The organism is Stenotrophomonas terrae, assembly GCF_001431465.1.
GTDB classification, from domain to species: domain Bacteria; phylum Pseudomonadota; class Gammaproteobacteria; order Xanthomonadales; family Xanthomonadaceae; genus Stenotrophomonas; species Stenotrophomonas terrae.
In genome coordinates this window covers 115343-172737 of the sequence record NZ_LDJJ01000017.1, presented here as the reverse complement: position 1 = coordinate 172737, position 57395 = coordinate 115343, and the positions used below count along the sequence as shown (strand labels likewise).

The 57395-nt window shown below is 64.1% G+C and carries 52 protein-coding genes, 1 other RNA gene and 1 riboswitch (2 of these 54 running past the window's edge); of the genes, 14 read left to right on the top strand and 39 right to left on the bottom strand.

What is annotated here, in order from left to right; all coding sequences use genetic code 11:
• The 4 genes from proP to ABB27_RS06410 form a co-directional block, all read right to left on the bottom strand.
• Positions 1–103, bottom strand: the start of a protein-coding gene (gene proP / locus ABB27_RS06425) for a glycine betaine/L-proline transporter ProP (protein ID WP_152984460.1). The gene continues 1391 nt to the left of window position 1, outside the view; the window shows 103 of its 1494 coding nt (coding positions 1–103); the start codon lies at positions 101–103; its stop codon lies off the left edge, out of view.
• Between the two features lie 338 nt (positions 104–441).
• The gene (locus ABB27_RS06420; RefSeq protein ID WP_211263678.1) at positions 442–879 is read right to left on the bottom strand and encodes a ribosomal maturation YjgA family protein; all 438 of its coding nucleotides are present in this window, start codon (positions 877–879) and stop codon (positions 442–444) included.
• On the bottom strand, positions 863–1417 hold the full coding sequence (locus tag ABB27_RS06415) for a DUF3228 family protein (protein WP_057627547.1): 555 nt from the start codon (positions 1415–1417) through the stop codon (positions 863–865). The genes ABB27_RS06420 and ABB27_RS06415 overlap by 17 nt, the downstream gene beginning before the upstream one ends.
• Positions 1418–1519: 102 nt before the next feature.
• On the bottom strand, positions 1520–3133 hold the full coding sequence (locus tag ABB27_RS06410) for an APC family permease (protein ID WP_057627491.1): 1614 nt from the start codon (positions 3131–3133) through the stop codon (positions 1520–1522).
• A 572-nt stretch (positions 3134–3705) separates the two neighbouring features.
• Between ABB27_RS06410 and ABB27_RS06405 the strand changes: the two genes are divergently transcribed.
• The 3 genes from ABB27_RS06405 to ABB27_RS06395 all read left to right on the top strand — a co-directional run bounded on the left by ABB27_RS06405 (position 3706) and on the right by ABB27_RS06395 (position 6066).
• Entirely contained in the window at positions 3706–4458 is a 753-nt protein-coding gene (locus ABB27_RS06405; RefSeq protein WP_057627489.1) for a COG4705 family protein, read from the top strand.
• A 103-nt stretch (positions 4459–4561) separates the two neighbouring features.
• The gene (metF, locus tag ABB27_RS06400) at positions 4562–5392 is read left to right on the top strand and encodes a methylenetetrahydrofolate reductase [NAD(P)H] (protein WP_057627487.1); all 831 of its coding nucleotides are present in this window, start codon (positions 4562–4564) and stop codon (positions 5390–5392) included.
• A gap of 47 nt (positions 5393–5439) precedes the next feature.
• Positions 5440–6066, top strand: coding sequence for a DUF4124 domain-containing protein (locus tag ABB27_RS06395; RefSeq protein ID WP_057627485.1), 627 nt, complete (start codon positions 5440–5442; stop codon positions 6064–6066).
• Between the two features lie 26 nt (positions 6067–6092).
• Here ABB27_RS06395 and ABB27_RS06390 read toward each other — a convergent pair whose 3' ends face one another.
• The 3 genes from ABB27_RS06390 to ABB27_RS06380 form a co-directional block, all read right to left on the bottom strand.
• Positions 6093–7037: a Nudix family hydrolase gene (locus tag ABB27_RS06390; protein ID WP_057627483.1), complete on the bottom strand. Its 945-nt coding sequence runs from the start codon at positions 7035–7037 to the stop codon at positions 6093–6095.
• 287 nt (positions 7038–7324) lie between these two features.
• Positions 7325–10036: a preprotein translocase subunit SecA gene (gene secA, locus ABB27_RS06385; RefSeq protein ID WP_057627481.1), complete on the bottom strand. Its 2712-nt coding sequence runs from the start codon at positions 10034–10036 to the stop codon at positions 7325–7327.
• Between the two features lie 180 nt (positions 10037–10216).
• Positions 10217–11167, bottom strand: coding sequence for a M23 family metallopeptidase (locus ABB27_RS06380; RefSeq protein ID WP_057627480.1), 951 nt, complete (start codon positions 11165–11167; stop codon positions 10217–10219).
• Positions 11168–11179: 12 nt separating this feature from the next.
• On the opposite strand from ABB27_RS06380, the gene ABB27_RS06375 reads away from it, so the two are divergent.
• Positions 11180–11614, top strand: coding sequence for a DciA family protein (locus ABB27_RS06375; RefSeq protein WP_057627478.1), 435 nt, complete (start codon positions 11180–11182; stop codon positions 11612–11614).
• 223 nt (positions 11615–11837) lie between these two features.
• Here the strand turns inward: ABB27_RS06375 and lpxC are convergent, their stop codons facing one another.
• The 14 genes from lpxC to mraZ form a co-directional block, all read right to left on the bottom strand.
• Positions 11838–12749, bottom strand: coding sequence for a UDP-3-O-acyl-N-acetylglucosamine deacetylase (gene lpxC, locus ABB27_RS06370; RefSeq protein WP_057627476.1), 912 nt, complete (start codon positions 12747–12749; stop codon positions 11838–11840).
• 285 nt (positions 12750–13034) lie between these two features.
• Entirely contained in the window at positions 13035–14261 is a 1227-nt protein-coding gene (gene ftsZ, locus ABB27_RS06365; RefSeq protein WP_057627546.1) for a cell division protein FtsZ, read from the bottom strand.
• A 216-nt stretch (positions 14262–14477) separates the two neighbouring features.
• The gene (gene ftsA / locus ABB27_RS06360) at positions 14478–15713 is read right to left on the bottom strand and encodes a cell division protein FtsA (protein WP_057627474.1); all 1236 of its coding nucleotides are present in this window, start codon (positions 15711–15713) and stop codon (positions 14478–14480) included.
• Positions 15710–16438: a cell division protein FtsQ/DivIB gene (locus ABB27_RS06355; protein WP_057627472.1), complete on the bottom strand. Its 729-nt coding sequence runs from the start codon at positions 16436–16438 to the stop codon at positions 15710–15712. The genes ftsA and ABB27_RS06355 overlap by 4 nt, the downstream gene beginning before the upstream one ends.
• Positions 16439–16529: 91 nt before the next feature.
• Positions 16530–17966, bottom strand: a complete 1437-nt coding sequence (gene murC, locus ABB27_RS06350; protein ID WP_057627471.1) for a UDP-N-acetylmuramate--L-alanine ligase — start codon at positions 17964–17966, stop codon at positions 16530–16532.
• A gap of 43 nt (positions 17967–18009) precedes the next feature.
• On the bottom strand, positions 18010–19107 hold the full coding sequence (murG, locus tag ABB27_RS06345) for an undecaprenyldiphospho-muramoylpentapeptide beta-N-acetylglucosaminyltransferase (RefSeq protein ID WP_057627469.1): 1098 nt from the start codon (positions 19105–19107) through the stop codon (positions 18010–18012).
• A complete protein-coding gene (ftsW, locus tag ABB27_RS06340) occupies positions 19107–20426 on the bottom strand; it encodes a putative lipid II flippase FtsW (protein ID WP_057627467.1) in 1320 nt (439 codons plus the stop codon). Before ftsW ends, murG begins: the two co-directional genes overlap by 1 nt.
• A complete protein-coding gene (mraY, locus tag ABB27_RS06335; protein ID WP_057627465.1) occupies positions 20426–21511 on the bottom strand; it encodes a phospho-N-acetylmuramoyl-pentapeptide-transferase in 1086 nt (361 codons plus the stop codon). The genes ftsW and mraY overlap by 1 nt, the downstream gene beginning before the upstream one ends.
• Entirely contained in the window at positions 21501–22883 is a 1383-nt protein-coding gene (locus ABB27_RS06330; protein ID WP_057627463.1) for a UDP-N-acetylmuramoyl-tripeptide--D-alanyl-D-alanine ligase, read from the bottom strand. Before ABB27_RS06330 ends, mraY begins: the two co-directional genes overlap by 11 nt.
• Positions 22880–24358 carry a UDP-N-acetylmuramoyl-L-alanyl-D-glutamate--2,6-diaminopimelate ligase gene (locus tag ABB27_RS06325; RefSeq protein WP_244479159.1) on the bottom strand — a complete coding sequence of 493 codons (1479 nt, stop codon included), beginning with the start codon at positions 24356–24358 and terminating at the stop codon, positions 22880–22882. The genes ABB27_RS06330 and ABB27_RS06325 overlap by 4 nt, the downstream gene beginning before the upstream one ends.
• 8 nt (positions 24359–24366) lie before the next feature.
• Positions 24367–26259, bottom strand: coding sequence for a peptidoglycan D,D-transpeptidase FtsI family protein (locus ABB27_RS06320; RefSeq protein ID WP_057627460.1), 1893 nt, complete (start codon positions 26257–26259; stop codon positions 24367–24369).
• Positions 26256–26519, bottom strand: coding sequence for a cell division protein FtsL (gene ftsL / locus ABB27_RS06315; RefSeq protein ID WP_057627457.1), 264 nt, complete (start codon positions 26517–26519; stop codon positions 26256–26258). The genes ABB27_RS06320 and ftsL overlap by 4 nt, the downstream gene beginning before the upstream one ends.
• Positions 26516–27484: a 16S rRNA (cytosine(1402)-N(4))-methyltransferase RsmH gene (rsmH, locus tag ABB27_RS06310; RefSeq protein WP_057627455.1), complete on the bottom strand. Its 969-nt coding sequence runs from the start codon at positions 27482–27484 to the stop codon at positions 26516–26518. Before rsmH ends, ftsL begins: the two co-directional genes overlap by 4 nt.
• Positions 27485–27498: 14 nt before the next feature.
• A complete protein-coding gene (gene mraZ / locus ABB27_RS06305) occupies positions 27499–27984 on the bottom strand; it encodes a division/cell wall cluster transcriptional repressor MraZ (RefSeq protein ID WP_152984459.1) in 486 nt (161 codons plus the stop codon).
• Here mraZ and ABB27_RS19900 point away from each other — a divergent pair.
• Positions 27950–28174, top strand: coding sequence for a hypothetical protein (locus ABB27_RS19900; RefSeq protein ID WP_161809618.1), 225 nt, complete (start codon positions 27950–27952; stop codon positions 28172–28174). The genes mraZ and ABB27_RS19900 overlap by 35 nt on opposite strands.
• Positions 28175–28272: 98 nt before the next feature.
• Positions 28273–29061 carry an NRDE family protein gene (locus ABB27_RS06300; RefSeq protein ID WP_057627451.1) on the top strand — a complete coding sequence of 263 codons (789 nt, stop codon included), beginning with the start codon at positions 28273–28275 and terminating at the stop codon, positions 29059–29061.
• Positions 29062–29487: 426 nt separating this feature from the next.
• Here the strand turns inward: ABB27_RS06300 and rnpB are convergent.
• The 3 genes from rnpB to rsmI all read right to left on the bottom strand — a co-directional run bounded on the left by rnpB (position 29488) and on the right by rsmI (position 31462).
• Positions 29488–29838: RNase P RNA component class A (gene rnpB / locus ABB27_RS06530), an RNA gene on the bottom strand.
• A 45-nt stretch (positions 29839–29883) separates the two neighbouring features.
• Positions 29884–30648 carry a hypothetical protein gene (locus tag ABB27_RS06295; protein ID WP_152984458.1) on the bottom strand — a complete coding sequence of 255 codons (765 nt, stop codon included), beginning with the start codon at positions 30646–30648 and terminating at the stop codon, positions 29884–29886.
• On the bottom strand, positions 30626–31462 hold the full coding sequence (rsmI, locus tag ABB27_RS06290) for a 16S rRNA (cytidine(1402)-2'-O)-methyltransferase (RefSeq protein ID WP_057627544.1): 837 nt from the start codon (positions 31460–31462) through the stop codon (positions 30626–30628). The genes ABB27_RS06295 and rsmI overlap by 23 nt, the downstream gene beginning before the upstream one ends.
• Positions 31463–31544: 82 nt before the next feature.
• Between rsmI and ABB27_RS06285 the strand changes: the two genes are divergently transcribed.
• Genes ABB27_RS06285 through ABB27_RS06270 form a run of 4 tightly spaced genes read left to right on the top strand, consistent with a single transcriptional unit; the run spans position 31545 to position 35560 of the window.
• Positions 31545–33269, top strand: a complete 1725-nt coding sequence (locus ABB27_RS06285; protein WP_057627446.1) for a penicillin-binding protein activator — start codon at positions 31545–31547, stop codon at positions 33267–33269.
• Entirely contained in the window at positions 33259–33633 is a 375-nt protein-coding gene (locus ABB27_RS06280) for a YraN family protein (RefSeq protein WP_057627444.1), read from the top strand. Before ABB27_RS06285 ends, ABB27_RS06280 begins: the two co-directional genes overlap by 11 nt.
• Positions 33633–34175 carry a metal-dependent hydrolase gene (locus ABB27_RS06275; RefSeq protein ID WP_057627442.1) on the top strand — a complete coding sequence of 181 codons (543 nt, stop codon included), beginning with the start codon at positions 33633–33635 and terminating at the stop codon, positions 34173–34175. Before ABB27_RS06280 ends, ABB27_RS06275 begins: the two co-directional genes overlap by 1 nt.
• Positions 34172–35560 (top strand): FAD-binding oxidoreductase, encoded by a 1389-nt coding sequence (locus tag ABB27_RS06270; protein WP_057627440.1) that lies wholly within the window; start codon positions 34172–34174, stop codon positions 35558–35560. The genes ABB27_RS06275 and ABB27_RS06270 overlap by 4 nt, the downstream gene beginning before the upstream one ends.
• A gap of 455 nt (positions 35561–36015) precedes the next feature.
• Here ABB27_RS06270 and ABB27_RS06265 read toward each other — a convergent pair whose 3' ends face one another.
• The 9 genes from ABB27_RS06265 to ABB27_RS06225 form a co-directional block, all read right to left on the bottom strand.
• Positions 36016–36561 carry a GTP-binding protein gene (locus ABB27_RS06265; protein WP_244479158.1) on the bottom strand — a complete coding sequence of 182 codons (546 nt, stop codon included), beginning with the start codon at positions 36559–36561 and terminating at the stop codon, positions 36016–36018.
• A gap of 5 nt (positions 36562–36566) precedes the next feature.
• Positions 36567–37457, bottom strand: coding sequence for a hypothetical protein (locus ABB27_RS06260; protein ID WP_057627435.1), 891 nt, complete (start codon positions 37455–37457; stop codon positions 36567–36569).
• Positions 37458–37600: 143 nt separating this feature from the next.
• Positions 37601–37963, bottom strand: a complete 363-nt coding sequence (locus tag ABB27_RS06255; protein ID WP_057627433.1) for a roadblock/LC7 domain-containing protein — start codon at positions 37961–37963, stop codon at positions 37601–37603.
• Positions 37964–38127: 164 nt separating this feature from the next.
• On the bottom strand, positions 38128–38517 hold the full coding sequence (locus ABB27_RS06250) for a roadblock/LC7 domain-containing protein (RefSeq protein WP_152984457.1): 390 nt from the start codon (positions 38515–38517) through the stop codon (positions 38128–38130).
• Positions 38518–38708: 191 nt separating this feature from the next.
• Entirely contained in the window at positions 38709–39701 is a 993-nt protein-coding gene (thiL, locus tag ABB27_RS06245) for a thiamine-phosphate kinase (protein ID WP_057627428.1), read from the bottom strand.
• Between the two features lie 93 nt (positions 39702–39794).
• Positions 39795–40274: a transcription antitermination factor NusB gene (gene nusB, locus ABB27_RS06240; RefSeq protein WP_057627427.1), complete on the bottom strand. Its 480-nt coding sequence runs from the start codon at positions 40272–40274 to the stop codon at positions 39795–39797.
• On the bottom strand, positions 40271–40738 hold the full coding sequence (gene ribH, locus ABB27_RS06235; protein WP_057627425.1) for a 6,7-dimethyl-8-ribityllumazine synthase: 468 nt from the start codon (positions 40736–40738) through the stop codon (positions 40271–40273). Before ribH ends, nusB begins: the two co-directional genes overlap by 4 nt.
• 142 nt (positions 40739–40880) lie before the next feature.
• Positions 40881–41981, bottom strand: a complete 1101-nt coding sequence (gene ribB, locus ABB27_RS06230; protein ID WP_057627423.1) for a 3,4-dihydroxy-2-butanone-4-phosphate synthase — start codon at positions 41979–41981, stop codon at positions 40881–40883.
• The gene (locus ABB27_RS06225; protein WP_057627421.1) at positions 41978–42580 is read right to left on the bottom strand and encodes a riboflavin synthase; all 603 of its coding nucleotides are present in this window, start codon (positions 42578–42580) and stop codon (positions 41978–41980) included. The genes ribB and ABB27_RS06225 overlap by 4 nt, the downstream gene beginning before the upstream one ends.
• Before the next feature lie 76 nt (positions 42581–42656).
• Positions 42657–42841, bottom strand: a riboswitch (FMN riboswitch).
• Positions 42842–43362: 521 nt separating this feature from the next.
• Between ABB27_RS06225 and ABB27_RS06220 the strand changes: the two genes are divergently transcribed.
• On the top strand, positions 43363–43986 hold the full coding sequence (locus tag ABB27_RS06220; protein ID WP_057627419.1) for a hypothetical protein: 624 nt from the start codon (positions 43363–43365) through the stop codon (positions 43984–43986).
• Positions 43987–44078: 92 nt separating this feature from the next.
• Here the strand turns inward: ABB27_RS06220 and ribD are convergent, their stop codons facing one another.
• The 5 genes from ribD to glyA form a co-directional block, all read right to left on the bottom strand.
• Entirely contained in the window at positions 44079–45179 is a 1101-nt protein-coding gene (ribD, locus tag ABB27_RS06215; RefSeq protein ID WP_057627416.1) for a bifunctional diaminohydroxyphosphoribosylaminopyrimidine deaminase/5-amino-6-(5-phosphoribosylamino)uracil reductase RibD, read from the bottom strand.
• 94 nt (positions 45180–45273) lie between these two features.
• Positions 45274–45741 carry a GNAT family N-acetyltransferase gene (locus ABB27_RS06210; RefSeq protein ID WP_057627542.1) on the bottom strand — a complete coding sequence of 156 codons (468 nt, stop codon included), beginning with the start codon at positions 45739–45741 and terminating at the stop codon, positions 45274–45276.
• 48 nt (positions 45742–45789) lie between these two features.
• Positions 45790–46629, bottom strand: a complete 840-nt coding sequence (locus tag ABB27_RS06205; RefSeq protein ID WP_152984456.1) for a hypothetical protein — start codon at positions 46627–46629, stop codon at positions 45790–45792.
• Between the two features lie 132 nt (positions 46630–46761).
• A complete protein-coding gene (gene nrdR / locus ABB27_RS06200; RefSeq protein ID WP_057627412.1) occupies positions 46762–47295 on the bottom strand; it encodes a transcriptional regulator NrdR in 534 nt (177 codons plus the stop codon).
• Positions 47296–47450: 155 nt separating this feature from the next.
• A complete protein-coding gene (glyA, locus tag ABB27_RS06195) occupies positions 47451–48704 on the bottom strand; it encodes a serine hydroxymethyltransferase (RefSeq protein WP_057627411.1) in 1254 nt (417 codons plus the stop codon).
• 288 nt (positions 48705–48992) lie between these two features.
• On the opposite strand from glyA, the gene ABB27_RS06190 reads away from it, so the two are divergent.
• A complete protein-coding gene (locus ABB27_RS06190) occupies positions 48993–50639 on the top strand; it encodes a ShlB/FhaC/HecB family hemolysin secretion/activation protein (RefSeq protein WP_244479157.1) in 1647 nt (548 codons plus the stop codon).
• Positions 50640–50650: 11 nt separating this feature from the next.
• Positions 50651–56536 (top strand): two-partner secretion domain-containing protein, encoded by a 5886-nt coding sequence (locus ABB27_RS06185; RefSeq protein WP_057627409.1) that lies wholly within the window; start codon positions 50651–50653, stop codon positions 56534–56536.
• A gap of 72 nt (positions 56537–56608) precedes the next feature.
• On the opposite strand, the gene ABB27_RS06180 is transcribed toward ABB27_RS06185, so the two are convergent.
• A complete protein-coding gene (locus ABB27_RS06180; protein WP_057627407.1) occupies positions 56609–57076 on the bottom strand; it encodes an RcnB family protein in 468 nt (155 codons plus the stop codon).
• Positions 57077–57295: 219 nt separating this feature from the next.
• Here ABB27_RS06180 and ettA point away from each other — a divergent pair, with 219 nt between their 5' ends.
• Positions 57296–57395: the beginning of an energy-dependent translational throttle protein EttA gene (ettA, locus tag ABB27_RS06175; protein ID WP_057627405.1), read on the top strand. Its footprint extends 1565 nt past the window's final position; 100 of the gene's 1665 nt are visible here — the first part of the coding sequence; its start codon is at positions 57296–57298; its stop codon lies off the right edge, out of view.

The following is a 57395-nucleotide window of genomic DNA, read 5'->3' as shown; positions in this document are numbered from 1 at the left end:
ACACACCGAAGTCGAACCACTCCATCGCGTTACCCAACGCGGCGGCAGTGACTGCTTTTTTTACTTTTGCCTTATCGATGACGGTGATGTCGTCGATTTGCATCGGCTCATTGCGGATAGTGGATTCACCTGTAGACATGACAGGACCAGTCCTCCCGTTACTGAGTGGTTTGCGTGCTTGGCCATGGCTTGCATGAATTCGCGCAGGCCGTAATGCGCACGAAGGAATGCCCCGCGACAAGGCCACGGGAACGGTCAGGGACAGAAAAAACCGGGATGATCCCGGTAAGGCGTAGTGCCGGCTGTCCAAGCATCAACAGGCAGGTTGCCTGTGCGTAATCGCTGAATGATGCTGAGCCGGCGTATTCTACGCGAATAGCTGTTAAGGCTTGTTAAAGACGCGTTGACTGCACTGCAGGCAGACGCGTCATGTGTTACGCATCAACGATGAATGCGGAACAAGGTGCGCGATAGCAGCACGATCACCGCAGTTGCGATGCAGCCTACTGCGTAGCAGACGATGTCGCCCCACGAGAACGTATTGCCGATCACCGTATACATCACATCGCCACGCACGTAGCCCAGACGCTCGGCCACATGGAAATACTGGGCCATCTCGATGCCGCAAGCGAACACGAACACCATCAGCAACACCAGGTAGTCGTTGATGCGCAGCACGCTGCGGACCATTGCATACAACAGCACCACCACCAGCACATCACCCAGATAGGCACGCACCCACGACACATGTGGAAGACGCGCGGCGATCACCACTTCAATCGCGAACAGCAGCATCGCCAACAAAATGTGCCGACGACTCAGGCCAAATAGACGCATCGGCCTGGACGTGCGCAGCAGCGAATCAGCGCCAGTTTGCATTGGCACCCCAGAATTCCACCGCACGCGCATACGCCGCACGGTCAATCGGCACGCCGGAGCCGCCCTCTTCCACACCCAGGGCATTGCGCATCATGGTGATGGGCGCCATTGGGATTTCTTCGGCCTTGGCGGTGTAAAGGCAACCCACCACGCCCCAGTCCGCTTCGATCGGCGAACCTTCTTTCTGCAACTGCTCGCGGCTGTAGAGGATCACGACCAGATAGTCGGCCACGGCCGGCTCCACGCCCTCGAACCAGCGCACCAGCACCGGCAGCTCCTCGCGGCTGCGCGCCTCGTAGCCGGAGCGCAGCAGATGGCGGTTCTGCTCGGTGATAGGCACGGTCAGGCAGCGGGTGCTGGTCCAGTTCCTGTAGACATGCAATTTGCAAAACGGCGCATAGCCATCGAGCACCTTGTCGGCGGCATGCGCGTTCAAGTACTGCTCGAACGCCTCGGCGCTGCAGTCCTGGATGGTATTGGCGCGCGGGGTGCGCGGAAACAAGCGGGTACGTGCAAACGGCGTCAGGTAGATGGACATCAGCGCTTCGAGCAAAGAATGCCGATATTGTCGACGATCAACGCCAGGACCGGAACCGCCGCATCCGGCTCAGAGCTACCGCACTACCACCATCAGTAGCTATCAGCCATGCGCCCGCGCTTCGCGCTCGGCCACATCCATCGACGGCGTGCGCCAGCCCGAATGGACGCCCCACAGGTAGAACACCACACCGATCACCGCCACCAGCAGCAGATCCCAACCGTAGCTGAGGTAGCCGGCACCACCGAAGGCAGTACTGCCCGCCCACGACACCAGCGCCAGCAATGGCAGATAGCAGATCAGCCACAGCGCGCCCTTCAACTGCCGGGAAAAATCATGCCAGCCGATCTTGCGCTGGTAGTAGACGTAGATCGGCAGGGCTACCACCATCAACAGGATGATCTCGCCGGTCAAAGGCCAGCGCGCCCAGTACAGCAGCTCGGTGGCCATCACGAAGGCCACGCCGGCCAACAGCGGCAGGCCGATGATCCGCAGCGGACGATGCAGATTTGGCGCGGTGCGTCGCAGCGACATCACGCTGATCGGCCCGGTCATGTAGGAGATCACCGTGGCCACCGAAATCACCGCCGCCAAGGTGCCCCAGCCGCGGAAGAAGAACAGGAACAGGAACGACACCGCCAGGTTCAACCACATCGCCGGGCGCGGCACACCCCAGCGCGGATGGATGTTGCCCAACAGCTTGGGGGCGGTACCGTTCTGCTGCATGCCGTAGATCATGCGTGCGGTGGTGGCGGTATAGGTCATGCCAGTGCCACTGGGGCTGACGAACGCATCCACATACAGCAGCACCGCCAACCAATGCAGGTTGGCGATCAAGGCAAGTTGAGCGAAGGGCGAACGGAAATCGATGCCATGCCAGCCGTGCTCGGCCAACATCTGCGTCGGCACCGCGCCGATGTAGGCCACCTGCAGCAGCACGTAAACCACCGCTGCCAGCAGGATGGAGCCCACTACTGCAAACGGAATGCTGCGGCCGGGATTACGCGCCTCACCCGCCAGATTCACCGGGCTCTGGAAGCCGTTGAAACTGAAAACGATGCCGGCTGTTGCGATGGCGGTGAGGATCGCCGAGAAATCCAGTATCGGCGTACCTGCGCCTTTCAAGCCAACCGAGAAATTCTCGGTATGGAAACCACTGGCAATCAGCGCCACACCGGTCAGTGTTGGCACGATCAGCTTGAACAGGGTGATGACGCTGTTGGAGCGCGCGAACAGCTTCACGCTCCAGTAGTTGATCAGGAAGTAGACGACCACCAGCACCGCTGCAATGAGCAGACCGGCATGGCTGAGCTCACCCATGCCACCGGGCTGCTGCACATACATGTTCTGCGCCCACTGCCACGGCCATGACGCCATGTATTGCACGGAGGCTTCGGCTTCGACAGGGATCACCGAGACAATGGCGATCCAGTTGGCCCAGGCGGCGATGAAACCCACCAGTGAGCCGTGCGAGTAATGGCTGTAACGCACCATGCCGCCGGATTCGGGGAACATCGCGCCGAGTTCGGCATAAGTCAGAGCGATGGTGAGGATGATGGCCGCACCCAGCACCCAGGCCCAGATCGCCCCTGGCCCGGCCAGGCCCGCCGCGCGCCACGCGCCAAACAGCCAACCGGAGCCGATGATCGAGCCCAGGCCGGTAAGCATCAGGGCAATGGGGCCGACGTCGCGGCGGATGGCGCTGGAGGCGTTCATGGTGGCTTTCCAGATAGGGCGACACCGGTACGGTGCTGGCGGCCGATCATCGCAAACCGGATGTTAAGTGAGGCGCCGTTTTGGGCGGAAAAATGTTGCGGCCAGAACCGGCACAGGTAGCGCATGGCCGCGGTTTATTGATATGCCGGTAATGGCAAAGCCAGGCCGCCCTCTTCTTCGCTGCGGGGTGCGATGTAGTGCCGAGCCATGCTCGGCAGGGGCGTTCCCAGCCATGCTGCAGCTGCGACGTGAGCAGTGGTTGCAACCTTCTGCAAAAAGCACCCCTCCCCAACCCTCCCCTTCGCTACGCGAAAGGGAGGGGGCGAAGCGGTAGAGCCGAGCCATGCTCGGCAGAGTCTTTCCTGGTAGAGCCCTAGCCGAGCATGGCTCGGCTCTACCCGGGCAAAAGCCAACCCCTCCCCGGCCCTCCCCTTCGCTGCGCGAAAGGGAGGGGGCGCTGGCTGCGATCTGCTCCAACGGGCAATGAACCGTCGCTTCACCGCCTAGCTGTCTACGACGCGCCTCCGACAACTGTCCATCGACAGTAGCCACACACCCGCGCGGAAGCCGTCATGTCCCCCAGCGAAGCCCTCAGCAAGGTTCCCGCCATCACCCTTGGCTTCTGGGTCACCAAGATCCTCGCCACCACCTTGGGCGAGGTGGGCGGCGACGCGGTCACCATGTCGATGGAACTGGGTTACCTGCTGGGCACGCTGCTGTTTGCCACGGTCTTCGCCGGCGCGGTTTTCGCTCAGATCCGTTCACCGCGCTTCCGCCCCTGGATCTATTGGTTCGCCATCGTCGCCAGCACCACCGTCGGCACCACCCTGGCCGACTACGTTGACCGCTCACTGGCCATTGGCTACACCGGCGGCACCACGTTGTTGCTGGGTCTGCTGCTGATCACCCTGCTGGTCTGGCAGCGCAGCACCGGCAGCATCTCGGTGAGCCAGATCAATTCGCCGCGCAGCGAGCTGTTCTACTGGCTCACCATCACCTTCTCGCAGACCCTGGGTACCGCCCTGGGTGACTGGGCCGCAGATACCCAAGGCCTGGGCTATGGCGGCGGCATTGCCTTGTTCGGTGGCCTGCTCGGTCTGGTTGCGCTGCTCTACGCCAGTACCCGCATCTCACGCACTGCCCTGTTCTGGGCCGCCTTCATCCTGACCCGGCCACTGGGCGCGGTGGTGGGCGACTTCCTCGACAAGCCACTGGACCATGGCGGCCTGGCCTTGAGCCGCTATGCCGGCTCGGCCGTGCTGCTGCTGGCCATCGTTGCCTGCATCGCCCTGTTGCCACAGCGCCCTGCCCGCGTGGCCCACTGAGCGCCATTCCGCGGCCTGCCCCCAGTCTCGCCTGAAACAATTGAACATCCATCTTGATGGAGAGATATAATGCCCGGCAACCCGTCACAGCCGGCCGTTTCCGATGACCGCGATCAGCTTCGAGTTCTACCCGCCCAAGACCGATGACCAGCGTGCCCAGCTGGACCGCACCGCCACCAAGCTCAAGGCGCATACGCCTGAATATGTGTCGTGCACCTTCGGTGCGGGCGGCTCGACCCTGAGCTATACCTCCGAGACCGTGCGCCATCTCAACCAGCACCACGGCCTGCAGGCAGCGCCGCATCTGTCCTGCGTCGGTGGTACCCGCGAGGAAATCCGCGAGCTGCTCAAGCTGTATCGCGCCATCGGGGTCAAGCGCATCGTCGCCCTGCGCGGCGACCTGCCCTCGGGCATGGGCTTTCCCGGCGACATGCGCTACGCCTCCGAGCTGATCGCCTTCATCCGCGCCGAACACGGCGACGCCTTCCGCATCGAAGTGGGCGCCTATCCGGAAACCCATCCGCAGGCCAGCGACGCCCTGGCCGACCTGCGGCATTTCAAGACCAAGATCGATGCCGGCGCCGATGCCGCCATCACCCAGTACTTCTACAACGCCGATGCGTATTTCCACTTCGTCGACGCTGCACGCAAGCTGGGCGTGGAAGTGCCGATCATCCCCGGCATCATGCCGATCTCCAATTTCAGCCAGCTGCGTCGCTTCTCCGAGCAGTGCGGCGCCGAGATCCCGCGCTGGGTCAGCAAGCGCATGCAGGCCTTCGGCGATGACGCCGAGGCAGTGCGCGAGTTCGGTGCCGATGTGGTTGCCGGGCTGTGCGAGCGTCTGATCGCCGGCGGCGCACCGTCGCTGCATTTCTATACGCTCAACCTGGCCAAGCCGACCAACGCCGTGCTCGAACGCCTAAGCGGCAGCTGAGTATTTTTTTCCTTCCTGCGCGCTCGGCCAACCGCTACGCTTGGCCGATGCGCCTGCTGCTGCTCCTGTTGCTTACCTGTTCCGCCCTGGCGGTGTTCAATGCTCGCGCGCAGCAGGTAAACCGCTGCACCAATTCACAGGGCCAGACCGTCTACGGCGACAAGCCCTGCGAAGTGATGGGCGCACGTGCGCGCCTGCTGCCCAACGCGCGTACCGCCGGCGGCAGCGGGCTCTACCGCGACAGCTGTGCACGGCGGCTCAGCGAGCTGGTCGCGCAGATCCAATCGGCGGCCGATGCCCGCGACCCCAATCGTCTGTCAGGCATTTATCTGTGGAACGGGCTATCCAATGCTGCCGCCACCCGGGTCATGGACCGCCTGGATGAAATCGTCCAGCGGCCGCTGGTGGATATCGCACCGGTATTCCCGGAAGAACCCGCCTACGTGCCGGCGCCCACCGAACCGTTCACCTATACCGATGGCACGCCGGTCGATGCCACGCAGGACGGCGGCAACAACGCTGACCCACAAGTGCATGTCATCACCAATGTGCGCACCGGCCCACGTCGCCCCATCGCCTTGCGGCTGGAGCAGACCTTGCCACGCAGCGCCACGCCGACGCGGACCATCCTGCATCTGCGCCGCCAGTACAACTGTTTCTGGATCACGCTATAAGCGCGCTGCGTAATGCCTTCAGCCGCTCAAAGCTGCGGCCATAGCCCGCGGATCGCGGCGACACCCAGGCCACCGTGCCGACGGGCGGTTTCCACATCGCCTGCCGCCATGCCACCAATGGCGTAGATCGGCAACGAAACCCGCTCGCGCAGCGCGACGAACGCATCCCAGCCCAGGCCGGCGGCATCGGGATGGCTGACGGTAGCCTGCACCGGCCCCAGCACGGCGAAATCACAGCCCAATTGCTGTGCCGCCTGCAGCTGCGCCAGGTCATGGCAGGACGCGGCCACCGGCGATGATTCCGGCAAGGGCCGTGCCTGCAGCTGCAACAGCTGCTCGCTGCCCAGGTGCACGCCAACGCCCAGCTCGCGGGCCAGCGCGATATCGCGATTGAGCAGTATTTCAGCGTGCTTGCCGAAGCGTTCCACCACGGTTCGGGCCAAGGCCTCGCGCCGTGCCGCCAGCGGCGTGCGCAGCTGGATGCGGCGAATGCCGCCAGCAATGGCGGCTTCCAATGAAGCCAGCCAGGCGTCCTCGTTCTCGCCCGGTTCGGGCGTGACCAGGTAGTGGCAGGGCTGGCGCAACGCCGCCACCACCGGCAGATCGGCCGGCGGCATCGAATAGCGCGACAGCTTGTCCGGCGTCACCCAGGTGATGGCCTGACCTTCACGGCCGCGTGCGGTGCCTTTCCAGTGCTGCACGCGGCGCACTTCCAGGCGCAGGCGCTTGTCCGGGTAGATCTGCGGCACGTCCATCACCCACTCGCCCACCTCTGCCTCGATGCCCAGCTCCTCGCGCAATTCACGTATCAGCGCCTGCTCGGAGGTTTCGCCTGGCTCGCGCTTGCCGCCGGGGAATTCCCACAGGCCGGCCATATCGCTATCGCCGGTGCGACGGTTGAGCAGGATGCGGCCGCGCGCGTCGGTGATGACGGCGGCCACGACGTGGATTGAGCGTGAAGGGGATGTCATGACCTGAGCATGCCGAAAACAGGGCGCTTGGTGCAATCGTTCAGTGCGAGCCTGTTTTTGTGGGAGCGGCGTCAGCCGCGAAGCTGGCGCACCATCGGAGTGCGTAAATGATCGGTTCGGCAGGATTGTCGGCTTCGCGGCTGACGCCGCTCCCACAAAAAGCCTGCCAGCCTGTAGTGCCGAGCCATGCTCGGCAAGGGCTTTATCGGTAATGCCTCTGCCGAGCATGGCTCGGCACTACAGGGGCGAGCGCTCAAAAAAAGCCCCGCTCATGGCGGGGCTTTTCATCAGTTCAGTTGGCCGTGGCAGTGCTTGTACTTCTTGCCACTTCCGCACGGACAGGGGTCGTTGCGGCCGACCTTGGGCGCGTTGGCCTCGTCGAGCACTTCCGCCGCTTCCTCGTCGGCGCTGTAGCCGCCGTTGTCCTGGTGCTGGAACTGCGACATCTGCAGGCGGGCTTCGGCCTGCTGGCGCTCCAGCTGCTCCATCGCCGCCACTTCTTCCTCGCTGCGCACGCGCACGCGCGACAGCATGGTGATCACTTCGCGCTTGACGTTCTCCAGCATTTCCGAGAACAGCTCGAAGGCTTCCTTCTTGTATTCCTGCTTGGGCTGCTTCTGCGCGTAACCACGCAGGTAGATGCCCTGGCGCAGGTAATCCATGCGTGCCAGGTGCTCCTTCCAGCTCTGGTCGAGCACGGTCAGCATCACGTGCTTCTCCAGCGCGCGCATGGTCTCGGCGCCAACGGCCGCTTCCTTCTGCGCGAAGTGCTCGTCCATGCGGTCCATGACCTTCTGTGCGATCGCTTCGGCGTCCAGCTCTTCGTGTGCCTTGACCAGGCCGACCACGTCCATCTCCACGCCGAATTCGCCTTCCAGCGTGGCCTGCAGGCCCTGCAGGTCCCACTGCTCGTCCACCGAGTTCGGCGGCACGAAGCGGGTCACCAGGTCGTAGATCACGTCGCCGCGGATGCCGTCGATGTTTTCCTTGACCGACTCGGCGTCCAGCAGTTCATCGCGCTGGCCGTAGATCACCTTGCGCTGATCATTGTTGACGTCGTCGAAGTCGAGCAGGTTCTTGCGGATGTCGAAGTTGTGCGCTTCCACCTTGCGCTGTGCCTTCTCGATCTGACGGCTGACCATGCGGTCTTCGATGACGTCGTCTTCCTTCATGCCCATCATGCGCATCGCCTTCTGCACCCAGTCAGAGGCGAAGATGCGCATCAGGTTGTCTTCCAGCGACAGGTAGAAACGGGACGAGCCCGGGTCACCCTGACGGCCGGAACGGCCGCGCAGCTGGTTGTCGATACGACGCGATTCGTGACGCTCGGTGCCGACGATGTGCAGGCCGCCAGCGGCCTTGACCGCTTCGTGACGCTCCTGCCAGGCAGCCTTGACCGCAGCCTTCTGCTCGTCGCTGATGTCTTCCCCCAGCTCGTGCAGTTCGGTTTCCAGCGAGCCGCCGAGCACGATGTCGGTACCACGACCGGCCATGTTGGTGGCGATGGTGACCGAGCCCGGGCGACCGGCGTTGGCAACGATGGTCGCTTCGCGATCATGCTGCTTGGCGTTGAGCACTTCGTGCTTCACGCCGGCCTTGCGCAGGTGCTCGGAGAGCATCTCCGAGGTTTCGATCGAGGTGGTACCCACCAGCACCGGCTGGCCGCGCTTGGCGCATTCTTCAATGTCCGCCAGCACCGCATTGAACTTGCCCTTGCGGTTGAGGAACACCTGGTCCGGGTAGTCCTTGCGCACGGTCGGCTTGTTGGTCGGAATGACCAGCACTTCCAGGCCGTAGATGCTCTGGAACTCGAACGCTTCGGTATCGGCCGTACCGGTCATGCCGGACAGCTTCTTGTACATGCGGAACAGGTTCTGGAAGGTGATGCTGGCCAGCGTCTGGTTCTCACGCTGTACCGGCACGCCTTCCTTCGCTTCCACCGCCTGGTGCAGTCCGTCGGACCAGCGGCGACCGGCCAGGGTACGGCCGGTGAATTCGTCGACGATGACCACTTCGCCGTCGCGCACGATGTAGTCCACGTCACGCTGGTAGATGGCGTGCGCGCGCAGTGCGGCATTGAGGTGGTGGACGACGGTGAGGTTCTGCGCGGCGTACAGGCCGTTGTCGTTGTCGGCGCCGATGATGCCGGCTTCGCGCAACAGTTCTTCGGCGTGTTCCATGCCCGCTTCGGACAGGAAGACCTGTTTGCCCTTCTCATCAACCCAGTAGTCGCCCTCGCCTTCCTCGGTTTCCTGCTTGATCAGGCTCGGCACCACCCGGTTGACGCGGATGTACAGCTCCGGGGAATCGTCGGCCGGCCCGGAGATGATCAGCGGGGTACGCGCTTCGTCGATCAGGATGGAGTCGACTTCGTCGACGATGGCGTAGTGCAGGCCACGCTGGTAACGGTCGGCGCGGGTCAGCGCCATGTTGTCACGCAGGTAGTCGAAGCCGAATTCGTTGTTGGTGCCGTAGGTGATGTCGCTGCCGTAGGCCTCGCGCTTGTCGCTGTGCGGCATGCCCGGGTAGACCACGCCAACGCTCATGCCCAGCCAGTTGTACAGCTTGCCCATCTGCGCCGAGTCGCGGCGGGCCAGGTAGTCATTGACCGTGACCACGTGTACGCCCTTGCCTTCCAGCGCATTGAGGTAGACCGGCAGCGTAGCCACCAGGGTCTTGCCTTCACCGGTACGCATTTCGGCGATCTTGCCCAGGTGCAGCACCATGCCGCCGATCAGCTGCACGTCGTAATGGCGCATGCCCAGCACGCGCTGGGAGGCCTCGCGGCAGACCGCGAAAGCTTCGGGCAGGACCTTGTCCAGGGCTTCGCCGGCGGCGATGCGCTCACGGAACTCGGGGGTCTTGGCCTTCAGCTGGTCATCGGAGAGCTTCTGGATCTCCGGTTCCAAGGCATTGATCTTGGCGACGATACGGTTGAGCTGGCGAAGCTGGCGCTCGTTACGGCTGCCAAAAACGCGGGTAAGCAGGCTGTTGATCATTGAAGGAACCGGTTTGAATGAAATGCCGTGCGACCTGGCTCACCCCCTGGGTTCACCGGTCACAAACGAAACAGGGCGCAATGCGCCCTGTCGATGGCAACGCCTATTGTAGCTTGGGGCGGACGCTTGGGTTTCAAGCTCCCCGCAACAAGTCAGCCTGAGCTGACCTGCTGGCCCCCATCAGCCGCGGCTGAGACGCCCAACCGGGGTATTGCCGCCCTCGCCGAGGAACTTGCGCGGGTTCATCACCGTACCGTTCTGCCACACCTCGAAGTGCACGTGGGCGCCGGTGGAGCGGCCGGTGGAGCCAGCCTTGGCCACCTCCTGGCCGGCGCGCACCAGCCCGCCTTCACGCACGGTCAGGCGCGAGTTGTGCGCGTACAGGGTCTTGTAGCCATTGCCGTGGTCGATTTCGACCACATTGCCGTAACCGCCCTTCACCCCGGAGAAGCTGACCACGCCATCGGCCACGGCCAGCACCGGGTCACCGACGCGGGCGTGGAAGTCCATGCCCTTGTGGTTGCCGGCACCGCGGCCGAACGGATCGGCGCGGCCGCCGAAGTTGGAGGTGATGTAGGTGTTGCGGATCGGCATGCGCGAAGGCACGGCGTTCAGCTCGAGCTGGTGATCGAACAGCAGCGACTCCATCACCGACAACTGCTTGCCTGAAGCAGCAAAACGCTGCTCCAGCACCTGTAAGTCGCTGTTTACCGCGCTCACCGGGATATCCTGGGTCGGGCCGGGCTCGCCTTCACCCATACCCGGGGTTTCCTGGAAGTCGAACTCGCCGTCTTCCAGCTTGCCCATCTGGGTCAGCCGCTCACCCAGGGCATTGAGCCGGGTGGCCTGCGCCTGCAACTCACCGAGGCGGGCGGCCAGGGCGTTGACCTGGGTCTGCGCGTCAGCGCGTACCTTGGCCAGTTCCTGCTGCTGGTGGTCGACCTTGGACTGCAGGGCCGAGTCGCCAACCATGCCGATTGCCAGGCTGAGCGCCACGCCCATCAGGCAACCAACGCCGAGTACGCTACCCAACAGGGCTTGAGGGCGGTCCTCGAAAAACATCTGAACACGTGACAAGGGCGTCTTAGCCTTCTGTTCACGCGTTTTGATTACGATCTTTTTAAATGTCATTGAAGAATTCTTATGTCAGAGCCGAAATCCAGTGTTCGTTCCCGTTCCGCGCCCAAACAGGCGCTGGAAGCGGCGATGGCGGACAAAGCAGGAAATCCGCTGCGCCGGGCCTTGTGGCTCGATGCGATGGACCGGCAATTGCGCCCCCATTTGCCGCCGGCGCTGGCTAACCGTTGCCGGTTGGCCAATGTGGACGGCGAACACCTCGTTTTTCTCGTCGAATCGCCGGTGTGGCACGCCAAAGTAAGGCTTGCCGAAGACCAGTTGCTCGACGCGGCCCGATCCATCGGGCTGAAGGCCACCCGAGTGACCGTCAAGACTGCGACTGCGTCCGCGCACTCCCCAGTGCGTAACGACCAACGCAGTACCGCAGTAAGCGAAGTCACGCATAAAGGACTGCGCGACGCCTTGGCCGCCCTGCAGGATGTGAAATCCACAAAATCCTGAAGGCCACCGGGAACCTGATCGGTCCCGGTCTCCGCTTCTCGTCCCAAGGACGGAATTGGAGGCCGCAGGAATCCTAGCCGCGGAATGCAGCGAAGGAGTTAGTCTTTTGTTAATTATTTGTTAAATTCAGACTTGAACCCCGATGGGGTTCACAAATTGATGACAATTAGGACTAGTCGTAGCCGTTGCGGCCAATTCTCTTACGACCTGGTCAGTCTGGAACTCAGGCGTAGGCCGGGACGCCGTACAGCACCGGATCGGCAGCGACCGGGGAGTCATAGCTGGCCCATTCCCAGGCGCTCTGGTCGGCCAACAGGGCCCGCACCAGCTTGTTGTTGAGCGCGTGGCCGGACTTGAAGCCCTCGTAGGCACCCAGCACCTGACCGCCGGCCAGGTACAGATCGCCAATGGCGTCGAGGATCTTGTGGCGCACGAATTCGTCGGTATAGCGCAGGCCGTCGTCGTTCAGCACGCGGAATTCATCGAGCACGATGGCGTTGTCCATCGAGCCGCCCAGGCCCAGGTTGCGCTCACGCATGTACTCAAGGTCGCGCATGAAGCCGAAGGTACGGGCGCGCGAGATTTCCTTGATATAGGCCGCCGAGGAGAACTCGATCTCCACCCGCGACTGCTTGGCCGGGATCATCGGGTGATCGAACTGGATGGTGAAACCCAGCTTGTAGCCTTCGTACGGCTCGAAACGGGCGATCTTGTCGCCGTCGCGTACTTCCACCGTCTTGAGGATGCGCAGGAAGCGCTTGGCCGCGCCCTGCTCGACGATGCCTGCGGACTGCAGCAGGAACACGAACGGACCAGAGGAACCGTCCATGATCGGCAGCTCGGCCGAGGACAGTTCGACGATGACGTTGTCCACGCCAAGGCCGGCAAGCGCCGACATCAGGTGCTCAACGGTCTGGATCTTGGCGCCTTCACAGGTCAAACCGGTGCACAGGGTGACTTCGGTGACCAGATCGGCACGCGCCGGGACTTCCACCACCGGGTCCAGATCCACCCGCCGGAACACGATGCCATGGTCTACCGGCGCCGGGCGCAGGGTCATATAGACCTTGTCACCGCTGTGCAGGCCGACGCCGGTGGCGCGGATCGTGTTCTTGAGAGTGCGTTGCTGGATCATGTGTATGTAAGGCCGGAGGGGCCGCGCAGGCGCAGCCAGGGGAGCAAACAAGAATAACACGCGTTAACACAGGCCCTGCGCGCAGCAGAATCCGCGCGTCAGCTAGCGTCCAGTACCGAAAATATCGCCGGGCCGGCCTTGGCCCGGCGATAAAGGACATGGTATTTCCGCCGGGGTGGACAGCCCCGACGTGCCAACGGTGTACCCAGGGCCAGCCGTGCCCGGACCACGGCGCCGTTGCCGGCGCACGCGATGACCGGGCCTCAAGCGGCCCCTGCTAACGCATCAGTCAGCCTGGCGGCGCAGGAACGCCGGGATGTCCAGGTAGTCGTTCGGCAGCTCTGCAGCGGCCGGCGACGCCGACGAGGTGGAAGCAGACACGGTGTCCGAACTCGGACGACGCAGGCCCATACCCATGGTGTTGCCCACGGCCTTGGCCACGGCATCGGCCGGGCTTTCGTACTCTTCAAACTCGGCCTGGCCGGTGGTGGCGTTGCGGACCAGCTTGATCGGGCCGCGTTCGCCAGGACGCTGTGCGTTCTTGGCAACGGCACGGTTCAGGCCGGTGGCAACCACGGTCACCTTGATCTCGTCACCCAGGTCCGGATCGATCACGGTACCGATCACCACGGTGGCGTCTTCCGAAGCGAAGGCGTGCACGGTGCGGCCGATTTCGTCGAACTCGCTCATGGTGATGTCGGTGCCGGCGCTGATGTTGACCAGCACGCCATTGGCGCCGGCCAGGTTCACATCGTCCAGCAGCGGGTTCTGGATGGCGGCTTCGGCGGCAGCCTGGGCGCGGTCATCACCGCGTGCGGTACCGGTGCCCATCATTGCCAGGCCCATTTCCGACATCACGGTGCGCACGTCGGCGAAGTCGACGTTGATCAGGCCCGGGCGCACGATCAGATCGGCGATGCCCTGCACGGCGCCCTGCAGCACGTCGTTGGCAGCACGGAAGGCCTGCACCATGGTGGCGTTGCGGCCGAGCACGGTGATCAGCTTTTCGTTCGGGATGGTGATCAGCGAATCGACGTGCTGGCTCAGCTCCTCGATGCCCTTCAGCGCCACCTGCATGCGGCGACGGCCTTCAAACGGGAACGGCTTGGTGACCACGGCCACGGTCAGGATGCCCATTTCCTTGGCCAGCTGTGCCACCACCGGCGCAGCGCCGGTACCGGTGCCACCGCCCATGCCGGCGGTGATGAACACCATGTCCGCACCCTGCAGGGCATCCATGATGCGCTCACGGTCTTCCAGTGCGGCCTGGCGGCCGACTTCCGGGTTTGCGCCTGCGCCCAGGCCCTTGGTCACGTTGGTGCCCAGCTGCAGCTGCAGCTTGGCGCCACAATTCTTGATGGCCTGCGAGTCGGTGTTGGCAGTGATGAATTCCACGCCATCCACGCTGCTGTTGACCATGTGCGCCACGGCGTTGCCGCCGCCGCCACCCACGCCAACGACCTTGATCACCGCGTTCGGTGCCATCTTTTCAATCAGTTCGAAATGCGCCATGTCCATGTCCTCTCTATTGCCGTGATTGGGTCGAGCGTTGGGAAGAATCCTTCTCCTGCTGCGCCCACCCGCACCGGCGAGTTGTTTTAGGTATACCGCTTCGGGTTGCCCCTGCACGGTGGTTGTTGCCTGCTTCAATGACTGCGTTACTGCACTTCGTCTTGCCTTACTGCTTGTCGTTCTGACTGCCTCACTGCTCTACCACCGGCACCGCGCTCAGAACTCGCCGCGGAACCAGTTCTTCAACTTGTTGAACATGCTGCCGGCGCGCCCGGTGGGCAGCGACGGACGCCGTGGGTGTTCGATCTGGCTGCCCATCAGCAGCAGGCCCACGCCGGTGGCATGCACCGGGTTGCCGACCACTTCGCCCAGGCCGGTGACGTGCTGCGGAATGCCCACGCGTACCGGCATCTGCAGCATTTCCTCGGCCAGCTCGACCACGCCTTCCATCTTCGAGGCGCCACCGCTGAGCACCAGCCCGGCGCGGACCATTTCCTCGAAGCCCGAGCGGCGCAGTTCGGCCTGCACCATCTCGAAAATTTCCTCGTAACGGCCCTGCACTGCCTGCGCCAGCGAATGACGCGGCATGCGGCGCGGCGGGCGGTCGCCGACCGACGGCACCTGGATGCTTTCTTCGGCCGTTGCCAGCTGCGCCAGCGCACAGGCGTAACGCACCTTGATCTGCTCCGCTTCCGGGGTCGGCGTGCGCAGCATGTGGGCGATGTCGTTGGTGACGTGGTCACCGGCAATCGGCAGCGATGCGGTGTGGCAGATCGCGCCCTGGATGAACACCGCGATATCGGTGGTACCGGCGCCGATATCGACCATCACCACGCCCAGCTCACGCTCATCGGCGGTCAGCACCGCCACGCTGGAGGCCAGCGAAGACAGCACGAGGTCATCCACCTGCAGGCCACAGCGCTGCACGCACTTGCTGACGTTGGCGGCGGCCGACTGTGCGCATACCACCAGATGGGCATGCACTTCCAGGCGTACGCCGGTCATGCCGACCGGATTGCGGATGCCTTCCTGCGAATCATCCAGCACGTATTCGCGCGGGATGGCGTGCAGGATCTTCTGGTCGGCGGGGATGGCGACGGCCTTGGCCGCTTCCAGCACGCGATCCAGATCGCCCCAGCTCACTTCGCCTTCGCGGATCGGGGTGATGCCCTGCGAGTTGCGGCACTGCACATGGTTGCCGGAAATCGAGGCGTACACCGAGCGGATCTCGCAGCCGGCCATCAGCTCGGCTTCTTCGATCGCCCGCTGGATCGACTGCACGGTGGATTCAATGTCCACCACCACGCCGCGCTTGAGACCGCGCGACTCGTGCGAGCCGATACCGATGACCTCGATCGGGCTGCCCGGCGAATACTCGCCAACCAGCGCCACCACCTTGGAGGTGCCGATGTCCAGGCCAACGATCAGTGATTTGTCTCCCTTGCGATTCATGTCCTGTCCTGCGTCTGCTTTGTTGCCGGCGGCGGGGTTCCCCAGCTCAGCGTGAAACCATTGGTATAGCGAAGGTCGGCGCGCACGATCGGCACCTGGGTACGGGTCAGCTGTGGCAGTACGCGCACGAAACGGCTCAGCCGTGAGCGCGCATCGTTGCGGCCAATGACCACTTCGGTGCCGTTATCCAGCGCCAGCGACCAGCTGCCACGCGCGTCCATCGCCACTTTCTGCACGTCCACACCGGCCGGTGCGAACAATGCGCGGGAATCGTTGTACAGCTCGACCACTTCGGTGGTCATGCCATCGGGGCCGTCGAGTTCGGGCAGCGGCGCGTTCTCCAACCCGTGCGGCACCGCGAACAAGCGGCCCTGCTCGGACAGCAACCGATCCTTGCCCCAGCGTGCGAACGGGCGGTGCTCGACGATGGTCACTTCCAGCACATCCGGCCATTGCTTGCGGACCTGCGCGCTTTCCACCCACGGCAGTTTTTCCACCGCGTTCTGCGCGTCCTGCAGCTTCACTGCAAAGAAGCCCGAGCGCGCATAAGGCAGCAAGGCCTTCTGCAGTTCTTCCGGCGGCACGCGCTTGAACTCGCCATGCACCCGCAGCTTGGCCAGCGGCCAGCGCTCGGCGCCAACCCAGCCATTGACCACGGCCACCACCGGCAGCACCACCAAAGCGATGGCCAGCAACCAGGCGAGCATGCGCAGCACGGCATTCATCGTGCGCCCTCCCCGGCAACGCGGCCGCACGCGACCGCCACATCCCGCATCGCGGTTGCGTGGTTACGACGCAGCGGCAGCGCGATAGGCATCATTCGCCCTTGGCCTCCTGGAAGCCGTCGGTGACCACCTGCTGGACAACGGCGCCGATGTCGCCCGCCCCCATCATCAGCAGCAGATCGCCGTCCTGCAGCACGTCCGGCAGCACCGAGGCCAGGTCGGCGGAATGACTCACCACCACCGGCTCGCTCCGGCCGCGCGCACGGATGGCACGTGCCAGCGACTTGGAATCGGCACCGGGAATCGGCGCTTCGCCGGCCGGGTAGACCTCGCTCAACACCAGCGCGTCCACTTCCGACAGCACGGCGGCGAAGGCATCGAACTGATCGCGGGTACGGCTGTAACGGTGCGGCTGGAAGGCCACGACCAGCCGCTTGTCCGGCCAGCCACCACGGGCAGCGGCGAACACGGCTTCCAGCTCACGCGGGTGGTGGCCGTAATCGTCGATCACGCGCACCTTGGCACCCTTGTGGGTGGTGACTTCGCCCAGGTCGTTGAAGCGACGGCCAACGCCTTCGAACTTCTCCAGTGCGGCGGCAATGTCTTCCGGTGCCACGCCCAACTGCCAGGCCACCGCAGCGGCGGCCAGTGCGTTGAGCACGTTGTGCTTGCCCGGCAGCGCCAGGGTCACCGGCACGCTGGTGCCTTCCGGCAGGCGCAGGGTGAAGCGCATGCGCGGGCCATCCTGCACCACGTCCTCGGCACGCACGTCGGCATTGCTGCTCAAGCCGTAGCTCATCACGTGACGCGGGGTCTTGGCAGCCAACGCGGCCACTTCCGGATCATCGATGCACAGCACGGCCAGGCCGTAGAACGGCAGGCGCTGCAGGAACTCGGCGAACGCTGCCTGCACGCGGGCGAAATCGTTGCCGTAGTTTTCCAGATGGTCGGCATCGATATTGGTGATCACCGCCACCAGCGGGTTCAGGCGCAGGAAGCTGCCATCGCTTTCATCGGCCTCAGCCACCAGCCACTGGCCACCGCCGAGCTTGGCATTGGCGCCGGCAGCAAGCAGCTGGCCACCGATGACGAAGGTCGGGTCCAGCTTGCCTTCGCTCAGGATCGCGGCGGTCAGCGAGGTGGTGGTGGTCTTGCCATGGGTACCGGCAACGGCGATGCCGCGACGGAAACGCATCAGCTCGGCCAGCATCGCCGCGCGCGGCATGATCGGAATGCGCTGGCTACGCGCTTCCATCAGCTCGGCGTTGTCGTCGCGGATGGCGCTGGAAACCACGATGCAATCGGTGCCCAGCACGTTGGCAGCGGAATGGCCGCGCATCACGCGCGCGCCCAGCCGCGCCAGGCGGCGGGTGGCGGCGTTGTCAGCGTTGTCCGAACCGGAAACTTCATAGCCCAGGGTCAGCATCACTTCGGCGATGCCGCTCATGCCGGTGCCGCCGATGCCGACGAAATGCACGCGCGGGAATGCACGGACCAGGTCAGTGGTGTCATTGAGGCGGCGGATCATGCCTGGCCTCCGGTGTGGCTGGCGCGGGTGCGCGATGCCGTGTTCATGCTGCTTCCTCAAGAATGATGTCTGCGATGCGTTCGGCCGCATCGACCTTGGCCAGCGCACGCGCGGCTTGCGCCATCTGCATGCGGTGGCCGGGATTGTTTGCCAGCGTGCGCAGCACGCCTTCCAGGTTGATCGCCAGCGCGTCGTCCTGCTTGAGCAGTTCGGCAGCGCCGCGTTCAACCAGATATTCGGCATTGCGGGTCTGGTGGTCGTCGACCGCGGCGGCAAACGGCACCAGCACACTGCCGATACCCACCGCGCACAACTCGGCCAGGGTCGACGCGCCGGAACGGCACACCACCAGATCGGCCCAGCTATAGGCAGCGGCCATGTCCTTGATGAACATGTCGACGCGGCCGTCCACGCCTGCGGCGCGATAGGCCTGCAGGGCTTCTTCGTGCAGCTTCTCGCCGCACTGGTGCCAGACTTCGATGGCGACGCTGTCAGCCAACGCGGCCAATGCCTTGGGCATGGCGTTGTTCAGTGCGCGGGCGCCCTGGCTGCCGCCCAGCACCAGCACCCGCATCGGGCCGCTACGACCGGCCAGACGCTGTTCCGGTGCCGGCAATGCAGCGATCTCGGCGCGCACCGGATTGCCAACCACTTCTTCCTTGCCACCGGCGAAGCTGCCCGGGAAGCCGGACAGCACACGACGTGCAAAGCGCGACAGGATGCGGTTGGTCATGCCCGGCGCACGGTTCTGTTCGTGCACCAGCAGCGGCAAGCCGTGCAGGCGCGCGGCGATGCCGCCCGGACCGGATGCAAAACCGCCAAACGCAACCACCGCACGTGGCTTGCGATCACGCAGCACATAACCTGCACTGCGAATCGCGCGCATCACCCGGATTGGTGCACCCAGCAGCGCCAACTTGCCCTTGCCGCGCAGGCCGGAGATGGCCAGCGTATCGACATGGATATCGTGCTGCGGGACCAGCCGGGTTTCCATCGCACCGTCGGCACCCAGCCAGGTGACTGGAATGCCGCGCTCGCGCAGCACCTTGGCCACGGCCAGGCCCGGGAAGATATGGCCACCGGTACCGCCGGCCATGATCATCACCGGACGCGGGTCCTGCTTGGCGTTCGGGCCGGCCATCAGGCAATCCTCCCGAAGGTCGGCTCAACCCGCTGCTGCATGCGGCTGGTGCCGCGCGCGGCGCTGCTCTGCATGGCGGCGGCAACCGCGGTAGCGGTTTCGCTGCGCGGCTCGGCCGGTTCGTTCTCGTGCACTTCGGCCACATCCAGCTCGGCGCCGTCGAGGTCCTCGCGCACTTCCTGGCGGCGCACCGCGCGGTTGTATTCATAGGACACACGCAGCAGCAGGCCCATCGCCACGCAGGTCATCATCACGCTGGAACCGCCGGAGGAGATCAACGGCAGGGTCAGGCCCTTGGTCGGCAGCATGCCCAGGTTGACGCCAATCGAGACGAAGGTCTGCAGGCTTATCCACAGGGCGATGCCGAAGGCGATGTAACCGGCAAAGTGGCGGCGCATCTCGATGCAGCGCATGCCCAGCCAGAAGGCACGGCCAACCAGCAGTACGTACAGGCTGATGATGCCGCACACACCCAGGAAGCCCAGCTCCTCGGCAATCACCGAGAAGATGAAATCGGTATGCGATTCGGGCAGGTAGTTCAGCTTCTGGATCGAGGCACCCAGGCCCACACCGGTCCACTCGCCACGGCCGATGGCCATCAGCGCGTTGGACAGCTGGTAACCCGAGCCCAGCTGGTCTTGCCACGGATCCATGAACGAAGTGACGCGACGCATGCGGTAGGGCTCGAAGATCACCAGCGCGATCAGGCCCGGCAACAGCAGCAGCACCGGCAGGATGATGCGGGTGATCTGTGCGCCACCGAGTACCAACATGCAGGTGGTGATGCCCAGCAGCAGCATCGAGGAACCAAAGTCCGGCTGCAGCAGCAGCAGCACGACCAGCACGCCGACCACGCCGACCGGCTTGAGCATGGCCTGCCAGGTGGCATTGACCTCGTCGCGGAAGCGCACCAGGTAGCTGGACAACCAGACGATATAAAGCACCTTGACCGCTTCCACGGTCTGGAACTTGGAGAAGCCCAGGTTGATCCAGCGCTGCGCACCGTTGACGCTGCTGCCCAGGCCCGGGATGAACACCACGATCAGCAGCGCGAAGCAGCCCAGCAACAACAGCTGGTTGTACTTCTCGATTTCCTTCAGCTCCACCCGCATCGTCACCGCGGCGAGGATCACGCCGATGGCAATGAAGATCAGGTGGCGGGTCAGGTAATAGAACGGACTCTGCGTCAGCGCGATGGAGCTGGAAGCCACCATCACGATCCCGATCGAAGCCAGCGCCACGGCGGCGCCGAGCAGCCACTTGTCGTAGCTGCCACCAATGGCTTCAAGTCGGGTTGCCTGACGCGAGTAATCGTCCATCACCGCACCTTCAGGGTTGCCAGGCCGATAAGCACCAGCACCACCGAGATGATCCAGAAGCGCACGATCACGCGCGGCTCCGGCCAGCCCTTCAGTTCAAAGTGGTGATGGATCGGCGCCATGCGGAACACACGCTTGCCGGTGAGCTTGAACGAGGCCACCTGGATCATCACCGACAGGGTTTCGATCACGAACACGCCGCCCATGATCACCAGCACCAGTTCCTGGCGCACGATCACCGCGATGGTGCCCAGCACCGCACCCAGCGCCAGCGCGCCGACGTCGCCCATGAAGACCATGGCCGGATAGGTGTTGAACCAGAGGAAGCCCAGGCCCGCGCCGGCGATCGCCGCGCAGATGATGACCAGTTCACCGGCACCGGGAATCTGCGGGATCTGCAGGTAGCTGGAGAACACCGCATTGCCCGAGGCATAGGCGAACACGCCCAGCGCACAGGCCACCAGCACCGTCGGCATGATCGCCAGCCCGTCCAGGCCATCGGTCAGATTGACCGCGTTGGAGAAGCCGACGATCCAGAAGTAGGCAATCGCGACGAAGCTGATGCCCGCCAGCGGCAGCGCAATCGACTTGAACATCGGGATGTAGAAGGTGAGCTCGGCCGGTACCACTGCGGTCTTGTACAGAAAGATGCCAGCGGCCAGGCCGAAGATCGACTGCAGCGCGTACTTCCAGCGCGACTTCAGGCCGTTCGGGTCGCGCTTGGCGATCTTCAACCAGTCGTCGTACCAGCCGATGGCGCCAAAGCACAGCATCACCACCAGCACCAACCACACATAACGGTTGCGCAGGTCACCCCACAGCAGCACCGACACCAGCACCGTGGTCAGGATCAAGCCGCCGCCCATGGTCGGCGTGCCGGCCTTGGAGAAATGCGACTGCGGGCCGTCCTTGCGGATCGGCTGGCCGCCCTTGAGCTGGGCCAGGCGACGGATCGCCATCGGCCCCAGCCACAGGGACAGCGACAACGCGGTCAGCGCAGCCAGGATGCCGCGGAAAGTAATGTAGTTGAACAACCGGAACAGGCCGTCCAACTGCTGCAGCCAACGGGCCAATTCAAGCAACATGTGTAGTGTCCTCGCCGCGCGCCAACAGCGCGGTCACGATCTTGTCCATGGCGCTGCCGCGCGAGCCCTTGACCAGGCAACGCACGCCAGCATGAAGTTCGGTTTGCAACGCGGCGGCCAGCACGGCATGCGAGTCGAAGTGACGCCCGCCATCGCCGAAGGCTGCTGCTGCCGCTGCACTCAGCGGGCCCAGCGCATACAGCCGCTTCAGCCCGGCTTCGCGCGCACGCAGGCCAGCCTGTGCATGCAGCGCCTGCGCGTCCGGGCCCAGCTCGCGCATGTCGCCCAGCACCAGCCAACCCTCGCCCTTGCCCGCCGCCAGCGCGGTGATCGCCGCCGCCAGTGAACCCGGGTTGGCGTTGTAACTGTCGTCAATCAACACCGCGCCGTTGTCCAGCACGTGGGCTACCTGACGGCCTGCGACCGGGCGCGCCTGCGCCAGGCCTTCGACCACCAGTGGCAGCGCAATACCAGCGGCCAATGCCATCGAGGCGGCAGCCAATGCGTTGAGTACGTTATGGTGGCCCGGCAACTGCAGCACCACCTCGGCATCGCCTTGCGGCGTGCGCAGCTGGAAGCGTGAACCAGCCTCGTCCAGCACGATGCCGGTGGCGGTGACGTCGGCGCTGACTTCCAGGCCGAAGCGGATCACCTGATGGTCACCCGCACGCGCGGCGAAGTACGGCGAGAACGCATCGTCGGCATTGATCACCGCAACGCCGCCATCGCGCAGGTCGTCATAGACCGCCGCCTTGGTGTTGGCGATCTCCAGCAGGCTGCCCATGCGCTCCAGATGTGCCGGCGCGACATTGTTGACGATGGCCACGTCCGGCGCGGCGATGGCGGTCAGGTAGGCGATGTCGCCCGGCTTGCCGGTACCCATCTCGTAGATGGCGAAATCGGCATCTTCCGGCGCATCGATCACCGCCAGCGGCAGGCCGATTTCGTTGTTGCGGTTACCCGGCGTTGCGTAAACATGCTGACCCAGCACCGCAGCGGCGTGTTGCATGACGGCCAACAGCAGATTTTTCACGCTGGTCTTGCCGTTGCTGCCGGTGATGGCGAACACGCGGGTGGCGCGCTGCTGCTGCATCGCTGCGGCAATCTTTGCCAACGCCAGCTCGGTGTTGGCAACCACGATCTGCGGCACTTCCAACGGCAACAGGCGCTCGACCAGCAAGGCGCTGGCGCCCTGCTCGACCGCATTGGCGGCAAAGTCATGGCCGTCGAAGCGCTCACCGCGCAGGGCGACGTACAGGCTGCCGGCGCTCAAGCTGCGGCTGTCATTGCTGACTGCGTCGATGCTGACGTCGTCGCCGTGGATCTCGGCACCGGCCCAATGGGCGATCAGCGACAGGGGCGCGCGCTTCACTGGCGCACCTCCGCGTTCATGGACCGGCGCGCCTGCAGCGCGCGCGATGCCACATCGGTGTCATCGAAGGGATGTTTGATACCTGCAATCTCCTGGTAGGGCTCATGGCCCTTGCCGGCGATCAACACGATGTCGCCGGCCCCTGCCTGTGCGACCGCGGCAGCGATGGCGCGGGCGCGATCACGCACCACGTTCACCTGCGCAGGCGTCACGAAGCCAGCCATGATGTCGGCTACGATCACGTCGCCATTCTCGCCGCGTGGATTGTCGTCAGTGACGAACACCACGTCGGCCAATTCTTCGGCAATGGCCGCCATCTGCGGGCGTTTGCCGGTATCCCGCTCACCACCGCAACCGAACACGCACAGCAGGCGGCCATCAAGGTGACCGTGCAGGCTGCGCAGCGCCTGTTCCAGCGCGTCGGGGGTGTGGGCGTAGTCGATCACCACGGTGGGTTCGCCATGGCCGCCGAGGCGGTTCATGCGTCCACGGATCGGCTGCAGCTGGCCCAGCACCTTGGCGATGTTGGCGCAGGACTCGCCCAGGCCATGCAGCGCACCGGCCACGGCCAGCAGGTTGTCGACGTTGAAGCGGCCCAGCAGCGGCGAGCGCAGCGCGTGGCGCTCGTCAGCGATGACCAGCTCAAAGCCCAGGCCCTGCCCGTCCAGCACCAGCTTGTCGGCGCGGATGCTGGCACCGGCCTGGCCAGTCGAGCTCAGGCCAATGGCCTGCACGCCGGCAGCCAGCGTGGTGATCAGCTCGCGGCCGAACGCATCGTCCAGATTGATTGCCGCCGCCTTCAGGCCCGGGCGGTGGAACAGCTTGGCCTTGGCAGCGCCGTAGGCCTCCATGTCACCGTGATAATCCAGATGATCACGGGTGAGATTGGTGAACACCGCCACGTCGTAATGCACGGCATCGACGCGGCCCTGATCCAAGGCATGCGAGCTGACTTCCATCGCCACGGCCTTGGCGCCGGCATCGCGCAGCTGTGCCAGCACCTCGTGCATCTGCAGTACCAACGGCGTGGTGAAGCCGGTCGGCACCACCGCGCCGTACAGGCCAACGCCCAGCGTGCCGATCGAGCCACTGACCTTGCCCAGCAACTGCCAGGCCTGGCCGAGCAGCTGCACGGTCGAGGTCTTGCCGTTGGTGCCGGTGACGCCAACCATGGTCATCGCCCGCGACGGCTGGCCGTGGAACTGGTCGGCCATCGCGCCCATGCGCGTGCGCAGGCCGGGCACGGCGATGGCGTCGGCCGGTGCCGGCAGCTCCGCCGGTGCCGGCGGATCAAACAGGATCGCGGCCGCGCCGGCGGCCTTGGCCTGCTCGACGAAGCCCAGGCCATGCGCGCCAAAACCGGCGATTGCGACAAACGCATCACCGGCGCGGACATGCCGTGAGTCCAATACCAGGCCGCTGATCTGCGGGTCCTGCGACAGGGCCAGATCAGGCAGCAGCTGTGACAACTTCATTGTGTGGCTCACTGGCGCACCCCCGTGGCGGCAGGCGTCTGGGCAGCCGGTGTTGGGGCAGCCGGTATTGGGGCGATCGCCGTCGGCAGTGCGGCATCAAATTCGGCCGCGGCATTGGGGGCCTCGTCCGGGTCCTGCGGAATCGGCAGAGGCGCCAGGTTGCTGCCCGGCTTGCCACCCACCTTGCCTGCAGCCTGCGCGGCCAACCAGGACTGGATGTCGTCCGGCGGCACGTCCATCAGGCGCAGCGTGCCTTCCATCACGTGGTGGAACACCGGCGCAGACACCAGGCCGCCGTACTGCAGCGAGCCCTGCGGATCGTTGACCACGATCACCGCCGCATAGCGCGGTGCGGTGGCCGGCACCAGGCCGGCGAACAGCAGGTTGTAGTGGCCGCGCTCGTAACCATTGGGGCCGTTCTTGCGGGCGGTACCGGTCTTGCCGGCCACGTGGTAACCCAGGATCGCCGCCTGTTTGGCGCCACCGTTGGTGACCACGGTTTCCATCATCCGCACCACTTCGCGCGCCACTTCCGGATCAACGACCTGACGCGCTTCATTGCGCTGGCCCTTGATGAAGGTTGGCTGGATGACCTGGCCGCCATTGCCCAGCGCCGAGTACGCCTGCGCGATCTGCAGCGGCGTCACTGACAAGCCGTAGCCGTAGGACATGGTGGTCTTGGTGGTGCCGTACCAGCTCGGGCTGCCCGGACGCGCAACCACGCCGGCCGATTCGCCGGGGAAGCCGCTGTGCGGGGCCACGCCGTAGCCAAAGCCACGCACCGAGTCGTAGAAAGTCTGGTCGGGAATGCGCGCCACGATCTTGGCTGCGCCGATGTTCGAACTGCGGGTGATCACGCCGGTAACATTGAGCACGCCGTTGTTACGCGGTACGTCGCGGATGGTGTAGCGGCCGAGCGACATGTAACCCGGGTTGGTATCGATGACCGTATCCGGGGTAACCACGTGGTTCTGCAGCGCGGTGGCAATCGTCAGCGGCTTCATCGTCGAGCCGGGCTCGACCAGATCGGTGACCGCACGGTTGCGACGGGTATCCGGGGTGGCACCGCTGACCGAATTCGGGTTGTAGGTCGGCAGGTTGGCCATGGCCATCACTTCGCCGGTGGCCACATCCATGATCACGATGGAACCGCCGGCAGCTTTGTTGGTGGTGACCGCATTGCGCAGCTCGCGCATCGCCAGGAACTGGATGCGGCGGTCGATGCTCAGCGTGAGGTCCTTGCCCGGCTCGGCAGGACGCACCAGGTCGATGCTCTCGACGATGGCGCCCTTGCGGTCGCGGATGACCTTCTTGGCGCCGGGCTTGCCGCGCAGCCAATCGTCGAAGGCCAGCTCCAGCCCTTCCTGGCCGAGGTCGTCGATATTGGTGAAGCCCAGCACGTGCGCCATCGCCTCACCCTGCGGGTAATAGCGACGGAACTCGCGCTGCGAGAACACGCCGGGAATCTTCAGGTCCACCACCTGCTCGGCCACATCCGGATTGATCCGGCGGCGCAGGTACATGAATTCCTTGTCGGCCTTCTGGGTCAACTTGGTAGTCAGCTCGTCCACCGGCAGCGACAGCGCGCGCGCCAGCTCCGGGATACGCTCCGGTGCACGCAGCAGCTCCTGCGGGTTGACCCAGATTGACGCGACCGGCGTGGACACCGCCACCGGCTCGCCATTGCGGTCGGTGATCATGCCGCGCGAGGTCGGGATGGGCACATCGCGCAGGAAGCGGGCTTCGCCTTCGCGCTGGTAGAAATCGTTGTTGATCAGCTGCACGTACGCCGCGCGCCCGACCAGGGTGAACGCACACAGACCCAGCCCCACGCCAACCATCAGCATGCGGTTACGCAGATTGAACTGCGTGCGGGTGCGGTTGCGTCCGGGCTTGCTCATGGCCGGATCACCACGATGTCAGTCGCTTCGGGGAACTTCATGCCTAGCCGGCCACGGGCTTCCTGGTCCACGCGCGTGGCCTGGGCCAGGGTCGCCTGCTCAAGCTGCAGGCGGCCAAACTCGATGTTGATCTCGTCGCGTGCATGCTCAAGCTTGGACAGCTCGACAAACAACTGGCGGTGGCGGTGGCGCATGAACACCACGCCGATGGCCGAGGCAATCGTGCAGGCCAGCAGGACGATCAACAGCAGGCGGCTCATCCGGCCACCTCGCGCTTCTGTGCAACCCGCAGCACCGCACTGCGCGAGCGCGGGTTCATCGCCAGCTCGTCGTCATCGGCCTTGATGGCACCGCCGATCAGATCCAGCGTCGGCACGAAGGCCTGCAGTTCCGGCAGACGACGATTGGTCGGCGGCGCCTTGGCATGGCGGTTCATGAACTGCTTGACGATGCGGTCTTCCAACGAATGGAAGCTGATCACCGCCAAGCGGCCACCGGGCTTGAGCCGCGCCATCGCCGCATCCAGGCCGGCTTCAAGGTCGGCCAGTTCGCGGTTGATATGGATGCGGATGGCCTGGAAGCTGCGCGTGGCCGGATGGATCTTGTCCTTGCCACGCGGCATCACCGAGGCGATCAACTCGGCCAGATCAGCGGTACGCGTGAATGGCTGGCTGTCGCGGCGGGCCACGATGGCGCGGGCGATACGGCGGCTCTGGCGCTCGTCGCCATAGGTGAACAGCACGTCGGCGATCTCGCGGTCGTCTGCACGGTTCAACCACTGTGCGGCGCTCTCGCCCGAGTCCGGGTCCATGCGCATGTCCAGCGGGCCGTCCTTGCCGAAGCTGAAACCACGCTCGGCCACGTCGAGCTGGGGCGAAGACACGCCCAGGTCGAACAACACGCCATCCAGACCGGCAGCGGTTTCGCTCCAGTCCAGCAGATCGGCAAAGCTGCCGCGATAGATGGCCACACGGCCGTCCGGCGCGAAGTCGCGCTCGGCCACGGCAATGGCTTCGGGGTCCTTGTCCATGACCAGCAGGCGCCCATCCGGGCCAAGCTGACGCAGCACGCCGCCAGCGTGACCGCCACGACCGAACGTGCCATCCAGATAAGTACCGTTTTCGATCACCCTCAGGCCGTCAAGGACCTGGGCGTACAGCACCGGCAGGTGAGCCGCCGGCGGCTGCGACACCGTTGGGTGACCGGCCTGCGCTTCACCGCGCACCCGGGCACCCCGGCTCACAACTTCAGATCGAGAAGCCCATCGCCCAGATCCTCGTCAGACAACGTCTGCTGGATCAGTGCGCGATGCGCTTGCTCGCTCCACAATTCAAACTTTTCACCCATGCCCATCAGCACTGCTTTCTTCTCGATGCCCACCGCACTGCGGTGACTGGACGGCAGGCTGATACGGCCATTGCCATCCAGTTCCAGATGGGCGGCCGAGCCGACAAGCTTCTGCTGCAGGGTGCGCACTACGCGCTGGGTATTGGGCTTTGCCATTACGTCGTCCCGCACCCGCTCCCACTCCTGCTCTGAATACAACCACAGGCAACCGGCTTCGAAGGGGTTGTAGGTCAGCACCAGGCGGTTGCCACTCGCACGCGCAACAAGGTCGCGGTAGGCGGTTGGCACCGCCATGCGTCCCTTGTCGTCAACCGTGATGGCAGTCTCACCCTGGAACACGCCTATGGCACCCGTCGTCCGTTTTGCTTGGGAAGTCATTGAACCACGAAAAACCACAAAAAACCCGGTTTTCCCTCTGATGCCCACCTTAGCAGCGAGCTTAGGGTTGTCAACAACTTTCAGCGCACAAAATCGCCTGTCGCATCAATGGTTTGCACCAATGTTTAGAGAGTTGTTCAAGGTTTATCCACAAGTTACTGTTTCGTCTCAAATTTTGAGATTTGTATGAAATTCAGTGGTGTAGAGGCCGCGTGAAAACGGGGCCTCAACCCAGCCGCCATTCAGACACTGATGGCTGGCGGGCGCGCAAAACGGCACACTTGCTGCATGTGTCTGGTCGCCATCGCCTGGAAAGCCCACCCGCATTGGCGCCTGCTCATGGCGGGCAATCGTGACGAATTCCACGCCCGCCCCACCGCAGCGCTGGCGCGCTGGCCGGCGCCCCAGGATCAGCTGATCGCCGGCCGCGACCTGCGTTCGGGCGGCAGCTGGATGGGAGTGAATCTGCGCGGCCAGGCCGCGGTGGTGACCAATGTGCGGGATCCAACGGCAGCAACAGGCGGACCCTCGCGGGGCGAACTGATCGCCGGCTACCTGGCTGGCCGACAGTCCGCCACGGACTATGCCGACCACCTGGCCAGCAGAGCGTCGGCATTTGCACCGTTCAATCTGTTGGTAGCTGACGCGCAGAGCTGCAGCTACCTGGGCAACCACCCGCAGGCCCGGCGCGACCTGATGCCAGGCGTGCATGGCATGTCCAACGGCGCCCTGGACGCCCCCTGGCCCAAGACCCGCCGTTTGATGGGCGTGCTTGAGGATTGGCTGGCCGCCGGTAATGACGGCCTTGAGCCACTTTGGACGGCACTGGCTGATGAGCAGCAGGCCGCGGATGCAGCGTTACCTGCTACCGGCGTTCCGCTGGAGTTGGAACGACGGTTGTCGAGCGCGTTCATACGCGGCACCGACTACGGCACCCGCGCCAGCACCATCGTGGCGATCAGCCAGGACGGCGGCGGCTTCATCCACGAACGCCGTTTCGGGCCTGAGGGTGTGTTTCTGGGTGAGACGCGCGTGGAGATTGGAGTGGAGACTGGAAAAGAAGGCGCTGACTCCTGACCCCCTCCCTTTGGCCGAAGGCCAAGGGGAGGGCTGGGCAGGGGTGCGTTTGATTTGGCTTTGGCTTTGGCTTTAGCCCACAGCCAAAGTCAAAGTCAAAGCCCAAGTCAAAACCAAAACAAGATCAAAAGCTCCCCCCATCCGCCCTTCGGGCACCTTCCCCCGCAAACGGGCGAAGGGAAAGAGAACAGCAAGGCAGGAGCCATAGCCAAAGCCAGAGCCACAGCCAAAGCGCAGCAAAAGCCACAGCCGCACTTCTCCCAGCCACGATGCGCAGCGAGCCAAGCAATAAATCCGAAGAGCAACAGCCCCCTTTAGTAAAGGGGGCGCACCGACAGGCGCGGGGAATTGGAGGGCAGAGGCCCGGGGCCCAAAGTTTTGCTGCGCAAAATTTTGGGGCTTTCATCGCCCGCCAGGCGATGAAAGCGGCGGAGCCGGCCGATAAGCCGGGTTTTGTCGTGGACAGTCATTCCTCTAGGCGCTACGTCACCGTAACGCTCAAGCAACCTACCCGGACCCGACGCGGGCCACGCCATTAGGTCCCTATTTGGTCTTGCTCCAGGTGGGGTTTGCCGTACCGGTCTGTTGCCAGACTCGCGGTGCGCTCTTACCGCACCATTTCACCCTTACCACGCGCCCGAAGGCCGTTCGGCGGTATCTTTCTGTTGCACTTTCCGTCGGCTTGCGCCGCCCAGGCGTTACCTGGCACCTTGCCCTGTGGAGCCCGGACTTTCCTCGGCATTCCCGAAGGAATGACGCGACTGTCTGGCCGACTCCGCCGCGCGTATTGTCGCACGTCCAGCCCGCCACTGGCCGAACATTTCATTCAGCCGCAGGCATCCGGTAACGCAAGGGTTGCACCCCTGCATCGGTGAACGACAGCAACCAGCCGTCATGCAGGATGTCGATCTGCTGGAAGTCCGCATGCGCATCGCTGTCGCGCAATTGCCGCGACAGCTCCTGCAGCGCAGCCAACGCCCAACTGCGCAGCACGGCCGGGTCCGCCTCCTCGACAAACGCCACCGCCGGCAACGGCCAGTTGTCGTACAGCAACAACACATTGCGTGGCTGGCGGGCAAAGGCCGGCTTATGCAGCACCTGGCGTTTTTTCTCCACCGCCCAGCGCATCACCTCCACCCACAATCGTTCCGGCTCGTCGCCGGCCCAGGGGCTGCCTTCATAGGTATCCGCCAGCAGCTGCCGCAGCAGCGGACTGTCCCACTCGTTGCGCGCCTCCCCACCGCGCGGGTCCGGCACCGGCCGCACCCAGCCGGAATTGACGCCGTTCAACTTGGCCTGCAACTGCTTGAAGGCCTCCGGCACCACTTCCATGCATTCCAGTCCGATCCGGCCGCTGCCTGTGTCGACCATGAAATCCGGGCTCTCGCGCTTGCTCACCCGCAATGGGTACTCCAGCTGCGAGGCCCAGACGGTCAACCAGCGCACCATCATCCAGCGCTCGCGCTGAGTCTTGATCTCGGCGCCGGAGCCACCGGCCAGCGGTTGCTCGCGCAGGTCCAGCTGCGCGCGCAGGCTGGCGGCATCGGCCGCCGCCCACATCGCCTCAGTCGTTGCTGCCCTGTCCATACAAAGCCTTGCGCGGCGCACCGCTCAGTTCAGCCGCCAGTTTGGCAGCGGTGGAAGGCGGCAGGTGCTCGTTCAATTTGGCGTACAGGCGCCGCCCTTCGGCAATCTTGGCTTCTTCGTCGTCACCCGCACCCTGCACCATCACCACAAACTCGCCCTTGCGCTGGTTGTCGTCGGCCAGCACCTTGGCCAGCAGCTGGTCCAGATTGCCATCAAGCACGGTCTCGAACAGCTTGGTCAGTTCACGCGCCACCACCGCCGGCCGGTCACCGCCAAATGCGCCGGCCATGTCGGCCAGCGACTCGGCAATGCGGTGCGAGGATTCGTAGAACACCAGGGTGCCGGTTTCGCCCGCCAGTTTGTTCAGGCGCTCGCGCCGGGCCGCGCCCTTGGCCGGCAGGAAGCCTTCGAACACAAAGCGGTCGCTGGGCAAACCGGCCACGCTCAATGCGGCAATCGCCGCACAGGCACCTGGGATTGGGCTGACTTTGACCCCCGCCGCACGCGCGGCGCGCACCAGGCGAAACCCCGGATCACTGACCAGTGGCGTGCCGGCGTCACTGACCACCGCCAGCGACTCACCGCCCAGCAGGCGCGCAACCACCCGCTCTGCCATGGCTTCCTCGTTGTGGTCATGCAGGGCGACCAGAGGTTTACTGATGCCGAAATGCGATAGCAACTGACCGGTATGACGGGTGTCCTCGGCGCAGATGGCAGCCACCGAACGCAGCACCTCCTGCGCACGCGGGCTCAGATCGGCGAGGTTGCCGATCGGCGTGGCAACGACATACAAGGTGGCAGCAGCAGTACTCATCATCGGTATTTCCGTGGGCCAAGGGTAGAATCCTACCGTTTCCCCCGCCCGGCACTGCCGCGCCCTGTCGAACGGACCTCAAATGAACAAGCCAGTCGCACGGATTTCCGCCCTGTCATTGTCGATGCTGCTGTTCGTCGGCTGCGCCACCACCAGCGTTGCTCCGACCAGCTCACCCGCCCAGCAGGCGGCCATCACCCTGCTTGAACAGGGCAAACCGCGCGAAGCCGCGCAGCAATTGGAAGCCCAGGCCGCATTGGCGCGCGGTGCTGGCAAAAGCCTGTTGCTGGCCGATGCCGCCTTTGCCTGGCACGAAGCCGGAGACAGCGCCCGTGCGCGCATGCTGATGGCACAGGTACAGCCACGCCAGCTGTCCGGCGCCACCCAACTGCGCTTCAACCTGCTGCAGGCCGAGCTGGCGCTGAGCGACAAGCAGCCGGCCAACGTACTGCAGGTACTGACCGGTAACCCCGCCACGCTGCCGGCGCCGCTGCAGGCGCGCTGGTACCTGGCCCGCGCACAGGCCCTGGAAGCCACCGGCGATGCCTTCGGCGCCGCCGCCGAGCGCGCCCGCGCCGGCACCCTGCTCAGCGGCAGCGAGCGCAATGACAACCAGCGCGCCATCACCCGCTTGCTGGCCGGCTTGAATGACGCCACCCTCAGCAGCCGCGCTGCCGCCCTGCCGGTTGGCGACCCGCTGTACAACCATGCCGGCCGCGCCATGATCGGCCGCGGCCTGCCGCTGCCGCGTCCGTTCGACCGCGACACCGCCGCGCAGCTGGACACCAGCAAGCGCCCAGCCGCCGATGCCGATGGCTACCGCCCGCCGGTGAAGATGGCGGTGCTGCTGCCACTCAGCGGCAATCTTGCCGCTGCCGGTGCCTCGGTCCGTGACGGTCTGCTGGCCGGTTACTACGGCGAAAGCCGCCGCCGCCCGACGATCGATTTCATCGACACCAAGGGCAATGCCAGTGGCGCCGGTGCCGCCTATGACAAGGCCGTCGCCAGCGGCGTGGATTTCATTGTTGGCCCGCTGGGTCGCGATGAAGTGGATGCCCTGTTCCACCGCAGCGAGCTGCCGGTGCCGCTACTGGCCCTGAACCGTGGCAAGGATGCACCGCCGCCGGGCAATGCCGCTTTCTCGCTGGCACCGGAAGACGACGGCCTGATGGCCGCCGAATACCTGCTCAGCCGCGAACGCCGCAATGTGCTGGTGATCGCCAGCAATGACGATGCCGGCCGGCGCTCCAGCAACGCCTTCAAGGAACGCTTCAGCGAGCGCGGCGGCAAGGTCGCGGCCACCATCAGTGTCAGCGAGGCGCCTGCCGATATCACCGCACAGCTGCGTCAGGCCGGCAGCGTCGATGCCATCCTGCTCGCCGTCAAAGGCAACCAGGCCCGCGCCTTGGCACCGCAGCTTGCCCTGGCCGGGCTCAGCGCAGTCAGCCGCGTCGGCACCTCGCAGCTGACTGCTGGCACCGGCAAGGCCGAAGAAGATGCCGCGCTCGATGGCATCGCCTTCCCGACCGAGGCTTGGAGCAGCCGCGGTGTTGCCGGTCTGCCGGCCGCTGCCGCGGTCGCCACCACCCTGCCGACCGCACGTGGCGGCGCCGGGCGTCTGTTCGCCTTCGGCTATGACGCCTGGAAGATCACCGCCTATATGGAGAAGCTGGCCAACAGCACCAGTGGCGGCCTCAGCGGCGCCACCGGCACGCTGCATCTGGACGGTTTCGGCAATGTGCTGCGTACGCCGGCATGGTCCACCTTCAGCGCCGGCCGCCCGGTCGCCATTGGTGATGGCCGCTGAGCAGCACCAACGCGGCGCAGCGGTGGAAGCCGCTGCCCGCGTGCTGCTTGAGCAAGCCGGCCTGCGCTGGCGCGCCGGCAATGTGCGCTTCCGCGGTGGCGAGCTGGACCTGGTGATGCACGACCCCACCGCCGCCAGCCTGGTGTTTGTCGAAGTGCGCTATCGGCGCTCGGCGCTTTTTGGCGGCGGTGCGGCCTCGGTTGATCTGGGCAAGCGCCGCAAGCTGGTCCGTGCCGCACAGTTGTACCTGAGCCAACATCCCAGCTTGGCCAACAGCCCCTGCCGTTTCGACGTGGTCGAAGCCAGTGGCGAACCGCCGCGCCTGAACTGGATCCGTGACGCCTTCCGCGCCGACGACTGCTGATGCCTAGCGTATTTACCCATGCTGCAATTCCGCTGGCACTGTGGTGCGCCAGCGAGCGCGGCCGCATTTCCACGCGCCTGCTTGGCGCTGGCGTAGTCGCAGCGATGCTGCCCGATGCCGACGTACTGGCCTTTGCCCTGCACATACCCTATGCCGATGGCTTCGGCCATCGCGGTGCCAGCCACTCATTGCTGTTCGCCATGTTGCTTGCGGCCCTGGCCATTCCCTGTGCCAGGGCCCTGCAGGCAAGCCGCATCCAGGCTGCGGTGTTCGTCTTCATCTGCGCCGTGTCGCACCCCTTGCTGGATGCGCTGACCTCCGGTGGCTTGGGTGTGGCGCTATGGTGGCCGTGGAGCGAGCAGCGCCTGTTCGCGCCGTGGCGACCCATCCGCGTCTCACCGTTCGCCAATAATTTTTTCAGCGCACGCGGCCTGCAGACCGTCCTTTCGGAACTGCGCTGGGTGTGGCTGCCACTGCTGATCGGCGTCACCGGTTGGCGCCTGATCCAGCACCGCACCCCCGCATCATCGACACCGCCATGACCCCACTGCCCGCTGCTTTCGAACACACCCTGTCACAGCTGCTTGGCGATGACTGGCGCACCGACCCCAACAGCCTGCAGGCGCATGCCCAGGACAACTCCTGGCGGCATGCGCTGCCGCAGGGAGTTGCGATGCCACGCAACCGCGAACAGGTGCAGGCCATCGTCCGCGCCTGCCGCCAGCACGGCGTGCCACTGGTGGGCCGCGGCACCGGCACCGGCACCACCGGCGCCGCCGTGCCGACCGCAGGCGGCATCGTGCTGTCGTTCGCGCAAATGAACCGCATCGTCGCCATCCGCCCCGGCGACCGCTGCGCGGTGGTCGAACCCGGCGTGCTCAACGGCGACCTGCAGCAGGCATTGATGCCGCATGGTCTGTTCTGGCCGCCGGACCCGTCCAGCGCGGACATCTGCAGCATCGGTGGCAACCTGGCCTGCAATGCAGGCGGGCCGCGCGCGGTGAAGTACGGCACCAGCCGCGACAACGTGCTCGGGCTGGTGGCGGTCACCGGCACCGGCGAACTGATTCAATGCGGCGGCCCCTATACCAAGGATTCCACCGGCTACGACCTCACCCATCTGCTGGTTGGCAGTGAAGGCACGCTGGCGCTGATCGTCGAGGCCACGCTCAAGCTGACCCCACGCCCGCGCAGCCAGGCCGGTCTGCGTGTGCTGTACCGCGATGCCGAGGCCGCAGCGGCGGCGGTATCGCGGGTGATGGCGCAGCCGGTAACGCCCACCACATTGGAATTCATGGATGCGCGCAGCCTGCAGCTGCTGCGCCACAACGGCGCGCAGGTACCCGAGGCCGGCGCGATGTTGTTGATCGATGCCGATGGCGACGACGACACCCTGCCCTATCTGCTCAATGCGCTGGCCGAAGCCGCCGAAGGCGATGGCATGTTGGCGCTGGACGTGGCCACCGATGGCAGCACGCGCGACAAGTTGTGGGCGGCACGGCGTGCCTTGTCGCCGGCGTTGAAAACCATCGCGCCGGGCAAGATCAACGAAGACGTGGTGGTGCCGGTATCGCAAATTCCAGCGCTGGTGGAAGGCGTGCAGCAGCTGTCGGCGCAGGCGCAGCTGCCGATCGTCACCTTTGGCCATGCCGGCAACGGCAACCTGCACGTCAACATCCTCTATCACCCGGAGGACGCCAGCGAGAACGAGCGCGCGCATGCGGCACTGCCAAAGGTGTTTGAACTGGCCTTGCAATTGGGGGGCACCTTGTCCGGCGAACATGGAATAGGCCTGGCCAAGCGCGATTTCATGACCCAGGCATTCTCGGCGGGCACCCTGGCGACGATGCGCGCCATCAAGCAGGCGCTGGACCCGGACGGGATCCTCAATCCGGGCAAGGTGCTGCCGGAACAGGAGGATCTGTAGGGCTTGCAGGAGGCTTACGGGTGTCGGGATTGTAGGAGCGGCGTAAGCCGCGAAGCTGGCAATAGGTCGATGCCGGGCAGAACCGCAATCTGATGCTGCAGTGGCTTCGCGGCTTACGCCGCTCCTACAACCGCAGCAAAGCAGCTCCCTGCCGCAATGCAGGGTATGCATTTGTGTTTGTAGGAGCGGCATAAGCCGCGAAGCTGGCAGCAGGTCGGTGCCGGGTAGAATTGCAATCTGATGCTGTGGTGGCTTCGCGGCTTACGCCGCTCCTACAAATGCAGCAAAGCAGCCACCTGCGGCAACACCGGGTATGTATTTGTGTTTGTGGGAGCGGCGTAAGCCGCGAAGCTGGCAGCAGGTCGGCGCCGGGTAGAACTGCAATCTGATGCTGTCGTTGCTTCGCGGCTTACGCCGCTCCCACAACCGCGGCAAAGCAGTCCCCTACGACTGCGTCAGGCGATCGATTCGGCGTAGCGGCAGGACAGCAGTGCCTTGATCAGGAAATCGACCTGGCTGGTTTCGCGTGCGTCCACCCACATCACGGGCAGGCGGTGACCTTCGCTGGCCAGTGCGTTGCGGAACTCGGTGAAGCTGAACTCGGACTCGCGATCCTGGCAGGTCACGCCCACCGCGAAACAGGCCTCCGGTGCCAATCCACGGAAGCGCTCCAGCAGGGTCAACGTACTTGGCAGCGCGCGCGGGTTGAGTGCGCTCACAAGTACGATCACGCCGATTGCACCTTCAGCGACGATCGGCCACATGAAATCCAGGTAGGCCTGACCCGGCACACCGTAGACATGCAGCAGCTCACCATCGCCCAGTTCAATGGAGCTGTAATCCAGCGCCACCGTGGTATGCGATTTGTCCTCAAACGCCGACAGCGCCGTGTCGTCGCTGATCGGCATTTCCGTGCTGATCGGCTCCATGTCCGAGATCGACCGGATCGCAGTCGTTTTACCCGCACCCATTTCACCGACAAAAACCAACTTGGTTGCCATATCCGTCAGACCTGAAGCCCCTTGGAAAAATTGAGCCCGAATCGCTTGGCGATACGCGTGAAAAAGCCTGAGACCTTGTTGCCGGCAGGACGTAGGCCCGCCGCCTGGCTACCACTACTGTCCAGCAGCCCGGTACATGCCGCCGCTGCCATGATACGGGCAATGTCATCCAGTGACGTGCCGGTGGCAAGCGCCAGCGGGCCAGGTTGCCACGGCCGGATCATCATTGCAGCCATTGGCAGCAGCCATTGCATCGGCAGCTTGCCGGTTTCGACCTCCGGCCAGCCGCGCAGCTGGTACAGGCCGGTGGTTTGCTGCTCCAGCAGCGGCTCGGGCGAAAGCACCGCGGCCTGCCAGCAGAAATCCTCGAATGCGTGCGCGCTGACCGCATCGGCCAGGGCCTCGTCCACCGCCTCGGCACTACCCAGCAGCGACAAGGTCCAACCCGGCTCAGCCGCCGCATTGAGATAGTTTTCGTAAGGCAGATCGCGCAGCAGGGTAACCCGCGTATGCGCTGCGTTGATCATCACCTTGACCAGGCCCATATGCAGAACGCTGGGCTTGCCCTGGGCATCGGCCAGGCTGCGGAACAGCGTACGCGGCTTGAACCGCTCACCGCTGCGATCGGACTCCAGCAACAGCTGCCGCAACTGCTGGAAAATATCGCGGACGCTGGCCCCATAGGCCACGCCCGGAATCGAAAGGCCGGACAACACCTTGCGCGTCACCGCCAGTACCGGCAAGCCCTTGAGATTGGCTTCGCGCAGCACCTGCTGGCCGCTGCTGTCGTCAATGCAGGCCACCAGCAGATCCACCGGTTGCTGCTTCCATTCCTGCACATCGGCCTGGATGTACTCGGCCATCAGCAGCGAACTGGCAACCTTCAACCGCATCATATGCAGGACATCAAGACCCGTGCATCCGATCACAGCGGCAGAAATTTTGCGGGCGGGTGCACTCATCGTTTCGATCAGGCCTGTGGGTCGATGCGCGATTGCGGCACCGCTGCTCCGTCAGGGAGCAGCGGTGCCGCATTGCATCACTTGAAATCGAGCGTCTGTTCGAACGACTTCAGCTCGTGACGCGCCAGCGCCAGGTTGGCGCGCGAGCGGTCCAGCACCACGTACAGGAACAGGTCCGCATTGCTCTCCAGCGGACGGATCAGGTGGTACTGCTTGGTCAGGGTGATCAGGATGTCTTCAATCGCATCGGTGATGCCCAGCGAGGCAGCGACGCGGCGCTTGGCGCGCACCACTTCGGTGTTGCCCGCAGCTGCCACTTCCAGGTTGATCGGGCCACCGCCGAGCATGCCCAGCGCCATGCCGCTGTCACTGTCGACCAATGCGGCGCCGACGAAACCGGCGATTTCATTCAACTTGTCGAGCTTGACGTTTCCAGCCATGTTGTTCTCCGTTCCTGATCGAATGTTGTCTAAGTAGTGCAGTGCAGCCCGCCCATTGTTCAAGGCCGGCGACACGCATGTTGCGTCTTACCCGAATCCGTCACCCGCACCGCGTCCCTGGCATGCCAGGCGAACTGCGGCACAGGTGATTTGCAACTGGTGAATTACAGCAACTGCTTGATCCGCGCCGCGGCATCGCGGGCGGCATACAACAGGATGGCAAGCGAGGTGTCGGCATGCCCCAATGCCGCCAACGTATAGGGCCGGTCCGCGGCAACGCGCACCAGCACCATGCTGCCCTGTGAAGTGGACATGGTCACGTAGTCGGCCGTACTCAGGCCGAGCTCACGTGACAAGGTTTCACCAAGCGTAAGAAACGAATTACTCATCGCGGACAAGCGTCGTGGATCAAGCTTGTTCAAGGAGCGATGTGCAATCGCGCGGCCATCGGCCGTGGATACCAGCAGCATGGAAATGCCGACGCTGCGATTGATGACCTGGTCGAGCTCGGTTTCGAGCGCAGCGCTGTCTACGTTGGACGAAGGTGTCCCCACATCACTTACCTTCGCCCTCAGCTTTTCCAATGTTGCTGTTTCCACTACCCCATCCCCTGTTTGCGGTCGCCGGATACAGCCAGTGGGGCTGCACCAAAAACGCGACTTCCATCACAGCCGCGATAGTAAATATGAATACGTGGACACCGCGTGAACGCGGCAGCGCTGCTTTTACAAAGGGCTGGGTTCCCTTATTTCCCGATGCCCGCAAAGTGGTTGTAGCCCTGCTTTGACAACACCACCACACCGCCCTCCTGGTTGATCACCTGCAGCCCGGTTCCGGCTCGAATATAGCCAATCCGGGTAAGCGGAACTGCTACGGAAGCCATGGTTTCGTGCAATGCCTGCCGCTGCGCCTGCGGCGCGGTGAAGCACAACTCATAGTCATCACCTGCGCTTGCACGCAGTGCATTGAACGCAGCAGAGAGCGCACATTGCTGTGCCGCCGCCGATGCAGGCAATGCGTTTTCAAGCACGTCGGCAGCAACGCCACTGCGTGCACAGATATGGCCCAGGTCGGCAAGCAGACCATCGGACACATCCACCGCGGCAGTCGCCACGCCGCGCAATGCGCGCCCCAGTTCAACCCGCGGCGTTGGCCGCGCCAGCCGCAGGCGCAGGTGTTCGTGCGCGGAATCGTCAGCGACGCGGCTTACGTCCAACACCTTCTGCTGCCACAACGCCAAGGCCAGACCGGCTTCGCCGGGCACGCCACTGACCCAGATGTCGTCACCGGGTTGGGCACCGTCACGGCGCAGCGCCTGCCCTGCCGCAACCTGGCCCATCGCGGTGATCGAGATCGACAACGGCCCCCGGGTGGTGTCGCCACCTATCAGGGCGATGCCATGTAGATCGGCCAGCGCGAAGAAACCTTGAGCGAATTCGTCCACCCACTGCGCGCTGGCATCGGGCAGCGACAACGACAAGCTGCACCAGGCCGGCGTTGCGCCCATCGCGGCAAGGTCGGACAGGTTCACCGCCAATGCTTTCCAGCCGATATCGGCCGCAGGCGTTTCTGCCGGAAAGTGCACACCGATATTGAGCGTATCGGTGGTCACCACCAGCTGCTGGCCCGGCGCCGGCTGCAACAGCGCCGCATCGTCGCCAATGCCCAATACGATGTCGGCACGCGCGCCGGTACGCCGCCGTATCCGCTCGATCAGTCCAAACTCGTCAAGGCTCATGATCGCGCTCCCTGTAAAACAACAACGCCGGCGCCGATGATGCCGGCCCGGCGCTGCAGCAAACCCCGTTGGTGGCGAAACCGCCGCCGTCGGTTACTGGTTGGATTCAGTCTTGCGCCACTCTAGCGCGGCGCGGTCAAGCACGCCATTGACATAGGTATGGCCGTGCTCAGAGCCAAACCGCTTGGCGGTTTCGATGGCTTCGTTGATCACCACGCGGTACGGCACATCCTGGCGGTAACGCAGTTCGAAAGCTGCCACGCGCAGTACCGCACGCTCGATGGCATCCACTTCCTCGACCGCACGGTCGACGAACGGGGCCAGCGCCTCGTCCAGGTCACGGCGGTTGTCCAGCACGCCGCGCAGCAGGCTTTCGAAGTACACCAGGTCGGCGATTTCGTGGGCCTGTTCGTGGGCGAACTGGGCCAGCAGCGACTCAGCGTTGCCGCCGGAGATCTGCCAGGCATAGATCGCCTGCAGGGCACGGCGACGCGCGCGCGAGCGCAGTACCGGGTCGACGCCATCGCGACGGACCGGCTTTCCGGCAGGCTTGCCGTTGTTCTTGTTATTCATGGCAGCTGTTCCAGAAGATTGACCATTTCCAATGCCGACAATGCGGCTTCCTCACCCTTGTTGCCGTGGTTGCCGCCCGCACGGGCATCGGCATCCTCCACCCGCTCCACCGCCAGCACGCCATTGAGCACCGGCACGCCAAAATCCAGCTGGGCGCGCATCAGGCCTTCGGCGCAGCGGTCGGCAACGTGTTCGTAATGGCGGGTTTCGCCACGGATCACGCAGCCCAGGGCGATGATCGCAGCGTGCTGCCCGGCCGCAGCCAGACGCGCGGCAACCAGGGGGATTTCCCAGGCACCGGGTACACGGACCACGTCGATGGCGTCCTCGCCGATACCGTTGCCGGCCAGGCTCTTGCGGGCGCCAGTGACCAGGATATCGGTGATCCGGGCATTCCAGCGGCTGGCAATGATGGCAAAACGGGCCGATCCGGCCGGGCGGAGGTCGCCTTCGTAGTGGCTCATGGGGGCGTGGGGTTCCTGAGGGTGGGTAAGTTTAACGTGCGCGGACCTTTGGAGCAGAAACCAGTGTTTAGGAACCAGAAACAGGGGAAAGCCAACTACCCGGCTTTACCCGTTTCTGTTTCCTGCGCACTGCTTGCCGGCCTCAGGGCTGCACGGTTTCGACGATTTCCAGGCCGTAGCCGGCCAGGCCGATCTGCCGGCGCGGGGTGCCCAGCACGCGCAGCTTGCCCAGGCCCAGATCCGACAGGATCTGCGCGCCGGCGCCGTTGCGGCGCCATTGGCCCACGTCCTTGTCCTTGCCCGGGGTCACCGGTGCCGGCTGCTGACGCAGGCGGGCAAGCAGGGCATTGGTGTCGCGCGGTGCCGACAGCACCACCATCACACCGCTGCCGGCGGCGTCGATGGCCCGCAGTGCATCGGTATTGGCCACGCCGAAATCATCCCGGCGCCAGTGCAGCAGGTCGGCCAGCGGGTTCTCCACCTGCACGCGCACCAGGGTCGGCGTGTCCTTGTCCGGAGTGCTGCGAACCAAGGCGAAATGCAGGTCGTTGGCAATACGGTCGCGGTAGGTGACCAGCTTGAAGGCGCCGAACTCGGTATCGATGTCGCGCTCGTCCACACGCTCGACGGTGTGTTCGGTGGCCAGGCGGTAGGCAATGAGGTCGGCGATGGAACCCATCTTCAGACCGTGCTCGCGGGCGAACACTTCCAGCTGCGGGCGGCGCGCCATGCTGCCGTCGGGGTTGAGGATTTCCACCAGCACGCCGGCCGGCTCGAGCCCGGCCAGCATCGCCAGATCGACGCCAGCTTCGGTATGCCCGGCGCGGGTCAGCACGCCGCCGGGCTGGGCGATCAGCGGGAAGATGTGGCCCGGCTGGTGCAGGTCGGAAGGCTTGGCATTGGGTTTGACCGCGGTGCGGATGGTATGCGCGCGGTCGTGCGCGGAAATACCGGTGGTCACGCCTTCAGCCGCTTCGATGCTGACCGTGAAATTGGTCTGGAACTGCGCGGTATTGGCCTGCACCATCGGCGCCAGGCCAAGGTCAGCTGCGCGTCCACGGGTCAGCGGCAGGCACACCAGGCCGCGGCCATGGGTGACCATGAAGTTGATGTCCGACGGCTTGACCAGCTCGGCGGCCATGATCAGGTCGCCTTCGTTCTCACGGTCCTCATCATCGACGATGACCACCATGCGACCGGCACGGATCTCTTCCAGCAGTTCGGGAACGGGGGCGAAATTCATTGTGCGGCTCCTTGGCCCAGCAGGCGCTCGACATAGCGGGCGACCAGATCGATTTCCAGATTGACCGCACTGCCCACGGCGGTGGCAGAGAAGGCGGTATTGGCAACGGTATGCGGGATCAAGGCAACCTCGAACCCTTCGTCGTCGGCTTCGTTGACGGTGAGGCTGACGCCATCCACGCAGATCGAGCCTTTCTTGGCGATGTACTTGAGCAGCGCCTTGGGCGCGGCAAAGCGCCAACGCAGCGCGCGCGCATCCTCGTGGATGGACAGCACCTTGCCCAGGCCATCGACATGACCGCTGACCAGATGGCCGCCAAGACGGTCGGTCGGGCGCATGGCACGCTCGAGATTGATCACCGCGCCTTCGGCCAGGCCACCGAGGGTGGTCAGGTCCAGGGTTTCGGTGGAGGCATCGGCCTTGAAACTGCTGCCGTCGAAGTCGATGACGGTCAGGCAGACGCCGTTGACGGCGATGCTCTCGCCCATCTGCACCTGCTCGAACGGCAGGCTGCCGACGGCGAAGGTGAAGCGGACATCGCCGCCGATGGGTTCGCGTGCGGCCAGACGGCCGACGCCTTCGATGATTCCAGTAAACACTAACGTTCTCCGCAATACAGTGAGCGAAAAACGCCGCAAGGCAAACAGGCGCACGGCCCCTGCAAGGGGACCGAGACACCGTCTTCTTTCATCCGGACTATGACCGTCGGCTCCGGCATCTGACCGGATCTGCTGACCTCCGCCGGGTAACCGCACTGCTGTGCGGGCCTTGCTGGAGCGCTCGCGGGCTCGTACAGCAGCCCCATCGGGAGCGTTGTACCTACCGCCGGTGGGGAGTTGCACCCCGCCCTGAAGACGTTTGTGAGTGCCGGCGAACCGGCCCGGCGATTGTAGCAGCGCTGGTCCCAGCAAGACCCGGGCCCGGCTGAACAAGTGCTTCCCATCGGTGGAACGGGCTGGTAGCTCTCGATGACGCAGGCACCGCAGCTAGCTGGGCCGGGGGCAAGGCAGTTGAAGCCACATGCAAGCGAGCAAAGGATTACCTGCGACAAACAACGTTCCCTACCCCGAAAAGCGATGTCGTCGAAAGGGAACCTGCGTCAAAGGTGATGGGATTTCTCTGAAAGTATCGTCTTGCCCAGGCAACAGCGAGCGCTCGACAAAAGCGGAAAGCAAGCCAATTGGACTTTAAAAGCCGGGAAAAGCGGGCCATATTCCGCAAAAATCTCTATGAACAAGTAGTTCCGGCCTAGCGCAGCCGACATCTCCCTACCACTTGTCACATGTGAATTTTTCGTTAGAATCCGCGCACCGTCACATGACGTTACGGTTCCAGCCCGCAAGGGGCTGGTCGACACGGACATCACATCCAAGAGGATTCCATGCGCAAGACCCTGATTCTGGCCGCCATGCTGGCAGCCGCACCTGTTGTCGCCTCCGCTGACGAGCTCAGCTACACCTACGCCGAAGCCGGCTGGACCCAGGTCAAGATCAACGACAACGAGCTCAATGACCCGAGCCTGGATGGCGCCTACCTGCGCGGTTCGTTCGACATCGCCGACAAGGTCAACCTGTTCGCTGGTTACTCGCAGGTCCGCAAGTCGGTCAGCTGGGGCAATGGCGTGCGTTCGAAGTTCCAGCTGGGCCAGCCGGAGCTGGGCGCCGGTTACCACATGAACATGAGCGACCGCGTCGACTTCACCGCCGACATCGCCTGGTTGCGTCTGAGCCTTGAAGAAAAAGTCAGTGGCGCCGGCGAGTTCAATGGCACCTATAAAGACCACACCAACGCCGGTCGCGTGACCATCGGCCTGCGTGGCAAGCCGTCGGCACGTACCGAAGCCTGGATCAAGGGCGGCGCCCTCGATGGCAGCGACATGGACACCGAGTTCGTCGGCGTGCTGGGCGGCCAGGTCAAGTTCAACAAGACCTGGGGCGTGGTTGCTGAAGGCCAGTGGCAGGGCGACTTCGCCCAGTACTCGGTCGGCGTGCGCGCCAGCTTCTGATCCGGCCTTACCGGGTTTAATGCAGCGGGGGCCGAAAGGCCCCCGTTTTTATTGCCCGGATTCCAGCCAGCGGCGTGATTCATGTAGTGCGCTCAGTTGGTCTTCGCCGGCGGTCGCAGCTGCAGGCGCAGGTCCTTGTCGAGCATGCGGGCGTCGTGCACCTCCAGCGGCAGGGCTTGGGCCATATGCTCGATGCCCAAGCCCGCCAGCAGCGGCCGCGCGCTATCGCCCATCAGCAAGGGCGCCATGTACAGCAATAGTTCGTCGACCAATCCGGCCTTGAGCAAGGCCCCGCACAGGGTTGGCCCGGCTTCGACATGTACCTCATTGATGCCGCGCGCCGCCAGCATCGCCATCACCTCGGCCAGATCAAACCGGCCATCGCCCTGCACACCCACGCCGGCAAATTCGGCACCCTCCAACGCGGGCACCGGCACCGCCGGACCATGCAGATACAAGGTGCCCGCATCGCCTTCGCGCACACGCTTGCAGTCCAGGGTGCGCAGCCGCGCGTCCAGCACCACCCGCAAAGGCGGTAGAAATTCGCCCGCCTCCGGGCGTGCTGTCAGCAACGGATCGTCCGCCAACACCGTGGCCGCGCCGGTCAGGATCGCGCCCGCGCGGGCGCGCCACTGCTGCACGTCGGCACGTGCCGCCTCACCGGTGATCCACTTGGATTCGCCATTGGCCATTGCCGTACGCCCATCCAGGCTGCCGGCCAGTTTCACCCGCACGAATGGGCGGCCACGCTCGATGCGCGATAGAAACCCATGGTTGAGTTCTCGCGCCTGCGCGGCCATCAAACCCACCTCGACGGAGATACCGGCCTGGCGCAGCAGCGCAAAACCGCCGCCATCCACATCCGGGAAGGGATCGGCCATCGCCGCCACCACCCGGCCCACGCCAGCATCGATCAGCGCCAGCGCGCAGGGCGGCGTGCGGCCGTAGTGCGCGCAGGGCTCCAGGGTGACGTAAGCGGTAGCGCCGCGCGCGCGCTCACCGGCCTGGCGCAACGCAAACACTTCGGCATGCGGGCCGCCAGCGCGCTGATGCCAGCCCTCGCCCACCACCTCATCACCCTGGGCAATGACGCAACCCACCATGGGATTGGGGCGGGTGGTCCAGGCCGCGCGTTCGGCCAGGCGCAGCGCGCGGGCCATCAGCAGGTGATCGGTGGCGGTGAACTGACTCATCGGTAAAACCTCATTGCGAATGCGCTGCCCGTTCGGCAGCAGTCGTGCGCCAAGTGTATGCGCACCGATGTCAGCACCCGTATTCCCCGCCAAATCAGCGACAACCGGTATCCACGGCCATCACGGTTATCGCCAACGGCCCCAATTGCAGCTCGGCATGCACGCGCCAGCCCAGACTGCGATACCACGCCACCATCGGTGTTTCGCAGTACAGGTACAGCACGGGCACGCCCAGCGCCGCCGCCTGCGCAACGCAGTGCGCCACCAGCGTTGCGCCCACGCCTTTCCCGCGCGCGGCCTGATCTACATACAGCGAGGCCAGCCAGGGCGACCAGCCGCGTATCTGTTCGTGATCGTCATGCAACAGACTGACCGAGCCCAGCCAGCCACTGTCATCTTCGGCCAGCCAGGTGCAGGGAATGCCGTCGCGCTGCTGCGCACGCAGCTCGGCTTCGGCCTGGGCCAGCGTCCAGTCCGGCAGCAGCGTGCCGAACGCCTGCACATGGGCAAGGGCGATTGCCGGCAGCAGTTCGGACCGGTCCTGCAGATTGATGATCTTCATCGGATTCAACTCACGCGGCCACGCTCGGTGGCCTGCACATTCAAAAAACTAGTCGTTCACGCGCTGGAACACGCCAATACCCAAGCCATCAAAACGCACGCCACCCTCCGCCTGCTCCAGCACCAAGCCCATCGTCTCCGATTCACACATGCCCACCGCGCAGCCGTCGAACAACACCTGGTAGCCGGGCCGCAGCGGTGGATGCAAAGGCAGGCGCACGGACGCATCAATGCCTGGGAAGTGCAAGCGCAGCCCAGTCACCACCTGCCCCGGTGCCGGCGATGGGAAACGATAGGTGTTTGCCCCAGACAACTCGGCTTCAGCGGCCAGCTCGCCCTGGGCCAGCTCCAACACCACCTGCACGCCGTCGCTGGCCACGCCGCTCATTGGATCGAGCAGATCCACGTACAACGGCCTGCCCGCTGCGTGCGTGTCTGCCAGTGCCACCTGCAGTTCCTCGAGCTCGCCGTGACCACTGCGATCAGCCGGATCCGGATGCGCCTGTTGCAGGTCGGCAAGCAGCTGCTGCACCTGCGCGCGCTCGGCTGACCTGGCTTCATACGGAACCAGTTGCACGGTGTTGGCGAGGTCATCACGCGGATGCAGCAACAACATGCCGTCCTCCAGCGACCATTGCCCCTTCGAGCTGCGCGGCAAGGGAGACATGGCCAACTGCAGCGCATAGTTCCCGTCGCCGCCCAGCTCCAGAACCGAGCCTGCAAATCCCTCTTCGACGATGCGATAGCGCCCTGCCAGCGCCTGTGGCGTACACGTATCCCCCGCACAGGAAGATGGCCTGCGTCGAGCTTGATCCAGCGTGGAAACAGCGTCGGCGGCTTCCTGCGCAGCCTGCCGGGCGCGCTCGGCCACATCCAACAGCTTGGACAACTCCTGTTCTTGATCCTGCGCCTGTGCAGTCAATGGCAGACACAACGCAGCCACAAGCAGTGCATTGCATGAAAACAGCTTTCCCGTTGATCGCATCGCCATTTCGGCCTCCATACCGAAACACTGTACCGGTCAGCGTTTGCCGTTCTTGCCTGCCCGCGCCTCTTCCACCCGCGCACGACCCAGCAGCGGCAGCTGATCTTCATCGCTGGAATGGTCACGCTCCAGCTTTTCGATCTCGTCGCGGAAATCCGCCACATCCTCGAAGCTGCGGTAGACCGAGGCAAAACGTACATAGCCGACATGGTCGAGCTTGCGCAGCTCGTCCATCACAAAGCCGCCGACCTTGATCGATGGTACTTCGCGCTCGCCGCACATGCGCAGCTGATGCACCACCGCGCGTACCGCCGCCTCGATGCGCTCTTCCGATACCGGCCGCTTCTGCAGCGCGCGGTCAAAGCCCACCCGCAGCTTGCGCGCGTCAAAGGCTTCGCGGCCACCGTCACTCTTGACGATCACCGGCAGCTTGAGTTCGATGGTTTCCAGCGTACTGAAACGCTCGCCACAGGCCTCGCAGCCACGCCGGCGGCGGATGGTGGCGCCATCTTCGGAAACACGTGAGTCGATCACGCGGGTGTCGGTGTGCTGGCAGAACGGGCAATGCATGTTTCAAGCCTTGGACTTCAGGCGCCGCGCATGCGACGTGGAAAACCTGTAACGCAGATACAACAAACCCCGGGCCGGGGCAAGCGCCCAACCCGGGGTAACGCGGTCAGCTCAGGGCAGAACGGGCGCCGAGATATGCTGGCACCCGCCACCGATCAGCCGTAAACCGGGTACTTGCGGCACTGCTCACTGACCGCATCACGCACGCGGGCAATGACGGCTTCGTCAGCCGGTGCGTCCAGCACGTCGGCAATCCAGCCTGCCAGCGCCACGCAGTCGGCTTCCTGGTAACCACGGGTGGTGATGGCCGGGGTGCCCAGGCGCAGGCCCGAGGTCACGAACGGCGAACGCGGGTCGTTCGGCACCGAGTTCTTGTTGACGGTGATGTGGGCTTTGCCCAGTGCGGCTTCCGCATCCTTGCCGGACACGTCCTTGCCGATCATGTCGACCAGCATCAGATGGTTCTGGGTGCCACCGGAGACGATCTTGTAACCGCGCGCGATCAGCGTGGTAGCCATGGCCTGGGCGTTCTTCACCACCTGCTGCTGGTAGGCCTTGAATTCCGGCTCCAGCGCTTCCTTGAAGGCCACGGCCTTGGCGGCGATGACGTGCATCAGCGGGCCGCCCTGGATGCCCGGGAACACGATCGACTGCAGCTTCTTCTCGATCTCTTCGCCAGCGCCCTTGGCGATGATGATGCCGCCACGCGGGCCGCGCAGGGTCTTGTGGGTGGTCGAGGTGACCACGTGGGCGTGCTCGATCGGGTTCGGGTAGACGCCAGCGGCGACCAGACCGGCGACGTGCGCCATGTCCACGAACAGATAGGCACCCACCTTGTCGGCGATGGCACGGAAACGCGCCCAGTCGACAATCTGCGAATAGGCGGAGAAACCAGCCACCACCATCTTCGGCTTGTGCTCCAGGGCCAGGCGCTCGACTTCGTCGTAGTCGATCAGGCCGGCTTCGTCCACACCGTACTGGATGGCGTTGAAGATCTTGCCCGAGGCATTGACCTTGGCACCGTGGGTCAGGTGGCCGCCATGGGCCAGGCTCATGCCCAGGATGGTGTCGCCCGGCTGCAACAGGGCGAAGTACACCGCCTGGTTGGCCTGCGAGCCGCTGTGCGGCTGCACATTGGCGTAATCGGCGCCGAACAGCTGCTTGAGGCGGTCGATGGCCAGCTTTTCAGCGATATCGACGTACTCGCAGCCACCGTAGTAGCGCTTGCCCGGGTAGCCCTCGGCGTACTTGTTGGTCAGCTGGCTGCCCTGCGCCTCCATCACCAGCGGGCTGGCGTAGTTCTCGCTGGCAATCAGCTCGACATGGTCTTCCTGACGCTGGCACTCATCGGCAATGGCCTTGGCCAACTCGGGATCGTAGGACTCGATACGGGCTTCACGCGGGAACATCACAGCTCCTGGTACGGGGGCGAGGGAGCTTCCGATTGTAGCCCGTTCCAGCCCGCCAGCCGCCTGTTCATTTGGGATCGGCTGCCCGGTGCCGCCCCGCAGCAACTTGTGACGACCATCACAATGTCGGGCAGTTACCTGAAATCAGTGATCGCCTCGCCCTGTTTCTTACGGTTAACAGAGTATGCCCCCGGCTTTTGCAGCCGCCAGCCCTACCGTTGAACTGTAAGGAATACCCTGCTGATGCACTGCCACGGCCGCACTCCCTGCCCCCGCTCCGCCCGCCCCTTGCGCCGCCCCGCGGCCCTGCTCGCCGCCGCGCTGGGCTTGGCTTTGGGCGGCATATCCACCAGCGTCTGGGCTGCCGACCCCGGCACAACCAGCGCCGCCACCGTGCAGGTCGCCAGAATCAGCGTGGAAGGTGTTGGCGAGCATCCGGCCAATGGCCTCAGCCGCGCCTCGGTCGAGGCTGTTGCCAACCAGGCCCTGCGCGAGATCAGTCCAAGCCTGCCGGCCGCGCTCAGCTTCGCCCAGATCGAGCAGATCACCGCCCGCATTACCCAGACCTACCGCGATGCCGGCTTTCTGGTGTCGGTGGCCTATATCCCACCGCAGCAGATCGGTGACAGCCAAACCTTGACCCTCAAGGTCATCGAAGGTCGGGTTGGCCGGATATTGGTGCAAGGCAGCCAGCGTTACCGCGATGACCAACTCAGTGCCAGCAGCCTGGGCCTGATTGGCCGCCCGCTACGGCAGAGGGAACTGGACCGTGCCCTGCTCTACGCCCGCGACCTGCCGGGCGTGTCGGTCACCTCGGTACTGCAACCCGGCCAGAACGAAGGCGAGACCGACATCGTGCTGGTCGCCAAGGACAGCGCTCACCCTTACGAAATCAGCGCCGGGCTGAGCAATCACGGCACCGACAGCACCGGCAAGTACCGCGCCGAGGTCGGCATAAGTGCATTCAACGCACTGGGTGCCGGCGATGTGCTGGCTGCCAGCCTGGGTTATGGGCTGAACCCGGCCGACAGTTGGCAGGCCGCGCTGTCACTGAGCATCCCCTCATCGAAAGTGGATGGCCTCAGCGCCATCGCCGGGCTCAGCCGCAGCGAGATGGAGTTGAACACCGGCCCGTTCAGCGCCTTGCAGATCCACGGTCCCACCACGCAGCTGTACGCCGGTAGTGACTGGAAGTTCATCCAGCGCACCGATCTGCAGGTACAGGCCTCGGCCCGGCTGATCCACGAGCAATCGCGGCTCGACGCGCTGGGCATGGAATTGTCGCGGCATGCCTTCAATGTGTTTGATGCCGGCCTGAGCCTGCGCCATACCGACCGCCGCTGGCGCGGCATCAACATGGCGCAACTGTCGGTACGCAAATCCTTCGACGACCAATCCTCGCCGATGAACTGGCTATACCCCACCCATGAATCCTACTTCTGGGTCAGCCGGTTGACCGCCGCACGTCTGCAAGCCCTGCCCGCCAACCAGCGCCTGCTGCTGCGCGGCAGCGCCCAGTTCACCGACGCTGCGCTCACCCCGCTGGAGCAGTTCAGTCTCGGCGGGCCCAGCAGCGTGCGCGCCTACCCGCTGTCCAGCGCCTTGGGCGACCGCGGCGTGCAGGCCAGCTTTGAATATCAGGTCAGCGCGCCGGGCTTTGCCGAGCGCGCCTCGCCGTTCAACGGCCGCCGTTGGGGCGACCTGCTGGAGCTGTCGCTGTTCTACGACTGGGGCCGCGCCTCGCCCGCCGCCGCCAACCGCCGCCTAGGCATCCAGCCGACCACGCTGGAAGGCGCCGGCGTCGCCGTCGGCCTCTACCTCCCCTGGCAGCCCGCGCTGAAGCTGGATCTGAGCGCAGCAAAACCGACCGGCAGCTACCGCGCCCCCGATGCTGATGACGTCCAGGTGTGGGCGCGCATCGGCATGAATTTCTGAGGATCCGAACCATGAATCGCATCTACCGTCTTGTGTTCAACCACGCCCTGGGCCAAGTCCAGGTGACCTCCGAAATCGGCACTTCGCCAAGCGGCACGACCGGCGCCACTCGCCGCCTGCCGGCGCGTCTGCGCCTGCTGCCTTTGGCGCTGGCACTTGCTTACGCTGCGGGGGCACAGGCAGTGGAGCTGCCGCAGAACGGGATCGCCACCGGCGCAACCATCTCGAGCGCTGGCAACACGATGACGATCACCCAGGCCCAGGCAAAAGCCCTGATCACCTGGGGTAGCTTCAATATCGGCGAGGGTGGTGCCGTCAACATCACCACTCCAGATGCAAACGGCGTTACCTTGAACATGGTGAACGGTGGGACGCTGAGCAGCATTGATGGCGTGTTGAAATCGAACGGTCACGTGTTTCTCATCAATCCTGCCGGCATTGCATTTGGTGGCACCGCACAGGTGAATGTTGCTGGTCTGGTCGCCAGCTCGTTGACGTCAAATACAGACGGCCAGAGTGATGACTACCAGTTCGCTCAGGACGGAGCAGCGGCAGTGGTCAGCACTGCTGCAGGGGCGCAGATCACCAGCCTTGGCCCGGTAATGTTGATGGGGGCATCTGTCTCCAATAGTGGCTCCATCGTTGGCAGCACGGTGAATCTGCTGTCGGCTGGCGGTGTCACTCTCCACTACGACCCGCTGGCAGGCCTTACTGCGCAGTTGGAGGCCGCAACCAGTAGTTTGCCAGCCGCTACCTCTGCCGCCGTGAGCAACACCGGCTCCATCACGGCCAACCAAATCATACTGCGGGCAAACCTGGATCCAGCACTGGCAGCGTCGGCCATCAACCTTGGTGGCGCGGTACAGGCCACGCAGCTGCTTTCCGCAGATGTCGTTGGCGGCGGGCTGAACATATCAGGTGATGTCGCCGCCGGAACCATCCGACTTGCCGGTGATAAAGGTGTCAACCAAAGTGACGGCAAAGTGGTCGCCAGCACCGGGCTTGAACTGGCTGTTACTGGTGACGCCAGACTGAGCAGGGAGGCCAACAAGGTATCCAGCATCGGCGGAACGGTCAGTGGAAACCTCGCCTTGAGCAATGCCGCCGATCTTACCCAGACCGGGGCGCTGGAGGTGACCGGTAGCACCACGCTGACCAGCGCACTCAACAATGTAACGTTGACCAATGTCGGCAACAGCTTCGGCGGCAATGTGTCGCTCAGCGCCGATCAGGTAAATATCTCGGCCTCTGGCAGGTTGGCCTTTGGAAACGTCGGGGTCAGCTCACTGGCTGTAACCGCTGGATCCATCCATTTGCCTGCCGAGATCAGTAGCGCTGGGGCGCAGGTCTACAACGGCGCCGTAGTGCTGGACCAGAGCGCCAGCCTGTCCAGCACACTGGGTGCGATCACATTCAACGGAGTGATTGATGGTGCCCATGCCTTGTGGGCAACAGCGGGCGGGGAAGTCTCTTTTGGTGGTGCGGTGGGAGGCTCAACAGCGCTTGCGTCGCTGGATGTCTCCGGCGGGGCGCGCATATCGTTGCCGTCGAGCGTCATCACCACGGGTACGCAGCGCTACAACGGCAAGGTGGCTTTGTTGGGAACGACGTGGCTGACCAGCCGGGGGGCGGGTGCCATCGACTTCAGATCTACCATCAATGGCGCACATGATCTGACCGTCAGTACGGCGGGAGCCACCACCTTCGCTGGCGCCGTAGGTGGAACTGAAGCCCTTGCTTCACTGACCACGGATGCAGCAGGTACCACCGAGTTGGGCGGCAATGTGCAAACAACGGGAAGCCAGACCTATCGCGATTCTGTTTCGCTGAGCGGGCCTGCCACGTTGAGCAGTGCGGCGGCGGGCGACATTACGTTCGCCAGCAGTGTCACTGGCCTTTCTGCCTTGACCGTAAACACCGCCGGCCAGACCGCATTTGGTGGCACGGTCAGTCTTGCTGCGTTGGAGACAGACGCCGGTGGCACGACCAAACTGGGCGGCAATGTGACCACCAGTGGCGCGCAGGCGTACCGCGACGGATTGGTATTGGCTGGCGATGTCACGTTGACAAGCCTTGGCGGTTATTTCATCAACATCAATGCAGGAGCAAATGGCGCGCATGCACTGGTAGTAGATACTGCGGGAACCACCACGCTGGCTGGCGGTATTGGCAGCACCGCTGCATTGACATCACTAGCCACCCGTGGAGGTGGCGCTACGCGCCTGTCGGGTGTTTTGAAGACTCTGGGTAATCAGGATTATGGTGAAAATGCCGTACTTTCCGCCAGTACCGCGCTTACGAGTTTGGGAGGTTCCATTGCCTTCAGCGGCACGCTGGATGGCCCGTATGCACTGGCGACAGAGGCATCGGGAGGGACGCGATTTTTGGGTGCTGTTGGGGCAGCAAACGCGCTGGCATCACTGGCAGTCTCTGCTGGGTCATTCAGCGCGCAGGGCATCACCACCAGCGGCGACCTCAGCCTCGGCGTATTCAACGGTATCGAGCAGACAGGGGCTTACAACGTTGGCGGTAATGCCAGCTTCGCTTCGAACGGCGATCTAACGCTGACAAATGCTGGAAATCTGTTCAACGGCAATGTATCGCTCGACGGTGCCACTGTGTCCATCAATGCAAGCACAGCATTGGACATCAGCCGAGTTCAGGTCACCAAGCTGGACGCCAGGGCCTCGGGCGCACTGGCACTTGATGACGCTAGCATCGCAGGCGGTGGCGCCGCTCTTATCGGGAAGGCAATGTCGCTGGGTTCCATTACGGTCACCGATGGCGGCGCTTTGGAGGTTTTGGGCACGTCCATCAGCCAATTTGGGGCGCTGGACGTTTCGGGTACAAGCGTATTCAACGCTGTTAACGGCAACATCGCATTGGACGCCCTCAATGTGTTTGGCGGTCGTGTCGATATGCTTGGCGGTGATGTCCTCATCAATGCAGGTGGCCTGCTCAGACTGGGCAGTGTCAGTGCACGCAACCTGGAGGCCAAGGCAGCGCAGCTGCAATTTGGCAGCAACATAACCACCGCAGGCTACCAACGCTACGTCGGCGCACTTGGATTGACGCGTGACACCTCGCTGGACGCAGGTGGAGCGCTGAACATCACCGGTAACATTGATGGAGGATGGGGACTTACGCTGATCTCAGACGACGCGGTCCGCATTGCCGGAGGTATAGGTCAATCGACAGCGCTCTCCAGCCTGACGGTATCCGGCCCAGCGGCCATCGATAGCGCAGTAACCACGGTTGGCGCGCAGGCGTTCAACGGCGCGTTGCAGTTGAACGGCGACAGCAGCCTGACCAGCGTGCAGGGCGATATAACCCTGGCAGGTGTGGATGGTGCGCACGCATTGGCACTGAATGCAGGCAGTGGCATGGTGCGGTTCGGATCGATCGGGGCAAGCAATGTACTGACCAGCCTGCAGGTCGACAGTGCCACGGCCGACTTGCTGGGGACATCGGTAACAACCAGTGGCGCACAGCAGTACAACGCTTCAATGAAGTTGACCAAGGACGCGGCCCTTACCAGCACAGGCGGAGGCGACATCGGGTTTGGCAGCACCCTCGACGGTGACTTTGCATTACAGGTCAACACCGCCGGTGTCACCCGCTTTGGTGGCGCGGTAGGAGGCTCCAAAGCGCTGGCATCGCTGACGACAGATGCAGCCGGCACGACCGAGCTGGGGGGCGGGGTCGCTACCAGTGGCAATCTTGCATTCAATGATGCGGTGAACCTGAAAGCATTCACCAGCGTCCGCAGCCAGAGTGGCACAACAACATTTGGCAGCACCGTTGTTGGGCCTTGGGACCTTGTCGCAACAGGTAGTGCAGGCAGCGCGTTCGGCGGCGCGGTCGATGTGCGAAGTCTGCAGGTACAGGGCGGCGGCACCACCACGTTGGGAGGCGACGTAAGCGTCGATACCAGCGCCATGTTCAGTCGTCCCGTTTCGTTGACCAATGATGTGACCCTGGATGTAGGGACTGTTTCCTTTGCGGGGGCGATCAACGGTGCGCATGCGCTGGACATCACCGCTACCGGCGCAGTGATTATCGGCGACCATGTTGGCGCGATTACTGCATTGGACTCGTTGACGGTGCGCGCCGCATCATTGAACGCCAACGGCATCACCACAACCGGCAATCTTTCCGTGGATGTTGCCGCTGCCATCCGCCAGGCCGCTGCCTACAGCATTGGGGGGGCGGCCAGCTTCGCATCACAGGGCGACATCACTCTGACTAACGGCGGCAATCGCTTTGCTGGCGTGGTATCGCTGGATGGCGGTACAGTTCAGATAGCCAGTGCAGCCGCACTTGATCTGGACGTTGTGCAGGCAGGCAGCCTTTCTGCAACTGCCGCCGGCGGACTGAGACTTGGCAATGCCACGATTGCTGGAGATTCCTTGCTATCTGGCAACGGGATCGTCTTCGACGATGCCACGATCCAGGGCAAGCTTGGGGCAGTCAGCAGCGGTTCCATCCAGCAGAGCGGAGCGTTGAATGTCGCCGGCACCAGCCAGCTCAGCGCCGTGGGCGACATCACGCTGGACAACGGGCAGAACGCTTTTGATGGCGTAGTGTCATTGCATGCAAAAAACGCGACCATCGCCAGTGCGAGGACGCTTTCACTGGGTACATCCGACGCTGGCGATCTGAAAGCCAGTGCTGCTGGCGACCTGCGGTTAACCGGCCAGATCACCGCCAACAACGTTGATCTGGCCACGGATGGAATTTTCGAAAATCGCCACGGTGCCAACGCGATTCAGTTGAGCGGCAATGGTCACTGGCGCATCTACCTGAAGTCGCCAACATCAGCGCACGCGTTCGGAAATCTCGACAGCGCAAACAGCGCCATCTGGAACACCGCCGCCTTCGCCGGCACCACAGCGTCGGGAAATCGCTACCTGTTCGCTTGGCAGCCAACCCTGACGATACAGGCCTCCGCCCTGCGCAAGATCTATGGCGACACCCTGCGATTGGACAACGCCTACACCGTCAGCGGTGGCATGGCCGGGGTAGCCGGCGCCTACAATGCCGATGTGATTGCGGACCTGATCCGCGGTACCCCGGTACTGAGCTCATCAGGCGCCGCAGGTACCGCCGTCGTGAGCGGATCGCCGTATCAGATCGACATCAACCAAGGCAGCCTGAACACCGGCATCTCCGGCTATGCGCTCACCTTTGTTGGAGGGCAGTTGAGTATCGATCCCAGGACCCTGACCATCACCGCCAACAGCGCTGGAAAAACCTATGGCCAGATCGGCAACTTCAATGGTTTCAGCAGCGACGCGCTGATAAACGGCGACAGCCTCTCCTCCGTTGACCTGGCCAGCAGTGGCATTGGAGCCACCGCCAATGTCGGCAACTATGCGATCAGCGCCAGCAATGCCGTTGGTACCGGCCTGTCCAATTACGACATCCACTATGTCGACGGCAGCTTGTCGATCGGCAAGGCCGGGTTGGTCATCACCGCCAACGACGCCAGCAGGCGCGCTGGTGAGCTGTTGACGCTCGATGGCTATCGCGCCAGTGGCTTGCTCAACGGCGACAGCATCGACAGTGTTTCGCTGTCCAGCGCCGGCAACAATGCCAACGCCGGGCCCGGCATGTACGCCATCCTCGTCGGTGATGCGCAGGGTGCCCGCCTGGGCAACTACGACATCAGCTACCAGGACGGCAGCCTGCAGGTAACAGGGCTATCGACGACGATTGCTGCTGAAATCGCCCGCGCCGTGGTTGCCAGCCGCAATGATGCAGCGCCGGTGTCGCTGCCGAACAACCTGCCGCCGCTGCTGCCTGCCCCCTCCTCCAGTGGCACCAGCATCCTGTTGCCGGAGGACAGCTGCACCCAGGCAAGAGGGATGGGCTGTTTGACCCTGCAACCCGAGTGATCCACCGGCCCTGAAATGGAAAAGGCGCATCCGAAGATGCGCCTTTTCTGTTCAGCTACCGCCAGCGATTGCTCAACGGTTGAACACGACATCGGCAATGATGCCGGTGGCGATGGCCACCATCAGCATGTTGCCGCGGTCATCGCGGATCCAGCGATGGCCATGTGGCGGGCGACGCACGTGGTAGCGATCGTAGTCATTGACCACATAGACCGGGCCGCCGTAGTAGTTGCTGTAACGGTGGCCACGCTCGAAACCATAGGGGCGGTAGACCACGCGCGGCGGCGGGGCGTAGTAGCGGCGATCGTTGTAGCGGGCGTCGCGGTAGCCCTCGCGGTAACCATTGCTGTAATGGCGGCGGTCATCACGGCGGTCGTGGCGGTCATGGCCCCGGCCGCGATCATGGCCCCGGCCATGGTCATCCCAGCCATGGCGGCCACGGTCGTGGTCGTCGCGGTCACCTGCCGCAAAGGCTGGGGCGGTGGCACCAAATGCCAGCAGGGTGGTCATCGCTGCGACAGCTAAGCGGTTCATCTTCATGGGTGGCCCTCACTGGGTTGGTGGACAGTTCCCATCATGCTCACTTCATCTGAACGAATTCCGGCTGGAAACGGTTACGGCCTTTCCCATTCAGAAATCAGCAAGGGCAGCTGCCGGTCAGCCGGGCATGGCAGGGTCCCTGTTATAATGGACGATTCCCTTTTGTCTTGGGCCCAGTCCGCTACCGGACCGGGCGCAAGCTTGCGCTACGGAGACGTCATGTCCTCGCAATACATCTACACCATGAACCGCGTCAGCAAGGTGGTCCCGCCCAAGCGGCAGATCATCAAGGACATCTCGCTGTCGTTCTTCCCCGGTG

Coding starts and splice junctions, on each gene's coding strand:
- ABB27_RS06180 (WP_057627407.1), bottom strand. CDS start 57,076: ATGAAGATGAACCGCTTAGCTGTCGCAGCGATGACCACCCTGCTGGCA.
- ABB27_RS06270 (WP_057627440.1), top strand. CDS start 34,172: ATGACCCCACTGCCCGCTGCTTTCGAACACACCCTGTCACAGCTGCTT.
- rsmI (WP_057627544.1), bottom strand. CDS start 31,462: ATGAGTACTGCTGCTGCCACCTTGTATGTCGTTGCCACGCCGATCGGC.
- nusB (WP_057627427.1), bottom strand. CDS start 40,274: ATGAATAACAAGAACAACGGCAAGCCTGCCGGAAAGCCGGTCCGTCGC.
- ABB27_RS06420 (WP_211263678.1), bottom strand. CDS start 879: ATGCAAACTGGCGCTGATTCGCTGCTGCGCACGTCCAGGCCGATGCGT.
- ABB27_RS06275 (WP_057627442.1), top strand. CDS start 33,633: ATGCCTAGCGTATTTACCCATGCTGCAATTCCGCTGGCACTGTGGTGC.
- ABB27_RS06300 (WP_057627451.1), top strand. CDS start 28,273: ATGTGTCTGGTCGCCATCGCCTGGAAAGCCCACCCGCATTGGCGCCTG.
- ABB27_RS06255 (WP_057627433.1), bottom strand. CDS start 37,963: ATGGCTGGAAACGTCAAGCTCGACAAGTTGAATGAAATCGCCGGTTTC.
- ABB27_RS19900 (WP_161809618.1), top strand. CDS start 27,950: ATGGCACCCGTCGTCCGTTTTGCTTGGGAAGTCATTGAACCACGAAAA.
- mraY (WP_057627465.1), bottom strand. CDS start 21,511: ATGTTGCTTGAATTGGCCCGTTGGCTGCAGCAGTTGGACGGCCTGTTC.
- ABB27_RS06265 (WP_244479158.1), bottom strand. CDS start 36,561: ATGGCAACCAAGTTGGTTTTTGTCGGTGAAATGGGTGCGGGTAAAACG.
- ABB27_RS06355 (WP_057627472.1), bottom strand. CDS start 16,438: ATGAATGCCGTGCTGCGCATGCTCGCCTGGTTGCTGGCCATCGCTTTG.
- ABB27_RS06395 (WP_057627485.1), top strand. CDS start 5,440: ATGCGCCTGCTGCTGCTCCTGTTGCTTACCTGTTCCGCCCTGGCGGTG.
- ABB27_RS06280 (WP_057627444.1), top strand. CDS start 33,259: ATGGCCGCTGAGCAGCACCAACGCGGCGCAGCGGTGGAAGCCGCTGCC.
- ribH (WP_057627425.1), bottom strand. CDS start 40,738: ATGAGCCACTACGAAGGCGACCTCCGCCCGGCCGGATCGGCCCGTTTT.
- ribB (WP_057627423.1), bottom strand. CDS start 41,981: ATGAATTTCGCCCCCGTTCCCGAACTGCTGGAAGAGATCCGTGCCGGT.
- ABB27_RS06415 (WP_057627547.1), bottom strand. CDS start 1,417: ATGTCCATCTACCTGACGCCGTTTGCACGTACCCGCTTGTTTCCGCGC.
- ABB27_RS06405 (WP_057627489.1), top strand. CDS start 3,706: ATGTCCCCCAGCGAAGCCCTCAGCAAGGTTCCCGCCATCACCCTTGGC.
- lpxC (WP_057627476.1), bottom strand. CDS start 12,749: ATGATCCAGCAACGCACTCTCAAGAACACGATCCGCGCCACCGGCGTC.
- ABB27_RS06325 (WP_244479159.1), bottom strand. CDS start 24,358: ATGAAGTTGTCACAGCTGCTGCCTGATCTGGCCCTGTCGCAGGACCCG.
- ftsL (WP_057627457.1), bottom strand. CDS start 26,519: ATGAGCCGCCTGCTGTTGATCGTCCTGCTGGCCTGCACGATTGCCTCG.
- ftsZ (WP_057627546.1), bottom strand. CDS start 14,261: ATGGCGCATTTCGAACTGATTGAAAAGATGGCACCGAACGCGGTGATC.
- secA (WP_057627481.1), bottom strand. CDS start 10,036: ATGATCAACAGCCTGCTTACCCGCGTTTTTGGCAGCCGTAACGAGCGC.
- ABB27_RS06380 (WP_057627480.1), bottom strand. CDS start 11,167: ATGACATTTAAAAAGATCGTAATCAAAACGCGTGAACAGAAGGCTAAG.
- ABB27_RS06185 (WP_057627409.1), top strand. CDS start 50,651: ATGAATCGCATCTACCGTCTTGTGTTCAACCACGCCCTGGGCCAAGTC.
- ABB27_RS06390 (WP_057627483.1), bottom strand. CDS start 7,037: ATGACATCCCCTTCACGCTCAATCCACGTCGTGGCCGCCGTCATCACC.
- glyA (WP_057627411.1), bottom strand. CDS start 48,704: ATGTTCCCGCGTGAAGCCCGTATCGAGTCCTACGATCCCGAGTTGGCC.
- ftsA (WP_057627474.1), bottom strand. CDS start 15,713: ATGAATCGCAAGGGAGACAAATCACTGATCGTTGGCCTGGACATCGGC.
- ABB27_RS06375 (WP_057627478.1), top strand. CDS start 11,180: ATGTCAGAGCCGAAATCCAGTGTTCGTTCCCGTTCCGCGCCCAAACAG.
- nrdR (WP_057627412.1), bottom strand. CDS start 47,295: ATGCATTGCCCGTTCTGCCAGCACACCGACACCCGCGTGATCGACTCA.
- murG (WP_057627469.1), bottom strand. CDS start 19,107: ATGGCCGGCCCGAACGCCAAGCAGGACCCGCGTCCGGTGATGATCATG.
- thiL (WP_057627428.1), bottom strand. CDS start 39,701: ATGAGCCTTGACGAGTTTGGACTGATCGAGCGGATACGGCGGCGTACC.
- metF (WP_057627487.1), top strand. CDS start 4,562: ATGACCGCGATCAGCTTCGAGTTCTACCCGCCCAAGACCGATGACCAG.
- ABB27_RS06295 (WP_152984458.1), bottom strand. CDS start 30,648: ATGGACAGGGCAGCAACGACTGAGGCGATGTGGGCGGCGGCCGATGCC.
- ABB27_RS06285 (WP_057627446.1), top strand. CDS start 31,545: ATGAACAAGCCAGTCGCACGGATTTCCGCCCTGTCATTGTCGATGCTG.
- ABB27_RS06220 (WP_057627419.1), top strand. CDS start 43,363: ATGCGCAAGACCCTGATTCTGGCCGCCATGCTGGCAGCCGCACCTGTT.
- ABB27_RS06210 (WP_057627542.1), bottom strand. CDS start 45,741: ATGAAGATCATCAATCTGCAGGACCGGTCCGAACTGCTGCCGGCAATC.
- ABB27_RS06410 (WP_057627491.1), bottom strand. CDS start 3,133: ATGAACGCCTCCAGCGCCATCCGCCGCGACGTCGGCCCCATTGCCCTG.
- ribD (WP_057627416.1), bottom strand. CDS start 45,179: ATGAGTCAGTTCACCGCCACCGATCACCTGCTGATGGCCCGCGCGCTG.
- ABB27_RS06320 (WP_057627460.1), bottom strand. CDS start 26,259: ATGAGCAAGCCCGGACGCAACCGCACCCGCACGCAGTTCAATCTGCGT.
- mraZ (WP_152984459.1), bottom strand. CDS start 27,984: ATGACTTCCCAAGCAAAACGGACGACGGGTGCCATAGGCGTGTTCCAG.
- ABB27_RS06260 (WP_057627435.1), bottom strand. CDS start 37,457: ATGATGCGGTTGAAGGTTGCCAGTTCGCTGCTGATGGCCGAGTACATC.
- murC (WP_057627471.1), bottom strand. CDS start 17,966: ATGATCCGCCGCCTCAATGACACCACTGACCTGGTCCGTGCATTCCCG.
- ftsW (WP_057627467.1), bottom strand. CDS start 20,426: ATGGACGATTACTCGCGTCAGGCAACCCGACTTGAAGCCATTGGTGGC.